Annotated in this window: 48 protein-coding genes, 1 tRNA gene and 2 pseudogenes; 25 read left to right on the top strand and 26 right to left on the bottom strand. The window is 61.8% G+C overall.

Annotation, left to right across the window (positions count from 1 at the left end):
- Window positions 1-322: 322 nt before the first annotated feature.
- A pseudogene (locus tag ACQZ2L_RS14715) lies at window positions 323-1,483 on the top strand (IS3 family transposase).
- A gap of 54 nt (window positions 1,484-1,537) precedes the next feature.
- Window positions 1,538-2,455 carry an SH3 domain-containing protein gene (locus ACQZ2L_RS14710; protein WP_430326733.1) on the top strand — a complete coding sequence of 306 codons (918 nt, stop codon included), beginning with the start codon at window positions 1,538-1,540 and terminating at the stop codon, window positions 2,453-2,455.
- A 99-nt stretch (window positions 2,456-2,554) separates the two neighbouring features.
- On the opposite strand, the gene ACQZ2L_RS14705 is transcribed toward ACQZ2L_RS14710, so the two are convergent.
- The 5 genes from ACQZ2L_RS14705 to rpsU all read right to left on the bottom strand — a co-directional run bounded on the left by ACQZ2L_RS14705 (window position 2,555) and on the right by rpsU (window position 10,985).
- Window positions 2,555-2,631, bottom strand: a tRNA-Ile gene (locus ACQZ2L_RS14705).
- A 21-nt stretch (window positions 2,632-2,652) separates the two neighbouring features.
- Complete coding sequence (locus tag ACQZ2L_RS14700) at window positions 2,653-6,390, bottom strand: bifunctional diguanylate cyclase/phosphodiesterase (RefSeq protein WP_430326732.1); 3,738 nt, start codon at window positions 6,388-6,390, stop codon at window positions 2,653-2,655.
- 183 nt (window positions 6,391-6,573) lie between these two features.
- Window positions 6,574-8,424 carry an RNA polymerase sigma factor RpoD gene (gene rpoD / locus ACQZ2L_RS14695; protein WP_430326731.1) on the bottom strand — a complete coding sequence of 617 codons (1,851 nt, stop codon included), beginning with the start codon at window positions 8,422-8,424 and terminating at the stop codon, window positions 6,574-6,576.
- Between the two features lie 68 nt (window positions 8,425-8,492).
- Window positions 8,493-10,472: a DNA primase gene (gene dnaG, locus ACQZ2L_RS14690; RefSeq protein ID WP_430326730.1), complete on the bottom strand. Its 1,980-nt coding sequence runs from the start codon at window positions 10,470-10,472 to the stop codon at window positions 8,493-8,495.
- 297 nt (window positions 10,473-10,769) lie between these two features.
- Window positions 10,770-10,985 carry a 30S ribosomal protein S21 gene (rpsU, locus tag ACQZ2L_RS14685; protein WP_002551877.1) on the bottom strand — a complete coding sequence of 72 codons (216 nt, stop codon included), beginning with the start codon at window positions 10,983-10,985 and terminating at the stop codon, window positions 10,770-10,772.
- A gap of 205 nt (window positions 10,986-11,190) precedes the next feature.
- Here rpsU and tsaD point away from each other — a divergent pair.
- Window positions 11,191-12,213, top strand: a pseudogene (gene tsaD, locus ACQZ2L_RS14680) (tRNA (adenosine(37)-N6)-threonylcarbamoyltransferase complex transferase subunit TsaD); the annotation flags it as partial.
- Between the two features lie 30 nt (window positions 12,214-12,243).
- On the opposite strand, the gene plsY reads toward tsaD, so the two are convergent.
- Window positions 12,244-12,813 (bottom strand): glycerol-3-phosphate 1-O-acyltransferase PlsY, encoded by a 570-nt coding sequence (gene plsY, locus ACQZ2L_RS14675; protein WP_103435199.1) that lies wholly within the window; start codon window positions 12,811-12,813, stop codon window positions 12,244-12,246.
- 74 nt (window positions 12,814-12,887) lie between these two features.
- Here plsY and folB point away from each other — a divergent pair, with 74 nt between their 5' ends.
- Both folB and folK read left to right on the top strand, forming a co-directional pair.
- Window positions 12,888-13,244 (top strand): dihydroneopterin aldolase, encoded by a 357-nt coding sequence (folB, locus tag ACQZ2L_RS14670; protein WP_101322398.1) that lies wholly within the window; start codon window positions 12,888-12,890, stop codon window positions 13,242-13,244.
- Entirely contained in the window at window positions 13,235-13,744 is a 510-nt protein-coding gene (folK, locus tag ACQZ2L_RS14665; RefSeq protein ID WP_430326729.1) for a 2-amino-4-hydroxy-6-hydroxymethyldihydropteridine diphosphokinase, read from the top strand. Before folB ends, folK begins: the two co-directional genes overlap by 10 nt.
- 269 nt (window positions 13,745-14,013) lie before the next feature.
- Here folK and ACQZ2L_RS14660 read toward each other — a convergent pair whose 3' ends face one another.
- From ACQZ2L_RS14660 to ACQZ2L_RS14610, 11 genes are all read right to left on the bottom strand, one after another.
- Window positions 14,014-15,141, bottom strand: a complete 1,128-nt coding sequence (locus ACQZ2L_RS14660) for a multifunctional CCA addition/repair protein (RefSeq protein WP_430326728.1) — start codon at window positions 15,139-15,141, stop codon at window positions 14,014-14,016.
- Window positions 15,142-15,199: 58 nt separating this feature from the next.
- Window positions 15,200-16,768 carry a SpoVR family protein gene (locus ACQZ2L_RS14655; protein WP_430326727.1) on the bottom strand — a complete coding sequence of 523 codons (1,569 nt, stop codon included), beginning with the start codon at window positions 16,766-16,768 and terminating at the stop codon, window positions 15,200-15,202.
- Window positions 16,765-18,039, bottom strand: a complete 1,275-nt coding sequence (locus tag ACQZ2L_RS14650; protein ID WP_430326726.1) for a YeaH/YhbH family protein — start codon at window positions 18,037-18,039, stop codon at window positions 16,765-16,767. The genes ACQZ2L_RS14655 and ACQZ2L_RS14650 overlap by 4 nt, the downstream gene beginning before the upstream one ends.
- Window positions 18,040-18,168: 129 nt before the next feature.
- A complete protein-coding gene (locus ACQZ2L_RS14645; protein ID WP_103435196.1) occupies window positions 18,169-20,091 on the bottom strand; it encodes a PrkA family serine protein kinase in 1,923 nt (640 codons plus the stop codon).
- A 280-nt stretch (window positions 20,092-20,371) separates the two neighbouring features.
- Complete coding sequence (gene glpE, locus ACQZ2L_RS14640) at window positions 20,372-20,701, bottom strand: thiosulfate sulfurtransferase GlpE (RefSeq protein ID WP_430326725.1); 330 nt, start codon at window positions 20,699-20,701, stop codon at window positions 20,372-20,374.
- Window positions 20,698-21,579 (bottom strand): symmetrical bis(5'-nucleosyl)-tetraphosphatase, encoded by an 882-nt coding sequence (locus tag ACQZ2L_RS14635; RefSeq protein WP_430326724.1) that lies wholly within the window; start codon window positions 21,577-21,579, stop codon window positions 20,698-20,700. Before ACQZ2L_RS14635 ends, glpE begins: the two co-directional genes overlap by 4 nt.
- Window positions 21,579-21,959, bottom strand: coding sequence for a Co2+/Mg2+ efflux protein ApaG (apaG, locus tag ACQZ2L_RS14630; RefSeq protein ID WP_181107994.1), 381 nt, complete (start codon window positions 21,957-21,959; stop codon window positions 21,579-21,581). Before apaG ends, ACQZ2L_RS14635 begins: the two co-directional genes overlap by 1 nt.
- A gap of 147 nt (window positions 21,960-22,106) precedes the next feature.
- Window positions 22,107-22,910: a 16S rRNA (adenine(1518)-N(6)/adenine(1519)-N(6))-dimethyltransferase RsmA gene (rsmA, locus tag ACQZ2L_RS14625; RefSeq protein ID WP_430326723.1), complete on the bottom strand. Its 804-nt coding sequence runs from the start codon at window positions 22,908-22,910 to the stop codon at window positions 22,107-22,109.
- Entirely contained in the window at window positions 22,907-23,896 is a 990-nt protein-coding gene (pdxA, locus tag ACQZ2L_RS14620; RefSeq protein ID WP_430326722.1) for a 4-hydroxythreonine-4-phosphate dehydrogenase PdxA, read from the bottom strand. The genes rsmA and pdxA overlap by 4 nt, the downstream gene beginning before the upstream one ends.
- Window positions 23,893-25,212: a peptidylprolyl isomerase SurA gene (gene surA, locus ACQZ2L_RS14615; RefSeq protein ID WP_430326721.1), complete on the bottom strand. Its 1,320-nt coding sequence runs from the start codon at window positions 25,210-25,212 to the stop codon at window positions 23,893-23,895. The genes pdxA and surA overlap by 4 nt, the downstream gene beginning before the upstream one ends.
- On the bottom strand, window positions 25,193-28,006 hold the full coding sequence (locus ACQZ2L_RS14610; RefSeq protein ID WP_430326720.1) for an LPS-assembly protein LptD: 2,814 nt from the start codon (window positions 28,004-28,006) through the stop codon (window positions 25,193-25,195). Before ACQZ2L_RS14610 ends, surA begins: the two co-directional genes overlap by 20 nt.
- Window positions 28,007-28,136: 130 nt before the next feature.
- Here ACQZ2L_RS14610 and ACQZ2L_RS14605 point away from each other — a divergent pair, with 130 nt between their 5' ends.
- From ACQZ2L_RS14605 to ACQZ2L_RS14595, 3 genes are read left to right on the top strand one after another with little or no spacing between them, the layout of a single operon-like run.
- Window positions 28,137-29,150, top strand: coding sequence for an aminoglycoside phosphotransferase family protein (locus ACQZ2L_RS14605; RefSeq protein WP_430326719.1), 1,014 nt, complete (start codon window positions 28,137-28,139; stop codon window positions 29,148-29,150).
- Complete coding sequence (gene murU / locus ACQZ2L_RS14600) at window positions 29,147-29,818, top strand: N-acetylmuramate alpha-1-phosphate uridylyltransferase MurU (protein ID WP_430326718.1); 672 nt, start codon at window positions 29,147-29,149, stop codon at window positions 29,816-29,818. Before ACQZ2L_RS14605 ends, murU begins: the two co-directional genes overlap by 4 nt.
- A 1-nt stretch (window position 29,819) precedes the next feature.
- The gene (locus tag ACQZ2L_RS14595; protein ID WP_430326717.1) at window positions 29,820-30,584 is read left to right on the top strand and encodes a TerB family tellurite resistance protein; all 765 of its coding nucleotides are present in this window, start codon (window positions 29,820-29,822) and stop codon (window positions 30,582-30,584) included.
- A gap of 13 nt (window positions 30,585-30,597) precedes the next feature.
- Here ACQZ2L_RS14595 and ACQZ2L_RS14590 read toward each other — a convergent pair whose 3' ends face one another.
- Window positions 30,598-31,596, bottom strand: coding sequence for an alpha/beta hydrolase family protein (locus ACQZ2L_RS14590; RefSeq protein ID WP_430326716.1), 999 nt, complete (start codon window positions 31,594-31,596; stop codon window positions 30,598-30,600).
- 96 nt (window positions 31,597-31,692) lie between these two features.
- Here ACQZ2L_RS14590 and ACQZ2L_RS14585 point away from each other — a divergent pair, with 96 nt between their 5' ends.
- From ACQZ2L_RS14585 to ACQZ2L_RS14525, 13 genes are all read left to right on the top strand, one after another.
- Window positions 31,693-34,080, top strand: a complete 2,388-nt coding sequence (locus ACQZ2L_RS14585; RefSeq protein WP_430326715.1) for a PAS domain-containing sensor histidine kinase — start codon at window positions 31,693-31,695, stop codon at window positions 34,078-34,080.
- A gap of 9 nt (window positions 34,081-34,089) precedes the next feature.
- Window positions 34,090-34,719 (top strand): response regulator, encoded by a 630-nt coding sequence (locus ACQZ2L_RS14580; protein ID WP_103435186.1) that lies wholly within the window; start codon window positions 34,090-34,092, stop codon window positions 34,717-34,719.
- A 282-nt stretch (window positions 34,720-35,001) separates the two neighbouring features.
- Entirely contained in the window at window positions 35,002-36,126 is a 1,125-nt protein-coding gene (locus ACQZ2L_RS14575; protein ID WP_430326714.1) for an ABC transporter ATP-binding protein, read from the top strand.
- 40 nt (window positions 36,127-36,166) lie between these two features.
- On the top strand, window positions 36,167-37,204 hold the full coding sequence (locus ACQZ2L_RS14570; RefSeq protein ID WP_430326713.1) for an ABC transporter substrate-binding protein: 1,038 nt from the start codon (window positions 36,167-36,169) through the stop codon (window positions 37,202-37,204).
- A gap of 63 nt (window positions 37,205-37,267) precedes the next feature.
- Window positions 37,268-38,515 carry an ABC transporter permease gene (locus ACQZ2L_RS14565; protein WP_430326712.1) on the top strand — a complete coding sequence of 416 codons (1,248 nt, stop codon included), beginning with the start codon at window positions 37,268-37,270 and terminating at the stop codon, window positions 38,513-38,515.
- 11 nt (window positions 38,516-38,526) lie between these two features.
- Window positions 38,527-39,354 (top strand): ABC transporter permease, encoded by an 828-nt coding sequence (locus tag ACQZ2L_RS14560; RefSeq protein WP_430326711.1) that lies wholly within the window; start codon window positions 38,527-38,529, stop codon window positions 39,352-39,354.
- A 123-nt stretch (window positions 39,355-39,477) separates the two neighbouring features.
- A complete protein-coding gene (rpe, locus tag ACQZ2L_RS14555) occupies window positions 39,478-40,152 on the top strand; it encodes a ribulose-phosphate 3-epimerase (protein WP_103438663.1) in 675 nt (224 codons plus the stop codon).
- Window positions 40,149-40,967, top strand: coding sequence for a phosphoglycolate phosphatase (locus ACQZ2L_RS14550; RefSeq protein ID WP_430326710.1), 819 nt, complete (start codon window positions 40,149-40,151; stop codon window positions 40,965-40,967). Before rpe ends, ACQZ2L_RS14550 begins: the two co-directional genes overlap by 4 nt.
- 69 nt (window positions 40,968-41,036) lie before the next feature.
- The gene (gene trpE, locus ACQZ2L_RS14545) at window positions 41,037-42,518 is read left to right on the top strand and encodes an anthranilate synthase component I (protein WP_430326709.1); all 1,482 of its coding nucleotides are present in this window, start codon (window positions 41,037-41,039) and stop codon (window positions 42,516-42,518) included.
- 145 nt (window positions 42,519-42,663) lie between these two features.
- Window positions 42,664-43,257 carry an aminodeoxychorismate/anthranilate synthase component II gene (locus ACQZ2L_RS14540; RefSeq protein WP_103435182.1) on the top strand — a complete coding sequence of 198 codons (594 nt, stop codon included), beginning with the start codon at window positions 42,664-42,666 and terminating at the stop codon, window positions 43,255-43,257.
- A gap of 10 nt (window positions 43,258-43,267) precedes the next feature.
- Complete coding sequence (gene trpD / locus ACQZ2L_RS14535; RefSeq protein WP_314874360.1) at window positions 43,268-44,317, top strand: anthranilate phosphoribosyltransferase; 1,050 nt, start codon at window positions 43,268-43,270, stop codon at window positions 44,315-44,317.
- A complete protein-coding gene (gene trpC / locus ACQZ2L_RS14530; RefSeq protein WP_430326708.1) occupies window positions 44,314-45,150 on the top strand; it encodes an indole-3-glycerol phosphate synthase TrpC in 837 nt (278 codons plus the stop codon). Before trpD ends, trpC begins: the two co-directional genes overlap by 4 nt.
- 66 nt (window positions 45,151-45,216) lie before the next feature.
- Window positions 45,217-45,921 (top strand): lipoate--protein ligase family protein, encoded by a 705-nt coding sequence (locus ACQZ2L_RS14525; protein WP_430326707.1) that lies wholly within the window; start codon window positions 45,217-45,219, stop codon window positions 45,919-45,921.
- On the opposite strand, the gene crp is transcribed toward ACQZ2L_RS14525, so the two are convergent.
- A complete protein-coding gene (gene crp, locus ACQZ2L_RS14520) occupies window positions 45,918-46,562 on the bottom strand; it encodes a cAMP-activated global transcriptional regulator CRP (protein ID WP_430326706.1) in 645 nt (214 codons plus the stop codon). The genes ACQZ2L_RS14525 and crp overlap by 4 nt on opposite strands.
- A gap of 186 nt (window positions 46,563-46,748) precedes the next feature.
- Between crp and ACQZ2L_RS14515 the strand changes: the two genes are divergently transcribed.
- The gene (locus ACQZ2L_RS14515) at window positions 46,749-47,171 is read left to right on the top strand and encodes an OsmC family protein (protein WP_209861706.1); all 423 of its coding nucleotides are present in this window, start codon (window positions 46,749-46,751) and stop codon (window positions 47,169-47,171) included.
- A gap of 52 nt (window positions 47,172-47,223) precedes the next feature.
- On the opposite strand, the gene ACQZ2L_RS14510 is transcribed toward ACQZ2L_RS14515, so the two are convergent.
- The 5 genes from ACQZ2L_RS14510 to hemJ all read right to left on the bottom strand — a co-directional run bounded on the left by ACQZ2L_RS14510 (window position 47,224) and on the right by hemJ (window position 50,685).
- Entirely contained in the window at window positions 47,224-48,264 is a 1,041-nt protein-coding gene (locus tag ACQZ2L_RS14510) for a DUF2157 domain-containing protein (protein ID WP_430326705.1), read from the bottom strand.
- A 10-nt stretch (window positions 48,265-48,274) separates the two neighbouring features.
- Window positions 48,275-48,922: a 2-polyprenyl-3-methyl-6-methoxy-1,4-benzoquinone monooxygenase gene (coq7, locus tag ACQZ2L_RS14505; protein ID WP_101322365.1), complete on the bottom strand. Its 648-nt coding sequence runs from the start codon at window positions 48,920-48,922 to the stop codon at window positions 48,275-48,277.
- A gap of 66 nt (window positions 48,923-48,988) precedes the next feature.
- Window positions 48,989-49,327 (bottom strand): histidine triad nucleotide-binding protein, encoded by a 339-nt coding sequence (locus ACQZ2L_RS14500; protein ID WP_101322364.1) that lies wholly within the window; start codon window positions 49,325-49,327, stop codon window positions 48,989-48,991.
- 63 nt (window positions 49,328-49,390) lie between these two features.
- A complete protein-coding gene (locus ACQZ2L_RS14495; protein WP_430326704.1) occupies window positions 49,391-50,173 on the bottom strand; it encodes an SDR family NAD(P)-dependent oxidoreductase in 783 nt (260 codons plus the stop codon).
- Window positions 50,174-50,259: 86 nt separating this feature from the next.
- Window positions 50,260-50,685 (bottom strand): protoporphyrinogen oxidase HemJ, encoded by a 426-nt coding sequence (gene hemJ, locus ACQZ2L_RS14490; RefSeq protein WP_101322362.1) that lies wholly within the window; start codon window positions 50,683-50,685, stop codon window positions 50,260-50,262.
- 142 nt (window positions 50,686-50,827) lie between these two features.
- On the opposite strand from hemJ, the gene argC reads away from it, so the two are divergent.
- Together argC and erpA are read left to right on the top strand one after the other, a co-directional pair.
- Window positions 50,828-51,862, top strand: coding sequence for an N-acetyl-gamma-glutamyl-phosphate reductase (gene argC, locus ACQZ2L_RS14485; protein WP_430326703.1), 1,035 nt, complete (start codon window positions 50,828-50,830; stop codon window positions 51,860-51,862).
- A 133-nt stretch (window positions 51,863-51,995) separates the two neighbouring features.
- Window positions 51,996-52,346, top strand: a complete 351-nt coding sequence (gene erpA / locus ACQZ2L_RS14480) for an iron-sulfur cluster insertion protein ErpA (protein ID WP_103435172.1) — start codon at window positions 51,996-51,998, stop codon at window positions 52,344-52,346.
- 60 nt (window positions 52,347-52,406) lie between these two features.
- On the opposite strand, the gene ACQZ2L_RS14475 is transcribed toward erpA, so the two are convergent.
- Entirely contained in the window at window positions 52,407-53,498 is a 1,092-nt protein-coding gene (locus ACQZ2L_RS14475) for an anhydro-N-acetylmuramic acid kinase (RefSeq protein ID WP_430326702.1), read from the bottom strand.
- Window positions 53,499-53,501: 3 nt separating this feature from the next.
- On the bottom strand, window positions 53,502-54,911 hold the full coding sequence (locus ACQZ2L_RS14470) for a peptidoglycan DD-metalloendopeptidase family protein (protein ID WP_430326701.1): 1,410 nt from the start codon (window positions 54,909-54,911) through the stop codon (window positions 53,502-53,504).
- Window positions 54,912-55,137: 226 nt separating this feature from the next.
- On the opposite strand from ACQZ2L_RS14470, the gene tyrS reads away from it, so the two are divergent.
- Window positions 55,138-56,337 carry a tyrosine--tRNA ligase gene (gene tyrS, locus ACQZ2L_RS14465; RefSeq protein ID WP_101322357.1) on the top strand — a complete coding sequence of 400 codons (1,200 nt, stop codon included), beginning with the start codon at window positions 55,138-55,140 and terminating at the stop codon, window positions 56,335-56,337.
- Window positions 56,338-56,575: the final 238 nt, after the last annotated feature.

The raw sequence follows: 56,575 nt of genomic DNA, 5'->3' as shown, positions 1-56,575 counted from the left end.
AGCTGATGGCTGTCGGCAAGTTCGTGATGCTTCGCCTCCAACGTATTCAGCGCGTCAGCCGCCGCTGCGTGGGCACCGTTTGCTGTCAGTAAAGGCGGGCTTTGCCCAATGAAACAGTCATACGTTGGAACGCCCATTGCGACTCCCTGCGTAGGGTGGATGTGAGGACTGCGTGTTTGTGTCTTGGCATGGTTGAGCATTTGGGAAGGATTGGAAAGCCCTGGACCTTATAAATTGTGAGCTCTACCCCAGCCCCAGTGTAGTGGTCTACTAACCCCGGACACCCATTTAGGCGAGAATGCCCGCCACAGAGAGGTGTCCGATGACCAAGCAACGCCGAACCTTTACCCCTGAGTTCAAGCGCGAAGCTGCCTGCCTGGTGCTCGATCAAGGCTACAGCCATGCCGAAGCTGCCAGTTCGCTCGGCTTGGTCGAATCGGCACTGCGCCGATGGGTTAATCAGCTTCAGCAGGAGCGCGGCGGCGTTACGCCGGCCAGCAAAGCGTGGACGCCAGAGCAGCAAAAAATCCGAGAGTTGGAAGCCCGGATCACGCGCCTTGAACGCGAGAAGTCGATACTAAAAAGGCTACCGCGCTTTTGATGTCGGAAGATCTCGAGCGTACTCGCTGATCCACCAGCTCAGCGCCCATGAGCCCATTGATTGTTTGTGCGAAGTGTTCGAAGTCAGTCGCTCAAGTTACTACGCACATCGTCACAGAAGGCGAACTCCGGACGTTGAACGACTGCGGTTGCGCAGTCGAGTGAATGAGTTGTTCAAGCGAGGTCGAAGTGCGCCCGGCAGCCGCACCATCATGGCAATGATGCAAGAAGAGGGTGAGCAAATCGGGCGGTTCAAGGTACGCAGCCTGATGCGTGAGCTGGCGTTGATCAGCAAGCAGCCAGGATCACATGCGTACAAAAGGCCACAGTGGAGCGGCCAGATATTCCGAATACCTTGAACCGAGCGTTTGATGTCGAAACGCCAAATCAGGTCTGGTGTGGAGACATCACTTACGTCTGGGCACAGGGCAAATGGCACTATCTGGCAGTTGTCCTGGATCTCTACGCACGCAGAGTGGTTGGTTGGGCCTTATCAGAAAAGCCGGATGGAGACTTGGTGGTCAAAGCGCTAGACGTGGCTTACGAACAACGTGGAAAGCCTCAAGGACTACTGTTCCACTCCGACCAGGGATCGCATTATGGCAGCCGTCAGTTCCGCCAGAGACTGTGGCGTTCTCGCATTCGCCAGAGCATGAGCCGCCGAGGCAACTGCTGGGATAATGCACCGATGGAGCGAGTCTTTCGCAGCTTGAAGTCAGAGTGGATACTGACCACGGGCTACCTGACCGGGCAGCAGGCTCAACGAGATATTGGCCAATACCTGATGAGCCACTACAACTGGATCCGATCTCATCAGTTCAACGATGGACTGGCTCCGGCGAAAGCTGAAGAAAAACTCAAAATCGTATCCGGGATGAGTTGACCACTACAGATGTGGTGAATCTCAATCCGCTGGCAACTCGCAAAGGAGGCGTAAATGGAGAATGAAACCGTTGAGAAGCAGACCGTATTGGAGCAACGGAAGGCCATGTTTGAGAGTGGCGAGTTGCAGCGCGAGTTTGCGAAGGCATTAATGACACCGCAAACTCTTGAGCGCATCGCTAGAGTCCTGGCCTCCCCGACGATGGCGCAACTGATCACTGCCCAGCAGCGATTTGCCCACGGCGTCATAAAGTACCTGCAGAGTCCTGAGATGCAGTCCGGGATAAAAGCCATTGAGAGGTTTATGGCTTCGCCACAGCTTCATCAAGCAGTCGGCTCTGCGGCAGAGTTATCTGCCGCTATGGAGCGGTTTGCTAGATCGCCACTTGCCGAGTATCTCCTGTCAGGGCGTGGACCCGACCTTGAGAAGATCGTGGCAGGGGCTGGCGATGCCTCTGTTGTTGTCACATCCAACTGCGAAGCGCGGGTTGTCACCGTTGAGCAGTTAGAGCTTGAGCGCCAGGTAGTAGAGCATCTGGAAAACGGCAAAGCCGTGGACGCGTTGTCGTCTACGCAGAAGGCTCGCCTATGGTCCGTGATGCGACTCATTCAGATGCTCTTCATCTTGCTTGGAGCACAGAATCTCGTGCGGGAAGAACTTTGTTTCTATCAGCCGAAATTGATGCCGGCGCTTAGCGCCTCACAGGTGGGGAAAGCGGTCAGGAACTTCATGTGTGAGCACAATGCTCCAATAGAAATTTTGCGCGATTACCGGACGGTTAAAGGCACAGGGGTTCGACTTAGAGTTGACCCGTCTATGAAGGCCGCTCAGGTGCAGGTTGCACTCGAGGATAGGATGTTGCTGGAAGTTTTGGATGCGTCCAACCGTGACTGGCTGCACGTCTCGGTCATAGGAGAGGAGGGGTTGGAAGGTTGGATCTCCCGGAGATACACCCACCGTTTGCTGCAGTAGCAGCGTTGATGTGGACGTTATGTGGACTTCCGGGCTTGTGAAATGTGCAGCTGCAACAGCTGGGTAGGTCAAAGGCCGCGCAAGGCGCGGCTTTCAATTTGGTGGGCCCACACGGACTTGAACCGTGGACCAAAGGATTATGAGTCCTCTGCTCTAACCAACTGAGCTATAGGCCCCAGAGGTGGCGGGGATTATAGCTAGGGTTTTGAATGGGTGCCATCCGAAAGATCCGATAGTGCTAAACGCAGGAAGCCTGCCGCGAATTCATCCGGCGGCAGCGGCAGGCTGACGATGTAGCCCTGGATCTGTTCACAGCCCTCAGCGGCGAGGAAATGCTGCTGTGCCTGGTTTTCTACCCCTTCGGCAATGATGGTCAGTTGCATGCTCCGGCCGAGGGCGATGATCGCGCGGGTGATCGCGGCGTCGTGGGGGTCGTCGGGCAAGCCGCGAATGAACGACTGGTCGATCTTGAGGATGTCCAGCGGCAAGCGCTTGAGGTAGCTCAGGGATGAATAGCCGGTGCCGAAGTCGTCGATCGCCAGTTGCACGCCGAGCTGCTTGAGCTGATGGAGCACGCTGAGGGCTTCTTCGGCCTGGCTCATGATGAAGTTTTCGGTGATCTCCAGCTGCAGGTCGCCGGCCTTGAGCTGATAGGTCTTGAGCAGTTGTTCGATGCGCTTGGCCAGGTGGGGCTGGCGCATCTGGGCGCCGGCGAGGTTGATCGACAACGGGCCGAACGATTGGTAGCGCTTCTGCCATTGGTGCATCTGCTGGCAGGCTTGTTCCAGCACCCAGTCGCCGAGCTGGAGGATGGTGCCGTTCTCTTCGGCGAGGTGAATGAAATGCTCCGGGGAGACGTCGCCGAAGGTTGGGTGGTTCCAGCGGATCAAGGCTTCGGCGCCGACCAGGTTTTGTGTCTTGAGGCTGAGCTTGGGCTGATAGCACAGGCTCAGCTCGTTGCGTTCGATGGCGCGGCGCAGTTCGTTCTCCAGGGCCACGCGCACGCTGGCCTGGGCGGTGAGGTCGCGGGTGTAGGCTTCGACCCGGTTGCGGCCTTTGGCCTTGGAGCGGTACATCGCGGCGTCGGCGTTGCGGATCAGGCTGGCGACGTCGCTGCCGTCTTGTGGATAGAGGCTGATGCCGATACTGGCACTGGTGAAGAACTCGTGCTCGCCGGCCTGGAACGGCGCGCTGAAGCAGGCCAGCAGTTTGTTGGCGATGGCGCTGGCGTCACTTGGCTTGTGCAGGCCAGGCAGCAGAATGATGAATTCGTCGCCGCCCAGACGCGCCACGGTGTCGACGTCGCGTACCTGTTCCTTGAGGCGTTGGGCGATGCCCTTGAGCAGCAGGTCGCCAACCGGGTGGCCGAGGCTGTCGTTGATGTGCTTGAAGCGATCGAGGTCGAGGAACAGCACCGCGCCCTGGCGATTGGACACCTGCGAGCACTGCAGCGCGGCATGCAGGCGGTTTTCGAACAGGGCACGGTTGGGCAGGCCGGTCAGTGGGTCGTGATGGGCCTGGTAATCCAGTTTGGCCTGGGCGTGCTTTAGGCTGGAGATGTCGGCAAACACCGCCACGAAGTGGGTGATCTCGCGCTCGCTGTTGCGCACGGCGCTGATGGTCAGCCAGCTGGGGTACAGCTCGCTGTTCTTGCGTTTGTTGAAGATCTCGCCTTGCCAGTGGCCTTCGGCAGTCAGCTGGTGCCACATGGCAACGTAGAAGGCGCTGTCGTGCTGGCCGGAGGCGAGCAGGCGCGGGGTCTGACCAAGGGCTTCGATCTCGCTGTAACCGGTGATTTCGCTGAACGCCCGGTTGACCGCAGTGATGCGCTGATCGGTATCGGTGATCAACACGCCTTCAGCGGTGTTTTCGAACACAGTGGCGGCCAGTTGCAGTTTTTCCTGCATAAGGTGGCGTTCGGTGATGTCGCGGGCGATGGTCAGCATGCAGTCGGCGCCGGCAATCGGCAGCGGTCTGGCTGACAGCTCGCAGAGGCGAATCTGGCCATCGCTGCGCCGGATGTGGCAGCTGAAATCACGCACGAAGCCGTCTTTTTTGAGCTTGCTCAGCAGCAGTTTGCGTTCGTTGAGGTCGACCCAGATGCCCAGATCCAGCGAGGTCTGGTCAAGACGCGGGTCAAGGTTGTAGCCGGTCAGGCGGCAGAAGCCTTCGTTGACCTCGAGCAGCAGGCCGTCGCTTTGCCTGGACAGCAGCAAGCCGTCGGGCGAGGCGTGGAAGGCCTTGGCAAATTTCTCTTCGGAGATCTGCAGGCGCTGCTGGGTTTCCTTCAGCTCGCTGATGTCGCGTACGGCCACGACCAGCGCCGGGGTGCCGTCGAGGTCGAAGGTCTCGGCCGAGGTGAGGCCGGTGAACAACTCGCCGTTGCTGCGCCGGAAGCTCATCTCGAGGTTGCGAATGCCACCCAGGTGCAAGCGCTCGAGTACGCTTGGGCCGCTGCCGCTGACGCCCCACAGGCCTAGTTCGGTAGCGGTGCGGCCGATTACCTGATTGGGGCCGAGGCCGATCTGCTCTTCGAATGCCTCGTTGACCTCAAGAAGGCAGCCGTCACTGTGTCGGGCAATCAGCAGGATGTCCGGGCATTGCTGGAACACCGAGGCGAACTTCTGCTCGGACAGGCGCAAGGCATGCTCGGTACGCTTTGTCTCGCTGATATCGATCATCAGGCCGCGCATCACCGAGCGTTGGCCCTGTTCGATCATGCTGACGATGTCGCGCACCCACAGCGTATGGCCATCGGCGCGGATTACTCGGTAGTCGAGGCTGTGGTCGCGGCCGGCGGCAGTTTCGCTGTCGCAGTAGGCCTTGGCCCAGAGCGCGTCCTCGGGATGCACGATGCTGCTCCAGAAACCGGATCTGAGCCAGTCACCCAGGCTGTAACCGAGCAGGTCTTCGGCGTGGGGCGAGACGTAGCTGTAGGTGAAATCGTTGGCGTCGGCTTCCCATGCGACCGCCGACAGGCTTTCGACCAGGCTGCGGTAATGGTATTCGCTGCTGCGCAGTTCCTGTTCAAGCGCTATGCGCCGGGATATTTCCGAGCTGAGCCGGCGATTGATGCGGATTACGGCAGCGAGCACCAGCATCAGCAGCACAACCGTCGGCAGGCCATAGAGCAGCATGTCGTGCCAGAAGCTGCGCTGATCTACCACGTTGCCGACCCAGCGCTGTTGGATGTCGTTGACTTCATCGCTGCTCATATCGGCGATGACTTTGTCGAGGATGGCTACCAGTTGCTTGTTGTCCCGGGGTACGCCCATCGCCAACTGGTAGCGGTAGGGTGTTTCGCCGCTGACGTAAAGGCCATCGAGCTTGAGCTCGCGCAGGCTCCAGATGCTCGAAGCAAGGTCGCCGACCACGGCGTCCACTTCGTCGGTCGCCAAGGCTTGCAGGGCCGAGCTGACATTGGGCAGGGCGACCAGATTGAGGTCGGGGTGGTGTGTACGCAGCAGTTCATGGGGCGCGTAGTTTTCAACCACCGCGATCTTCAGCCCATACAGATCCTTGAGCGTACGCGGTTGCGGGCCGCCTTCATGGGCCATGATAACGATCGGGAAGTCCAGATACGGGCGGGTGAAGGACAGGTAGTTTTGCCGTTCTGGGGTCGACATCACGCCCGGCAGCAAGTCGAGCTGATTGTTGCGGGCGAGTTCGAGCACCTCGCTCCAGGTCTTCGGCTCGGTCGGCTTGAGGGTGACGCCAAGACGCTCCTGGATCACATTGATGTAATCGGCGGCCAGTCCCTGGTAAAGGCCCTCCTGATCGCGAAACTCGAACGGGGGCCAGGATGCGTCCACGCCCAGGCGCAGCTGTGGATGGGCGCTGAGCCAGGCTTGCTCGTCTTCAGTCAGGGTCAGGGCGCCGGCGGTTGCGCTCCAGTAAAACAGGATCAGCAACAGTAGGGCCGGCATTCTCGGCATAGCAGCCTCTTTGCAGATAGTCTGAATTCGAGTGTAGCCGTGCATTGCTGAGGGGTGTGAGGGTAAGACGATTAACTTCGGCAGGAATTCAACAGCTGGCGGGATTGCCCCGACAACTGCACGGCGAGTGCTGGTACTTTTTCGATGGCCAAGAAAAACCCCGGCCTGGGCCGGGGTTTGTCATCACTCGTCGAGGAAGGAGCGTAGATGCTCGCTTCTGGTCGGGTGGCGCAACTTGCGCAGCGCTTTGGCTTCAATCTGACGAATCCGCTCACGGGTTACGTCGAATTGTTTGCCGACCTCTTCAAGGGTGTGATCGGTGTTCATGTCGATCCCGAAACGCATGCGCAGCACTTTGGCTTCACGTGCGGTCAGGCCGCCCAGAACATCACGAGTCGCTTCCTTGAGGCTTTCGACGGTAGCTACATCGATTGGCGACTGCATGGTCGAGTCTTCGATGAAGTCACCCAGGTGCGAATCTTCGTCATCACCAATCGGCGTCTCCATGGAGATTGGCTCTTTGGCGATTTTCAGCACCTTGCGGATCTTGTCCTCAGGCATCTCCATACGCTCGCCAAGTTCTTCCGGGGTCGGTTCGCGACCCATTTCCTGCAGCATCTGCCGGGAAATACGGTTGAGCTTGTTGATCGTCTCGATCATGTGCACCGGAATACGGATGGTGCGCGCCTGGTCGGCAATCGAGCGGGTGATGGCCTGACGAATCCACCAGGTGGCGTACGTCGAGAACTTGTAACCACGACGGTATTCGAACTTGTCGACCGCCTTCATCAAACCGATGTTGCCTTCCTGGATCAAATCGAGGAATTGCAGGCCACGGTTGGTGTACTTCTTGGCGATCGAAATCACCAGACGCAGGTTGGCCTCGACCATCTCTTTCTTGGCGCGACGGGCCTTGGCCTCGCCGATCGACATGCGACGGTTGATGTCCTTGATTTCGGCAACGGTCAGACCGGTTTCGTTTTCAAGGTCTACCAGCTTCTGCTGGCAGGCAACGATGGCATCGTTCTTTTCGCCCAGCGCTGCAGCCCACTTGGTGCTGCGCTTGGAGAGGTCACCGCTCCAGGTCTGGTCGACTTCGTTGCCCGGGAACAGACGCAGGAAGTCGGCACGCGGCATGCGCGCATCACGTACGCACAGCTGCATGATTGCGCGTTCTTGCTGACGCAGGCGGTCCAGGGCACCACGAACGCGCTCGACGAGCACTTCGAACTGCTTGGGCACCAGCTTGATCGGCATGAACAGCTCAGCCAGAACCTGCATCGCGCCAATGCTTTCGGCATGGCTGCGACCGTGCTTCTTGAGCACTTTGAGGGTAATCGCGAGCTGGTCGGACACGGCGCCGAAGCGCTGCTGGGCGAGGACTGGGTCGGGACCGCTTTCGGTCTCTTCTTCGTCTTCGCTGTCGTCTTTCTCTTCGTCCTCTTCCTCGTCGTCCTTGGCTGCAGCGGCGTTTTTGGCGCCTAGCTGCGGAGCTTCTTCGGACGGCGTGGCGATATTGTCGTCAGGGTCGATGTAACCGCTGAAGACGTCGGACAGGCGACCACCTTCGGTGGTGACGCGGGTGTATTCGCCGAGGATGTAGTCGACAGTACCCGGGAAATGGGAGATAGCCCCCATGACCTCACGAATGCCTTCCTCGATCCGCTTGGCGATTTCGATCTCGCCTTCGCGGGTCAGCAGCTCGACAGTACCCATTTCGCGCATGTACATGCGCACCGGGTCGGTCGTGCGGCCGATATCGGTCTCGACAGCAGCCAGTGCTGCGGCGGCTTCTTCGGCTGCGGCCTCATCAGTGTCGGCTTCCGCCAACAACAGGGCATCCGCATCCGGAGCAGTCTCGAATACGTTGATCCCCATGTCGTTGATCATGCGGATGATGTCTTCCACCTGCTCTGGATCTGAAATATCCTCAGGCAGATGGTCGTTGACCTCCGCGTAAGTCAGGTAGCCCTGCTCACGACCGCGGGTGATCAACTCTTTGATACGAGATTGCTGTTGCGCTTTTCCGGACATAACACCCTATCCACTGAAGGTCTTGGCGGGCAAAAAAACAAGCCGAGGATTATACCCGAATAAGGGCCTCACGCGCCAGATGAGGTCGGGTTTTGTGCAGGAACTTTGCGGCTCAGCAGGGCCAAAAGCTGAGATTTTTCCTCTGGACTCAAGTCACTTTGACGCGCTTTGCGCATCAGATGTTCCAGGCTGCGCTCGCGTTGGCGAGCCGATAAGCTAGTAATGGTGTCGAAAAACTGTTGTTCAAGGTTATCGGCATCGATCAGCCATTCCTTTTCTGCCAGGGCGCGCAATAAACGGCCCTGGTCAGTGCCGTGCCAGCGTGCAATCAGTTGCATTGAGCTTAGCTTAGGATTCTTCTGTGCAGCCTCGATCAGCGAAATCAGCAGCTGGTTGTACACATGCTCTTCGTCGGCGAAGTGGCTGGCGTCTTCGACCTTGCCAGCCAGCAACGGGTAATGCAGCAGGGTGCGCAAGGCCGACAGCGTGGGCGGTTCGACCGGCGCCGGCACCCGTGGCGGGGCCTCGCGCTGGCCATCCCGTTGCCAGGGTTTACCGCCTTTCTTGTCCCAGGGTTTTTTCTCCCACTGCTTTTTGCCGCCACCTTTGTTCGGTGTCCAGGGCCTTTGCTCTTGCTGCGCGCCGTAGTCGGGCTGGTGCGCTTCGGCATAGTCGGGGGTGTAGCTGGCCATGGCGTCGTAGTCGAAGCCTGGGTCGTAATCGGGCACGCTGGCCGCCGGCGCATTCTGCGCCAGCTGCTCGACTTGCTGAGTATCCAGCCCGGTGATTTCCTTGAGGCGGTTGCGCATCAATTGGCGCAGGTTGGCGCCGGGGACTTTTTCGATCAGCGGTGCAGCCAGGGTCGCCATGTGCGCCTTGCCTTCCAGTGAGCGAGGATCGGCCTCGTTGCTCAATTGCTCGAAAAAGTAATCCGCCAGCGGTTGTGCGTGCTGGATGATGCGCGCGCGGAACGCGTCGGTGCCTTCGGCGCGGACCAGGCTGTCCGGGTCTTCGCCTTCGGGCAGGAACAGAAAGCGTGCGCGGCGACCGTCCTGCAGGCTCGACAGGGTCGACTCCAGTGCACGCCAGGCTGCCTTGCGGCCGGCCTGATCGCCGTCAAAGCAGAACAGCACGCTCGGCACTACCCGGAACAGACGCTTGAGGTGCTCTTCGCTGGTGGCAGTGCCGAGGGTCGCTACGGCATTGCGCAGGCCTTGCTGAGCCAGGGCGATGACGTCCATATAGCCTTCGACGACGATGATTTCGTCGAGGCTGCGGTTGTGCTTGCGCGCTTCATACAGGCCGTACAGCTCCTGGCCTTTGTGAAATACCGGAGTCTCCGGCGAGTTCAGGTACTTGGGCTTGTCGTCACCCAGCACGCGGCCGCCAAAAGCAATGATGCGGCCACGACTGTCGCGGATCGGGAACATCACCCGGTCGCGGAAGCGGTCGTAGCGCTTGCCGCTTTCGGCATTCTCGATCAGCAGGCCGGCATCGATCATGACCTTTTGCTGCAGGCTGTCGGCCCCCAGATGCTTCATCAGGTTGTCCCAGCCGGGCGGAGCGAAGCCCAGGCTGAAATCACGGGCGATCTCACCGGACAGGCCACGCCCCTTGAGGTAATCAACAGCGGCCTTGCGCGTCTGATGGCTACGCAGCGCCTGGCGGTAGTACTCGGCGGCAGCTTCCAGCAACGGGTACAGCGGCGAGTCGGTCGGCTGACGGGGCTTGTTGCCACGTCGGCCTTCCTCGCGCGGGACTTCCATGCCGGCACTGCGGGCGAGGTCTTCGACGGCCTGGGGGAAATCCAGGTTGTCGTGGTCCATGACGAAGCCGAGCGCGTTACCACCCGCGCCGCAGCCGAAGCAGTAATAGAACTGCTTGTCGGGGCTGACCGTGAACGACGGCGACTTTTCTTTGTGGAACGGGCAGCAGGCAGAGTAGTTCTTGCCGGTTTTTTTCAGCTGGACGCGCGAACTCACCACGTCGACTATGTCGGTGCGGTTAAGCAGGTCGTCAATGAAGCTCTGGGGAATCAGCCCGGCCATGGCAGTCTCGTCATCGTGCAGTCGGCAAGTCTAATCGCTAACGCAAGGGTGCGGGAATGATGGGTGCGGTGCGATGCAGTGAGGGTAAAGCGAGGGGAGTGTGCGCGTCGCCAGCCACAAGGGCTCGTCAGACAGGGACGGCACGCCTGGTCGCGAGGACCAGTTCTGACGTGTGTTACGCTTGCCGGCTGCTCTAGGTAGCTGGCGCCTCGGGCTCGCACCTGAGGGTTGAAGCTGCTGCTGCCAACTGCCCGGGGTTAGCCGGGCAGGGCAGAAGCTTTGCGACGAACGTCTGTATTAGTACAGACGAACGGCGCGGCGCTGTTCGCGCTGCACTTTCTTCGCGTGACGCTTGACTGCAGCAGCAGCCTTGCGCTTACGCTCGGAAGTTGGCTTTTCGTAAAACTCGCGGCTACGCACTTCAGCCAGTACACCGGCTTTTTCGCAGGAGCGCTTAAAACGACGCAGAGCTACGTCGAAGGGTTCGTTCTCTTTTACTTTGACGGCTGGCATCCAGGGCTACCTTCGTTCGTTACCGGGGTAGACGTGCTCCTGACAAAAATAAAGATGCGCTGGAGAACGTCGGTTTTCAAGGGTTGCGGATGTTAACGCTAAGCTGACCGGAATGCAAAGCCTCTGATCGAAAACCGCTGGTCGGCACTGTGCACGGGGACTATCATGCGCGCCTTCGAATTCAGCCTAAACAAGGCACAGACCCATGCTAGTACTGGGATTGGAAACATCCTGCGATGAAACCGGCGTCGCATTATACGACAGTGAACGCGGTTTGCTCGCTGATGCACTGTTCAGTCAAATCGACCTGCACCGCGCCTACGGCGGCGTTGTGCCCGAGCTCGCCTCGCGTGATCACGTCAAGCGCATGCTGCCGTTGATCCGCGAAGTGCTGGCGGATGCCGGCGCGGTTGCCAGCGATATCGACGCGATTGCCTACACCGCAGGCCCGGGCCTGGTCGGCGCGCTGCTGGTGGGCGCCTCCTGCGCGCAGTCGATGGCATTTGCCTGGGATATCCCGGCAATCGGCGTGCATCACATGGAAGGTCACCTGCTCGCGCCGATGCTCGAAGAGCAGCCGCCGCAGTTCCCGTTCGTCGCTTTGTTGGTGTCCGGCGGCCATACCCAGTTGGTTCGGGTCGATGGTATCGGCCAGTACCAGTTGCTCGGCGAGAGCCTGGATGACGCCGCCGGCGAGGCCTTCGACAAGACTGCCAAGTTGATCGGCCTGAACTACCCCGGCGGCCCGGAAATCGCCCGCCTGGCCGAGCAGGGTGTGCCGGGACGCTTCACGTTCCCGCGGCCCATGACCGACCGCCCTGGGCTGGAATTCAGCTTCAGTGGCCTCAAGACCTCGGCGCTGAACACCTGGAACAAGTGCCGCGACGCCGGTGACGACACCGAGCAAACCCGTTGCGACGTGTCGCTGGCGTTCCAGCAGGCGGTAGTCGACACTCTGACCATCAAGTGCAAGCGTGCCCTGCAGCAGACCGGCCTCAAGCGCCTGGTGATTGCAGGCGGGGTCAGTGCCAATACCGCGTTGCGCGCATCGCTGGAAGGCATGCTCGCCACGATCAAGGGCAATGTCTACTACGCGCGTCCGCGCTTTTGCACCGACAACGGCGCGATGATCGCCTATGCCGGTTGCCAGCGTTTGCTGGCCGGGCAGCAGCAGGATCTGGCGATCAGCGTGCAGGCGCGCTGGCCGATGGAGCAGTTGCCGCCGATCAGATCGGTTGATTTAAGGGTTGGGGCGGCGTCAGAAATGCCGTTCGCGCCCAGCGAACAGGTCGCGCAGGTTGCGCCGATGGCGCCAGACGATGAGTAGCGTCAGCACGCTCATCGGCAGCAGCGCCGCCGGCTCGCGCCAGGCCAGCAATGGCAGGGTCAGCGGGGTGGCGATCAACGCGGCAAGTGAGCTGGTGCGAGTCAGGTAGAAGGTTACCAGCCAGGCCGTGATGGCCAGCAGGGCGGCTGGAATGTACAAGGCCAGGAGCACGCCGGCAGCAGTGGCCACGCCCTTGCCGCCACGGAAGCGGAAGTACACCGGGAACAGGTGGCCGATGACCGCGCACAGGCCGATCCAGGCTTGCTGCTGCAGGCCCAGCCCGGCTTGCTCGGCCAGCAGCACGGGCACGATGCCCTTGCACAGGTCGCCCAGCAGGGTCAGGATCGCCATCTTGCGCCCAGCCAGGCGCAGCATGTTGGTCGCCCCGGCATTGCCCGAACCGCTTGAGCGAGGGTCGGGGTTACCGCTGAGGCGGCTCAGAACAATGGCAAAGGACAGCGAGCCAAGCAGGTAGGCGAGCATCGCCAATAACCAAAACATGCTAACTATTCCGGGCGAGGACGCCTTGATTCTAACGGCGCCAGTCGCCCTTGTCGTGCTGTGGAGAGAAGTGCTTGGACAGAGTGTTCATCGAAGGCCTGGAAGTCGATACGGTAATCGGCGCCTACGACTGGGAGCGGGAGATTCGCCAGTGCTTGCGCCTGGACCTGAGTCTGGCGTGGGACAACCGCCCTGCGGCCGCCACTGACGACCTCAACCTGGCCCTGTGCTACGCCACCATCACGGCGCGCATTCAGGCCTTTGCCGAACAGGCGCGGTTCGAACTGGTAGAAACCTTCGCCGAGCGCCTGGTCGCGCTGTTGATGGCCGAATTCAATATTCCCTGGATTCGCCTGAAACTGACCAAGCCGGGCGCGGTGCCGGCGGCCCGTGGTGGTGTTGGCGTGGAGATCGAGCGCGGATGTCTCTGAGCACGGTATATCTGGGGCTGGGCAGCAATGTCGAGCGCGAGCGGCACTTGTGTGCAGGCCTCGACGCGCTGGCCAGCTTTCTCGGCGACATGCATTGCTCGGCGGTATTCGAAAGCCAGGCGGTCGGGATCAAGAGTGGTCCGTTCTACAACCTGGTGGTGACCGGGCAAACCGACTTGCCGCTGCTCGAGCTGGACCGTCGACTGAAGTTGATCGAGGCGGAAAACGGTCGCTACGCGCCTGAGCGCAAGGGCTTGCCGCTGGATATCGATGTGCTGATGTATGACGATCTGCACGGTAGCTTTGATGGCCTGGAATTGCCGCGCGCTGAAATCCTCAAGAACGCCTTCGTGCTGTTGCCGCTGTCGCAGATTGGCCCTGACCTGGTGCACCCGGGTGCGGGTAAAAGCATGGCTCAGTTGTGGCAGGAGGCGAGTATTGATCAAGTGCTGGCGCCGGTGCCTTTCGAATGGCGCGGCTTGCAACTTACCCGCGCCTGAGCTTCGCCGCCGCAGCTGATATCTGGGGCCGCTACGCGGTCCCTCCCTGCTTCTACCCAGACTGACGCGATCCCTGTAGGAGCGGCCTTGTGTCGCGAAAGGGCTGCGTAGCGGCCCCAGATATCAGCTTCGCCGCCGGAATTGCCGGGCCTGCTACGCTGGCCTTTCGCGACACAAGGCCGCTCCTACAGGGGCCGCGTCAGTCGGGGGAGGCGCGGTCGGCGTGGGAGTGGCCTTGCCGGCGATCCTGCGGCGATGACCACAAGCGCTTAGTGCTCTGTGTAAGCCGTCAGCGCAGCAAGCCTCGCTGCTTTCACCGCCTCGCCCAACGCTTGCCCGGTCAGGCCTTGCTGGACCAGGTCTTTCACTTCTACGGCTTTCGCGGCTGCAGCTGCCCCGCGCAGATAGGCACTCTGCGAGCCGTCATGCAGCGAGTGTCCATGGGCAATCATCTCGCAGGCTGCGATGAAGTCTTCCAGGCGCTGCGGACGCCGATAGACGTCGAACTTCTGCAAAATATCCATTAACGTGCCGGCATCCAGTGTGGCTGCCCGTTGGTAATGGTGCTGCCATTCACCTACCAGGGAGGCGAGTTCCTGGCACTCGCGAGGTGCCTTGAAGCGTTGGCTGACGGCTTTGATGGCTGCACCCAGGTCATGGGTCAGGCAGGCCCAGCGTACGTGCAGTGGCTGTTCATGGGCTGCGGCCTGGGCCAGCACGGCCAAGGTGGCCTGGCCGCGTTCACCTGGCGTGGCAAACAGCGAATCCAGCTCTGGCAGTAGCTCTTTGAGCGCGCCGCAGGCCCGCAGCACTTCAATGAATACCTGCGGCTGATCTTCCATCAGCGCCCGTTCGATCTCCTTCCAGCTGCGTTCGGCAGTCAGCGCCTGCAGTTCACCGGACTCGGTGATCTGGCGCATCAGCTCAAGCGTCTGGGCAGCCACGGTGAAGCCCAGTGCGGCATAGCGTGCAGCAAACCGTGCAACCCGCAGCACGCGCAGGGGATCTTCGGCAAACGCTGGCGATACATGGCGCAGGATGCGCTGTTCGAGATCACTCTGGCCGTTGTAGGGATCGTACAGGTTGCCCTGCAGGTCTTCGGCCATGGCATTGATGGTCAGATCGCGGCGGATCAGATCTTCTTCGAGGGTAACCTCGGGGCTCGCGTGAAAGGTAAAGCCGCCATAACCGCGCCCGCTCTTGCGTTCGGTGCGCGCTAGGGCGTACTCCTCGCCGGTTTTCGGGTGAATGAAGACCGGGAAATCAGCACCGACCGGGCGATAGCCCAGCGCTTGCATCTGCTCGACCGTGGCACCCACCACCAGCCAGTCGACATCGCTTACCGGCAAGCCGAGCAGGCGGTCGCGCACGGCGCCGCCGACTTTGTAAATCTGCATGTAAAACCTCCATTGCTGGCGACAGGATACCCTGTCGACAGCAATGGCGGTGGCTGGGCTAGAGGTGGTGGATCACCGCCAGGTCCATCCGGCCGTAGTCGCCGGGGTCGCCGTGCTCGCCCCGTGGCGGCATGTGGTGGGTCTTCATGATCTGGTCGCCCTGCACGGTTTCCAGATGAATATCGAAGCCCCACAAACGGTGCAGGTGCTTGAGGACTTCTTCGGTGGAGTCGCCCAGTGGTTTGCGGTTGTGCTGCTGGTGACGCAGGGTCAGCGAGCGATCACCGCGCCGATCGATACTCCAGATCTGCACGTTAGGTTCGCGGTTGCCGAGGTTGTACTGCGATGCCAGTTGTTCGCGGATGGTGCGGTAGCCGTCTTCGTCGTGAATTGCAGGCACCAGCAGGTCATCACGCTGGTCGTCATCGAGGATGCTGAACAGCTTCAGGTCGCGGATAACCTTGGGCGACAGGTACTGCAGGATAAAGCTTTCGTCCTTGAAGCTGCTCATGGCGAACTTGATGGTAGACAACCAATCGCTGCCGGCAATTTCCGGGAACCAGCGGCGATCTTCCTCGGTAGGGTGTTCACACATGCGCCGGATGTCGACGTACATGGCAAAACCCAGAGCATAGGGGTTGATGCCGCTGTAATACGGGCTGTCGAAGCCTGGCTGGAACACCACGCTGGTGTGCGACTGCAGAAACTCCATCATGAAGCCTTCGGTGACCAGGCCTTCGTCGTACAGGTCATTCATCAAGGTGTAGTGCCAGAAGGTTGCCCAGCCTTCGTTCATCACCTGGGTCTGGCGCTGTGGATAGAAGTACTGGGCAATCTTGCGCACTATCCGTACTACTTCGCGCTGCCATGGCTCGAGCAGGGGGGCGTGTTTCTCGATGAAATAGAGGATGTTCTCCTGCGGTTCGGCCGGGAAGCGCGCGTCATCGCGCTCGTTGCCCTTGTCGGCGCCTTTGGGGATGGTTCGCCACAGATCGTTGATCTGCCGTTGCAGGTGCTCTTCACGGTCCTTTTGCCGGCGGCGCTCTTCCTCTGCGGAAATCGGGTAGGGGCGTTTGTAACGGTCCACGCCGTAGTTCATCAAGGCGTGGCAGGAGTCGATCAGGTCTTCCACCGCGTCGATGCCATGGCGCTCTTCACACTGGGCGATGTACTGCTTGGCGAACACCAGGTAATCGATGATCGAGCTGGCATCGGTCCAGGTGCGGAACAGATAGTTGCCCTTGAAGAAGCTGTTGTGGCCGTAGCAGGCGTGGGCGATCACCAGTGCCTGCATGCACATGGTGTTTTCTTCCATCAGGTAGGCGATGCACGGGTCGGAGTTGATCACGATCTCGTAGGCCAGGCCCATCTGGCCGCGGCTATAGGATTTCTCGGTACTGAGGAACTGCTTGCCGTAGGACCAGTGGTGGTATCCGAGCGGCATGCCGATCGAGGCGTAGGCATCCATCATCTGCTCGGCAGTGATGACCTCGATCTGGTTGGGGTAAGTGTCCAGCGCGTAACGCTCGGCCAGCCGACCGATTTCGCGGTCGTAGGTCTGGATCAGGTCGAACGTCCACTCGGACCCGGTGGATATCGGTTGGCGTCTCTGTGCTCTGGCGGTCATGTGGCTAACCTGCGCTGGAAGAGTTCACGGAAGACCGGATAGATATCACCGGCCGAGACCAACTGCTGCTGGGCAAAGGTATCCGGGAACGAATCGCCGATGCGCTCGTACTCGTACCACAGCGCCTGGTGCTCACGTGGGGTAATTTCAACGTAAGTGTAGTACTGCACATGCGGCATGATCTGCTTGGAGAGGATCTCGCGGCAGATCGGTGAATCGTCGTTCCAGTTGTCTCCGTCCGAAGCCTGCGCGGCGTAGATGTTCCAGTCGTTGGTCGGATACCGTTCGGCCATGATCTCCTGCATCAGCTTGAGCGCGCTGGAGACGATGGTGCCGCCGGTTTCGCGTGAATAGAAGAACTCTTCTTCATCGACTTCGCGGGCACTGGTGTGGTGACGGATGAACACCACGTCGATGCGGTCGTAGTTACGTTTGAGGAACAAGTACAGCAGGATGAAGAAGCGCTTGGCGATGTCCTTGGTGGCCTGGGTCATCGAGCCGGACACGTCCATCAGGCAGAACATCACCGCCTTGGAGCTGGGGCTGGGCTGCTTGACCAGCAGGTTGTACTTGAGGTCGAAGGTGTCGAGGAAGGGCAGCCGGTTGATCCGCGCGCTCAACCTCTGGATTTCGGCTTCGACTGCCTGGATGTCAGTGAAATTGTCCGGCTCTTCGATTTTCAGCCGGGCCAGTTCTGCCTTGGCCTCACGCAACAGCGCGCGGCTGCTGCCCGTCAGGGCGATGCGCCGGGCATGGGCCGAGCGCAGGGTGCGGATAATGTTGATGCGCGCCGGGTTGCCTTCGTTGCTGATCCCGGCGCGGACGGTCTTGTAGGTCTCGGTGCCGGTCAGCTGGCGTTTGACCAGATTGGGCAGCTCGAGGTCCTCGAACATGAATTCGAGAAACTCTTCCTGGGTGATCTGGAAGACGAAGTCGTCCATGCCATCGCCGGAGTTTCCCGCCTTGCCACGTCCGCCACCGCCACCGGCGCCACCTTGCGGTCGCGCGATGTGTTCACCGGCGGTGAATTCCTTGTTGCCTGGATGGACCACGGTCTGCTTGCCGCCGCGGCCATGATGAAGCACCGGTTCGTCGATATCGCGCCCGGGGATGCTGATCTGTTCGCCGTGCTCCATGTCCATGATGGAACGACGACTCACCGCCTCTTCGACGGCCTTCTTGATGTGGTCACGGTACCGGCGCAGAAAACGCTGGCGGTTGACCGTGCTCTTGTTCTTGCCGTTAAGGCGTCGGTCGATTACGTAGCTCATGGTCTCTCCGCTAACAACAGCTGCAGGCTCGAAGCTGCACGAAACAGCCACCACCAGTACCGCAGGCTGTGGCGCAGCGTCGTAACGGTGCGCTGCACAGCGTGCGGTCTGGGCCGTCTGGCTAGCCGCTTACTGCGATTTCCTGACCCGCAGGTACCATTCCGAGAGCAGGCGCACCTGCTTGTCGGTGTAGCCACGTTCCACCATCCGAGTGACGAAATCGTTGTGCTTCTGCTGGTCCTCTTTGCTGGCCTTGGCGTTGAAGCTGATGACCGGCAGCAGGTCCTCGGTGTTGGAGAACATTTTCTTCTCGATCACCACCCGCAGTTTTTCGTAGCTGAGCCAGGTTGGGTTCTTGCCGTTGTTGTTGGCGCGGGCACGCAACACGAAGTTGACGATCTCGTTGCGGAAGTCCTTCGGATTGCTGATGCCGGCCGGTTTTTCGATCTTCTCCAGCTCCTCGTTGAGGGCAATCCGATTGAGGATTTCGCCGGTTTCCGGGTCGCGGTACTCCTGATCCTGAATCCAGAAGTCTGCGTACAGCACATAGCGGTCGAAGATGTTCTGGCCGTATTCGCTGTAGGACTCGAGGTAGGCGGTCTGGATTTCCTTGCCGATGAACTCGATGTAGCGCGGTGCCAGGTACTCTTTGAGGAAGCGCAGATAGCGCTCGCGAACCTCGGCCGGGAACTGCTCCTGCTCGATCTGCTGCTCCAGCACATACAGCAGGTGTACCGGGTTGGCCGCTACCTCGTGGGCGTCGAAGTTGAATACCTTGGACAGGATCTTGAACGCGAAGCGGGTCGACAGACCGTTCATGCCCTCGTCGACGCCGGCCGAGTCGCGGTATTCCTGGATCGATTTGGCTTTCGGGTCGGTGTCCTTGAGGTTTTCGCCGTCGTAGACGCGCATCTTCGAGTAGATGTTGGAGTTTTCCGGCTCCTTGAGGCGCGACAGTACGGTGAACTGCGCCAGCATCTTCAAGGTGTCGGGCGCGCAGTGGGCCTTGGCCAGCGAGCTGTTGAACAGCAACTTGTCGTAGATCTTGATCTCATCACTGACGCGCAGGCAGTACGGCACCTTGACGATGTAGATCCGGTCGATGAACGCTTCGTTGTTCTTGTTGTTGCGGAAGGTGTGCCACTCCGATTCGTTGGAGTGAGCCAGCAGGATCCCGGAGTAGGGGATCGCACCGAGGCCTTCGGTACTGTTGTAGTTACCTTCCTGAGTAGCTGTCAGCAGTGGGTGCAGGACCTTGATCGGCGCCTTGAACATCTCGACGAATTCCATCAGGCCCTGGTTGGCCCGGCACAATGCGCCCGAGTAGCTGTACGCGTCGGCGTCGTTCTGCGGGAATTCTTCGAGCTTGCGAATATCCACCTTGCCGACCAGTGCCGAGATGTCCTGGTTGTTCTCGTCACCGGGTTCGGTCTTGGCCACGGCGATCTGATTGAGAATCGACGGGTACAGCTTGACCACCTTGAACTGGCTGATGTCGCCCCCGAACTCAGCCAGTCGCTTGGTCGCCCAGGGCGACATGATGGTATTCAGGTAACGCCGCGGGATACCGAAGTCTTCTTCGAGAATGGCGCCGTCTTCTGTCGCGTTGAACAGACCCAGGGGCGACTCGAAGACCGGCGAGCCCTTGATCGCATAGAACGGTACTTTTTCGATCAGTTGCTTGAGCTTCTCGGCCAGCGACGACTTACCGCCACCTACCGGGCCGAGCAGATAAAGGATCTGCTTCTTCTCTTCCAGACCCTGCGCAGCATGGCGGAAGTAGGAAACGATCTGGTCGATGCACTCTTCCATGCCATGGAAGTCGGCAAAGGCCGGATAGCGCCGGATCACCTTGTTGGAAAAGATGCGCGACAGCCGTGAGTTGGTGGAGGTGTCGATCACCTCTGGTTCGCCGATGGCCAGCAACAGCCGTTCGGCCGCCGAGGCGTACGCGCTGCGGTCCTGCTTGCACAGCTCCAGGTATTCCTGCAGCGACAGTTCTTCCTGACGGGTTGACTCGAAACGTTGTTGGAAGTGGCTAAAAATACTCATGACGTCACCTCGCTCGATACGTGGAGCCGACGCCGGATCAATCAGTTGATGCTGGCAGCTGCCGGATTACGCCGACCGCTGTATACCCCCCAGAACACCCTTGAAGCGCTACCGATGACCCGCACGCCGGTGTACCGGCTCTCCCCTATTTGGATGGCCTGAGCTTAAGCGTAGTTGGTTCTGCGCAAGGGCAAGGGTGCGAAGCCGAGAAGTTTGCCACGACCGTTCGTCAGGTCTGGCGCAGCCCGCACGGGGCGCGGGCTGCAGGCTAAGTGAAAATTTATTCGATGGAGCTGGTCGCGGTCTCGGCGGGGTAGGTGTTGCGCCACAGTTCAAAGCCGCCATCGAGGCTGTAGACATCGGAGAAACCCTGGCCAATCAGGTACGCGGCAGCGCTCTGGCTGGAATTGCCGTGATAGCAGACCACCACGGTAGGTTTGTCCAGATCGGCGCCGCGGATGAAGTCGCTGAGCGAGTGGTTGTCCAGGTGCTGGGCGCCATTGATGTGGCCGGCGGCGTAGGCTTGCGGGTCACGGATGTCGACCACGACTGCACCTTGCTCACGCAGGGCCTGGGCCTGCTCGGGAGGGATGCGCTTGAATTCGCTCATGGCGAGGTTCCTTCTGGGCTGATCGTTGAGTTTAGCTGACTGGCCGGCAGCCGCGGGGTGCCGTCGTCGGCGCAGTCACAGCGGTGCATTTCGCCACTGTCGACGTTGTACAGGGTCATTGCGCCGCCCCACACGCAGCCGGTGTCCAACGCCACTACGCCGGGGGCGTCAGCTTGCCCTTCGAGGGCGGCCCAGTGGCCAAAGATGATCTGCACATGCCGGGAGCGGCGGTCCTTGTGCGCGAACCAGGGCTTGTAGCCCTTGGGTGCAGTGTCCAGGCCTTCCTTGCTTTTCAGGTCGAGCTTGCCTGCGGCGGTGCAGAAGCGCATGCGGGTAAAGTAGTTGGTGATCACCCGCAGGCGATCGACCCCGCTGAGGTCCTTGCTCCACTTGTTCGGCTCGTTGCCGTACATGCCGTCCAGATAGAGTTTGAGGCGGGTGTCGTCGCGCAGGACCTGCTCGACCTCGGCAGCCAGTTCAAGGGCTTTGCCCAGGGTCCATTGAGGTGGGATGCCGGCATGCACCAGGGCAACGCCGCGCTGCTCGTCGTAGTGCAGCAGTTTTTGCCGGCGCAGCCAGTCGAGCAGTTGCTCGGCATCTGGCGCGTCGAGAATCTCGCGCAGGGTGTCGCTTTTTTTCAAGCGCTCGACGTTGTGCCAGGCCGCCAGCAGGTGCAGGTCGTGGTTACCCAGCACGCACACCAGTGAATCGCGCATGGCGTACAGGTAGCGCAGCGTTTCCAGCGACTCGGGGCCGCGGTTGACCAGGTCACCGACCAGCCATAACCGGTCGACAGCAGGATTGAAGCGCACCCGCTCGAGCAGGCACTTGAGTGGCTGCAGGCAGCCTTGCAGATCACCGACGGCGTATACAGCCATCAGTGCAGGGATCCAGGTACAGCCAGGCGGAATGGCGCAATGGCGGCATCGAAGCGTTTACCGTCTTCGGCGAACATCTGGTAGCTGCCCTGCATGGCACCGACGCGGGTGCTGATCACCGCACCGCTGCTGTAGGTGTGGCTCTGGCCGGGTGCGATCAGCGGTTGCTGGCCCACCACGCCGGCACCGCGCACTTCTTCGACTTCGCCATTGCCATTGGTGATCAGCCAGTGCCGTGACATCAGCTTGGCTGCAACCGTACCGCTGTTCTGCACGGTGATGGTGTAGGCGAACGCAAAGCGCTCGTTGTCGGGGTCGGACTGTTCTTTGAGGTAGCGGGTGACGACGCTAACGTCGATCAGGTATCGAGGGTCGGACATGCAGTGGCCTTGAGCAAACACGCGATTACGGCAGTGCATGCAGTCTAGGCTATTGGCGGGGCGGGAGGCCAGTCGTGTCGCAGCGCAGGTGCTTCAGCGGGTGTAGCGGCCTGGGCGCAAATGAGCGCGCCCAGGCCGTTAGCGGTGTTACGCGGCGCTCTGTTCGGCGAGCTTGTCGGCCAGGCGCACGAACGCGGCCAGGTCGAGCTGCTCGGGGCGCAGGCTGCCATCGACGCCGGCGGCTTCGATCTCATCATTGCTGAGCAGGGCCTTGAGCGTGTTGCGCAGAGTCTTGCGGCGCTGGTTGAAGGCTTCGCGCACTACGCGCTCGAGCAGCAGGTGATCCTTGGCCGGGTGCGGCAGGACTTCATGCGGGACCAGGCGCACGATCGCCGAGTCGACTTTCGGCGGCGGGTTGAACGCGCCGGGGCCGACGTTGAACAGGTGTTCCACCCGGCAGTGGTACTGCACCATGATCGACAGCCGGCCCCAGTCGCCGCCGCCAGGGCCTGCGGCCATGCGCTCGACCACTTCCTTTTGCAGCATGAAGTGCATGTCGCGGATCAGTCCGGCGTGGCTGAGCAGGTGGAAGATCAGCGGCGTGGAGATGTTGTACGGCAGGTTGCCGACCACTTTCAGGCTGCCGGCAGGAACACCCAGCTGGTTGAAGTCGAACTTCAGCGCATCGCCTTGATGCAGACGGAAATTGTCGTTGCCGGCGAACTTGTGTTGCAGGATCGGCACCAGGTCCTTGTCCAACTCGACGACATCCAGTTGCGCGCCGCTGCTGAGCAGGCCTTCGGTGAGGGCGCCCTGGCCTGGGCCGATTTCCAGCAGGTGCTCGCCGGGCTTGGCATGGATGGCGCGCAGGATGCGGTGGATAACACCGGCGTCATGCAGGAAGTTCTGGCCGAAGCGCTTGCGCGCGCGGTGTTGGTATTGCTCGTTCATGTGCGGTTCTCGGCCATCTGATAGGCGGTGTGTAGCGCGACGCGCAGGCTGCCGGTGTCGACCTGGCCGCTGCCGGCAAGGTCCAGGGCGGTGCCGTGATCGACCGAGGTACGGATGATCGGCAGTCCCAGGGTGACATTGACCGCTGCGCCAAAGCCCTTGTACTTGAGTACAGGCAGGCCTTGGTCGTGGTACATCGCCAGCACCGCGTCGCAGTGCTGCAGATATTTTGGGGTAAACAGGGTATCGGCCGGCAGCGGGCCGCGCAGGTCTATGCCTTCGTTGCGCAGGCGCTGCAGTGCAGGCTCGATGATGTCGATTTCTTCGCGGCCTAAATGGCCGCCTTCGCCGGCATGCGGGTTGAGGCCGCAGACCAGGATGCGCGGGTTGGCGATGCCGAACTTGTCGCGCAGGTCGGCATGCAGAATGCGCGTGACCCGCTCGAGGCGTTCAGCTGTGATGGCGTCGGCAATCTCGCGCAGCGGCAAGTGGGTGGTGACCAGGGCAACGCGCAGGTCGCCGGTGGCGAGCATCATCACCACTTGTGCGGTGTGGGTCAGTTCGGCGAGAAACTCGGTATGTCCGGAAAACGGGATACCGCTCTCGTTGATCACGCCCTTGTGCACTGGCGCGGTGATCATCCCGGCAAAGCTGCCATCAAGGCAGCCATTGCCGGCGCGGGTCAGGGTCTGCAGCACGAATGCGGCGTTGGCCTGATCGAGCTGACCGGCTACAGCCGCTGTCGCCAGCGGTGTATCCCAGACATACAGGCTGCCGGCCGGTGCTGGTTGCTCGGGCCAGTTGCCCGGCGCGACTGCCAGCAGTTCGACAGCCAGCCCCAGCTGGGTGGCCCGCTCGGCGAGCAGGTCACGGCTGGTAATGGCAATCAGGGGGTGGGGCTGGGCTTCGCTGGCGAGCAGCAGGCACAGGTCGGGACCTATGCCAGCCGGCTCGCCGGGAGTAACGGCGAAGCGCAGGGGCTTCACTGGGCGGCCTGGTCGGCGCCAGGCAGCTTGATCTCAACGTAGGCTTCGTCGCGGATCTGGCGCAGCCAGGTTTGCAGCTCTTCGTCGTATTTACGGTTGCGCAGCACGCTCAGGGCTTGCTGTTCACGGGCCTGGTCGGTGCTGTCAGTGGCGCGGCGGCCCATGACTTCAAGCACGTGCCAGCCGTACTGGGTACGGAACGGACGGGTCACTTCACCCTGTTGGGCGCGGGCCATTTCTTCGCGGAACTCAGGCACCAGGCTGTTCGGGTCGACCCAGTTGAGGTCGCCGCCGTTGAGTGCCGAGCCCGGGTCTTCCGAGAAGCTCTTGGCCAGGGTGGCGAAGTCTTCACCGTTCTTGATCCGCTCGTAGAGCTTCTCGGCCAGTTGCTCGGTGGCCGCATCGCTACGGATCTCGCTTGGCTTGATCAGGATATGGCGCACGTGCACTTCGTCACGCAGGACGTTTTCGCTGCCACCGCGCTTCTCTTCCATTTTCAGGATGAGGAAGCCGTTGGGGATGCGAATCGGCTGGGCAATCTCGCCGTTGCTGAGGCCGCTGAGCATCTTGGCGAACTCAGGTGGCAGTTGACCGGCCTTACGCCAGCCCATGTCACCGCCTTCGAGGGCGTTTTCGCTGGCCGAACGGGCGATGGCCATCTGCGCGAAATCTGCGCCTTGCTTGAGCTGCTGGTAGACCTGACCGGCTTGCTGAGCGGCCGCCTGGATTGCTGCGGAGTTGGCGCCTTCCGGGGTCGGGATGAGGATGTTGGAGAGGTGGAACTCTTCCGACAGCTGCATCTTGCCCTGGTCGGAGGCGAGGAAGTTTTTCACTTCCTGCTCGGACACCTGAATCCGCTCGGCAACCCGGCGCTGGCGCACACGGCTGATGATCATCTCGCGCTTGACCTGCTCGCGAGCATCGTCGAACGACAAGCCATCACGACGCAGCGCAGCCTGGAACTGCTCCAGCGACATGCCATTGCGCTGGGCAATGGTGCCGATGGCCTGGTTCAGCTCCTCGTCGGTGATGCGGATGCCCGAGCGTTCGCCAATCTGCAACTGCAGGTTTTCGACGATCAGGCGTTCCAGTACCTGCTGGTCCAGCGCGCCGGCTGGCGGCACGCCGCCGCCACGCTTGGCGATGGTCTGCTGGACCTCACGTACACGTTGGTCCAGTTGGCTCTTCATGACCACGTCGTTGTCGACGATGGCCACCACGCTGTCCAGCGGTTGTGGCGCGGCATGCGCCACGCCGGTCAGCAGTGCAGCGCCCAGCATCAGCGGGCGCAGACGATCAATAAGCTTGGTCTTCACGAGTACGATAACCTTGAATGCCTTGGTCGAGGAAAGATTCGACCTTGTTGCCCACGACGCCACCGAGCCCTTTCAGGACGATTTGCAGGAAGATGCCGTGGTCGCCTTTTTCGTTCTGCGGTGCTGCCTGGCTGAATTCGTCGTAATCAAGCCAGTAACGGTTGATCAGGCGCAGTTTCCAGCAGCAGTTGTCGTACTCGAACCCGCCCATGGCTTCCAGGGTACGGTTCTGGTTGTAGTCATGCTGCCAGCGAGCAATCACGTTCCACTGTGGCACGATCGGCCAGATAACCGAGAAGTCGTGCTGCTGGATCTTGTAGTAATCCTTGATGTAGTTCGGTTGGCCCGGGGTGCCGTAGTCGCCACCTGTCTGCCACGTGCCGGTCAGCGAGTCGTAGCGAATGAGGTCGTTACGATAGCGATAGCCAACGTTGACGATCTTGTTCGGGTTGTCTTCCGGCTGGTAGTGGAACATTGCGCTGCCCGAACGGGGGCTGTGGGAATCCGGGTCCCAGTTGTAGTCGGCATTCAGACGCCAGTCGCGGTTGAAGGCGAACATGTATTCCAGCGCATACGGCGATACGTTCGCCTGGGAGTAGTCGCGGCCACGCCAGTCGATGCCAGGCATCTGCACCTTGCGGTCGGCAAAGTAAACGGCCTGACCAACGCTTACGCGTTGACGCTCGAAGCCGTTCTCTTCGATCCAGCGGTTTGTGACACCGAGCGACAGCTTGTTCTCGTCGCCAATCCGGTCAGAGCCGGTGAAGCGGTTGTCGCGGAACAGCGAGGAGTAGTTGAAGTAGCTCTCATTGGTGTCGAACACCGGGATGTCTTTCTGATCTTCGTACGGGACGTAGAGATAGAACAGGCGCGGCTCGAGGGTCTGACGGTAGTCTTTACCGAACCACTGGGTGTTACGGTCGAAGTACAGGCCGCTGTCGACACTGAAGACCGGCACGTTGCGGTCCTGGCTGCTGGAGAACTCGCCACGCAGGTTACGCGTTGCTGCGCTAGCGCCGGCCAGGTCAGCCTTGCCTTGGCCATCCAGATCCAGGTCGTAGCGGGTGTAAATGTACTTGAGCGTCGGCTTGACGTAGCCGTAGCTTGCCTCCATCGGCAGGCTGACAGCCGGCGCGAAGTTGAGGCGGGTACCGTTGGCGCGGTCCAGGCCGAATACGTTTTGATCGAGTCGACGACCAGCCGCACCGGCGGAGAAGTCCGGATTACCGTCCTTGTCCCGCACGAAGTCGTTTTTCAGATCACGATCAAAGCGCACTGCCTCGGACTGGTAGGTGAACTGCAGCCCGGCAGGGTGATACGGCAGCATACCGTCGAGGGTCAGCTGCGGCAGCCGGTCGTACGGCGTAATGCGCGAAATGGTTGCCATTTCGTAAGCATGCGCGTTCAGACGAGCTACGTAGCTGTCACCGCGATAGGTGAGGGCGCCCTGCTGGTTGACGACGTCCGAAGTCTTGATACCGACCTGATCGGATTCCAGGTCCTGGAAGTAGAACGGATCGCTGATCTTGGTGTAGTCGACTTCTGCCATCAGGCGATCATCGAGGCCACCGCGGTGCTGCCAGTTGATCATGTAGCGATCTTTCTGGTAGTCGGTCTGCTTCTCGCGATCGTTGCTTTCGTCGTTCAGGTAGGCGCCACCGAACTGACCTTCGCTGGACTTGGTCAGGTAGCGGAATTCGCCTTCCATGAGCAGGCCGCGTTTGGTCATGTAGCGCGGGTACAACGTGGCGTCGTAGTTCGGCGCCAGGTTGAAGTAGTACGGCGTGACCAGCATGAAGCCGGTGTCGCTGCTGGAGCTGAACGACGGCGGCAGGAAGCCGGACTGGCGACGGTCATCGATCGGGAAGTAGATGTACGGTGTGTAGAACACCGGGAAATCCTTGACCCGCAGGGTGACGTTGGTCGCAGTACCGAAGCCGGTGGCCGGGTTCAAGGTAATGTTGTTGCCCTTCAGCTGCCAGGCGTTGCTGTTCGGCTCACAGGTGGTATAGGTACCGTCCTTGAGGCGAATGATGGCGTTCTCGGCGCGTTTGGCGTACAGGGCGTTACCGCGAATGCGCGATTTGTGCATCACGTATTCGGCGTTGTCGACCTGTGCTTCACCGGTGTCGAGCTGAATCTGCCCGGCATCACCGACTACCAGCGACCCGTTGTCACGGATCTTGACGTTGCCCTTGAGCTCGCCCCGGTTTTCGGCCTGGTAAAGGTTGGCTTCATCAGCCTCGACCTGCATGCTGCCCTGGCGCATGACCACGTCACCGGCGAGGGTAGCGATCTGCTGCTCCTGCTGGTACTTGGAGACCTTGGCGTTGATGTAGGTCGGCGACTCGTCCTTGGGCGTGGTGTCATCCATGCCAGGGCGAGTCGGCTCGATGTAGGCACCGGCGCAATACGGGCCGGTCTCGGCCAGCTGGGCAGCCGTGAGCTTTTCGCGCGGGACCCAGTCGAGGTGACTGTAGTCTTCGCTGCGCGTTTTCAGGCCGCGGCCCTTGCTCTCGGTAACCAGCATTGGCGCGGGTTCGCCGTCGACGGTGGCTTGCTCAGCCTTGCCTTCGCCGGTCGAACTGAGCGCCGCACCATCATGCACAGGGCGTGGTGGCAGGCTGTTGGCTGGCGTCTTGGGCTTGCAGTCCCAACCACCGGAGGCGGACACTTGGCAGTCAAACTGCTCGGCTGCCACCACGTACGAGGTGGCCAGTGGTTGCAGTACCAGCAAACTGCCTGTTACCAGCAACGGAAACTTTCTACGAAACGTGGGGGATTTCAATGCCATCTTATTAGTCCGGGCTTCCTGCGTGCCATCTGCCCGCGTGTGGGGCCGCACGCCTCTCGATGGTCTGAAAAAGATGCTGGATAATAAAGCATGACCCGCTTGACGGCTAGGGCCGTCGGAGACCCTTGTAATGCCCGAACACGATCTTCGTCTAGAACTGCTCCAGGCCTGGCTCCAGGAACAGCTGCTCAACCTGTTTCAACACAACGGCTGGGGCGACGTGCCAGCAGGCACGCTGACCGCCGCCAGCAGTGACGCGAGCTTCCGCCGCTACTTCCGCTGGCAGGCCGGTGAGCGCAGTTTCGTGGTCATGGATGCGCCACCGCCGCAGGAAAATTGCGCACCGTTCGTTGCCATCGATCATTTGTTGGCCAGTGCCGGCGTGCACGTGCCGACCATTCATGCCCAAGACCTGGCACGTGGCTTCCTGCTGCTGGGCGATCTGGGCCACCAGACATACCTGGACATCATTGACCAGGACAACGCCGACGGCCTGTTCGCCGACGCCATCGACGCCCTGCTGGCCCTGCAGCGGCTGCCGTTGGACGCAGCGCTGCCGAGCTACGACGACGCCTTGCTGCGCCGCGAGCTTGAGCTGTTCCCCGAGTGGTACGTGGGCCGCGAGCTGGGCGTCAGCCTGAGTGCCGAGCAGCAGGCCAGCTGGCAGCGGGTCAGCCAGCTGTTGATCGACAGCGCGCTGGCCCAGCCAAAAGTGCTGGTGCACCGCGACTACATGCCGCGCAACCTGATGCACAGTGCGCCCAACCCTGGCGTGCTGGATTTTCAGGATGCGGTCTATGGCCCGGTCACCTACGACATCACCTGCCTGTTCAAGGACGCCTTCCTCAGCTGGCCGCAAGCGCGAGTCGAAGGCTGGCTAGGTGATTACTGGGAGAAGGCGCGGGTTGCCGGCATCCCTGTGCAGGCTGAGTTCGAGGCGTTCCACCGCGCCAGTGACCTGATGGGTGTGCAGCGCCACCTCAAGGTCATCGGTATTTTCGCGCGCATCTGCCACCGCGACGGCAAACCGCGCTACCTCACCGACGTGCCACGCTTCTTTGCTTATATAGACGAAGTGATTGCACGCCGACCCGAGTTGGCGGAACTGGGCAGCCTGATCGCACAACTGCAGGCGGGCCGATGAAGGCGATGATTCTGGCCGCAGGCAAGGGCGAGCGCATGCGCCCGCTGACACTGCACACCCCGAAACCGCTGGTGCCGGTCGCCGGTCAGCCGTTGATCGAGTATCACCTGCGCGCGCTGGCGGCTGCCGGTGTGACCGAGGTGGTGATCAATCATGCCTGGCTCGGCCAGCAGATCGAAGACCACCTTGGCGATGGCAGCCAGTTCGGCTTGAACGTTCGCTACTCGGCCGAGGGCGAGCCACTGGAAACCGGCGGCGGCATCTTCAAGGCGCTGCCGCTGCTTGGAGATGCGCCGTTCATTCTTGTCAACGGCGATGTCTGGACCGATTTCGACTTCAGCCGTTTGCGCGCGCCGAGCAAGGCGTTGGCGCATCTGGTGCTGGTGGATAACCCCGGGCACCACGGCCGTGGCGATTTCCGCCTGCAAGGTGAGCGGGTGATCGATGGCGACGATACCCCAGGCACGCTGACGTTCAGTGGGGTGTCTGTACTGGACCCAGCATTGTTCGCCGGTTGCCAGGCGGGCGCGTTCAAGCTGGCGCCGCTGCTGCGTGCGGCGATGGCGCAGGGCCAGGTCAGCGGTGAACATCATCAGGGCCATTGGGTCGATGTCGGTACGCTCGAGCGGCTTGCCGAAGTCGAGCGCCTGATCGGCGAGCGCGCCTGACATGTGGTGGCCGAGCACAGTGATTGGTGCCGGGGCAGGCTTTGCAGTGGCCAGTATTCCTGGTGCGCTGCTGGGAGCCTTGCTGGGTCAGGCCATGGACCGGCGTTTGCGCCTGCAGGGTTGGGCGGACTGTCGCGAGCGCCTGAGCGGGCGCCCGCCGTTGCGTGATGACGAGCTGTTGTTTGTGTTGCTTGGGCGTTTGGCCAAAAGCGACGGCAGGGTAGCACCAGGGCATATCCAGCAGGCGCGCCAGGAGATGGCCCGCCTGGCGCTGGCCGAGCCGGCGCGGTTGCGAGCGATTGCCGCGTTCAATCGCGGCAAGGCTGGCAAGGACCGCTTCAGCCATCACCTGCAGCGCATCAAGCAGCAGCCGCACGCTGCCGAAGGCACCTTGCGCGCCTGTTGGCGAATGGTCTGGGCCGATGGCCGGGCTGGCGCCAATGAGCGTGATCTGGTGCTGAGCTGGGGGCAGCAGTTGGGCCTGAGCCGGCGCGAGGCGCAGGCGTTGTCGCTTGAGTACGAGCCGCGTAAAGCCGGGGTCGAGGGCAGCACGCTGACCTATGCTGGCGCCCTGCGCTTGCTCGGCGTGGCTGCCGATACCGAGGCCGACCAGGTCAAGCAGGCCTACCGACGCCTGCTCAGCCGCCATCATCCGGACAAACTGGTTGGCAACGGCGCCAGCGAGGCGCAGGTGCGCCAGGCAACCGAGACCACCCGCGAGCTGCACCAGGCCTATGCACTGGTGCGCAAGCGCCGCGGTTTGTAGCCGCGGCCAGGGTTTATTCCTGCGGGCTGAGCCAGCCGCGTACGCGGCGGAACAGTTGCTCCTGCTCTGCTGCCTTGTTGCCGGGCATGGCGATCAGCGACAGTTGCCGGTACTGGCTGCCTGGCTGACGCTTGCTGGCCTGCAGGCGCAGCTGCGCGGCGCGTTGGTCTGCGCTGCGGGTGGCGAAATACAGGTCGGCAACCGGCACCTTCAGCGTGGGCGTCAGGCTGAGCAGATCATGCTCGACCCGCGCCGGCGTCTGCGCCGCCACCATCACCAGTTTCTGCACCTGCGGCGGCTGCTTTTCGCTGAGGTAACGCGCTGCCCAGTAAGCGCCACTGCCGTTGCCAAGCAAAACGATGCTGCGCGCTTTCTGGCTTTGGGCGTAGGCCACGGCAGCGTCCAGGCGGGCGAAGATACGCTCGGCATCGGCCTGATCGTTCTGTTCGCTGGCGTCGACTGCATCGGTGCTCTGCGCCGTGTCGGGGTCGGCTGCGGTGGCCTGGGCGACGTTGGCGTTGGCATCGACCGGGGTGTCCTGCACGGCAGCAACCTCGCCGTTGGCTTTTTCGGCGGGCGCCGCTGGTGTTGCCTCGACCCGCGCCTGCGGGCTGTCGGCAAGCAGGTCAGGCAGGCTGATGCTCAGGCTGTGCCAGCCGGCATCGGGAAATTTATTACGCAGCGGGCCGACGGTATTGGGCCAGTCGGCGTTCTCGCCAGCGCCGGGGAGGATGATCAGCGCGCCTTGCGGGTTGCTGTCGTTGGCCGGCTTCCACAGGGCCAGAAAGCTGTCGCTGCCCGCCTGGAGCATCTGCTGCTCGGCCTTGGGCACGCGCCGTTCGAGCGCTTGCGCGTCTTCCTGGCTGCGTTCGAGCAACACCGGGCGCACAATCGGCGCCGCGGCGGCTGCATCGGCCGGGGCGGCAGGTTCGGCGGCCGCTGCCTGGGCTGCCAGCGGCAGGAGTGAGCTGAGGCAGATCATTGCCAGCTGCGTGCGATAAAGTGTCAACATGAATCAACCCAAAGCCAGAATGATACCGGCAGCCTAATAGTATTTTGTCCGCGACGGCCACGGCTGGTGGTCGCGCTTGCCAAGTCGAGCGTATAGATGAAGCGAATGCGTCGCCTGTTGGTTATCGGCTGCCTGTGCCTGCCCTTGATCGCCCTGGCACGGCCTGCTGCGGTGCCGACGGTGGCGCTGGAGCCGGTGCAGCAACAATGGCTGGAACAGCACCGCAGCCTGCGCGTGGGCCTGGTGCTGCAGGCGCCTTATGCGCAGTTCGACCGGCGCCTGCAGCAGCTGTATGGGGCCAACGTCGAATTGGTCACCTGGCTGGCGCAAGCGCTCGGCCTGGACCTGACCTGGCGCAACTTCGCTGACCAGGCAGCGCTTGAACATGCCCTCACGGCCGGCGAGATCGACTTCGCCCCAGGCCTCACGCAGACCCCGGCCAGCCTGCGCTTGTGGCTATTCAGCGACCCATACATGCGCGTGCCGCAGCTGGTGGTCGGTCCGCGCAGCGGCGCGGTGGCGGTCGAACTGGAGAAACTTGAACCCAGCGAACGGGTAGTGGTGCGCATGCCCAGCCCGCTGGCCGATTACCTGCGCAGCAACTACACCCACCTCAATCTGCAAGGCGTGCCCAACGAGCGCCAGGCGTTGCAAGCCTTGCTCGGGGCGCAGGCGAGCTTTGCGGTGGTCGACGAAGCGCAGCTCAGCCGCCTGTCGCGCGAAAGCGAGTTCAGCGATCTCGTCGTGGTCGGTGACATCGGCTTGCCGCAGCTGCTGCGGATCGGTTCGCGGCGTGACTGGCCGCTGTTGGCCGATGTGCTCGAGCGCGGGCTGCAGGCGATGCCTGCCAAGCAGCTGGAGCAGTTGCACCAGCGCTGGCTGCAGCCCAAGTACCCGCGCCTGAGCGAGAGCGCGGGGTTCTGGCAGAACCTGGGGCTGTTGTTTGGGCTGCTGTTGCTGTGTGCCATAGCCACCTTGCTCTGGCAGCGCCGTGAGCAGCGCCAGCTCGAACGCAGCCTGTTGCAAGCGCGCGAAGCTCTGGCCGAGCGCCACGGCCGCGAACAGGCGCTGCGCCTGAGCCAGTTTTCCATCGACCACAGCACCGTCGGTATCCTCTGGATCAACTGGGACAGCCATGTGCGCTACGCCAACCACGCGGCCGAGGGCATGCTTGGCTACGCCGAAGGGCAATTGCTGGACCGGCCGCTGCGTGACTTCGAGCCGAACCTGGACATGGACCGTTGGCTGGAGCTGTGGCGGCGGGTGCGGGCTGGCAACGGTGGCGCCGAGCAGTTCGAGAGTCAGTGCCGATGTGCCGACGGCAGCGTGCTGCCGGTCGATCTGTCGCTGAGTTTTTTGCGCTTTCGCGATGCCGAATACCTGGTGATGTTCCTCACCGACGTCACCGAACGGCGGCGCACCGTGGCGGCTCTGCGCGAAAGCGAAGCGCAGCTCAAGGGTATTGCCGGTAACGTACCGGGGCTGGTGTTTCGGCTCGAGCGCAACCCTGCTGCCGGCGAGCTGGAATTCCCCTACATCAGCGAGGGCAGCGAAGCCCTGGTCGGCTACGCCCCGGCAGCCATCCAGCATCCGCAGATGGGCTTGCGCAACCTGGTCCATCCGGATGACCGCAGTGATTACCATCGGGTCCAGGACCTGGCCCTGGCCAACAATCAGGACTGGTCGTGGCAGGGGCGCATCGTCACCCGCCAGGGCGAGCAGCGCTGGGCTGACATCAAGGCCAGTACCCGGCGCCTGGCCGACGGCCGTGTGGTCTGGGATGGTGTGGTCTGGGATATCACCCAGAGCAAACGCGCCGAGCTGGCCCTGGCCCGCTCCGAGGGGCAGCTGCGCGAGTTGTCTGCCCACCTTGAGAGCGTGCGCGAAGAAGAAAAGGCCCGCATCGCTCGCGAGGTACACGATGAACTGGGGCAGATGCTGACCGTGCTCAAGCTCGAAGTGTCGATGTGCGAGCTGGCCTATGCCGAGCTCGACCCTGGCCTGCATGAGCGCCTGGCGAGCATGAAGCGCTTGATCGCGCAGTTGTTCCAGTTGGTGCGTGATGTCGCCACCGCCCTGCGCCCGCCGATCCTTGATGCCGGCATCGCCTCGGCCATTGAATGGCAGGCGCGCCGCTTCGAAGCGCGCACGCAAATACCCTGTCTGGTACAGGTGCCGGATAATCTGCCAGCATTGAGCGATGCCAAGGCCACCGGGCTGTTTCGGATTCTGCAGGAGGCGCTGACCAACGTGATGCGCCATGCCCAGGCGCACACCGTGCAGATCGAGCTACTGCGTACCGGCGGCACCCTGCGCCTGAGTGTGATCGACGACGGTGTCGGTTTTTGCCCCGATCAACCCAGACCGACCTCGTTTGGCCTGGTCGGCATGCGTGAGCGGGTATTGATGCTGGGCGGCAGCATGACCCTGGACAGTGAACCCGGCGAGGGCAGCAGCCTGAGCGTCAGTATCCCTCTGGATTAGGAGACAAGCGTGATTCGAGTGCTGGTGGCAGAAGACCACACCATTGTCCGTGAGGGCATCAAGCAACTGATCGGCCTGGCCAAGGACATGCAGGTGGTGGCCGAGGCGGGCAATGGCGAGCAGTTGCTGGATGCGTTGCGCCACACCCCGTGCGAAGTGGTTTTGCTGGATATTTCCATGCCAGGGGTCAATGGCCTGGAGGCGATCCCGCGCATCCGTGCCCTGAACAACCCGCCGGCAATTCTCATGCTGTCGATGCATGACGAGGCGCAAATGGCTGCGCGGGCGTTGAAGGCCGGCGCCGCCGGCTACGCGACCAAGGACAGCGACCCGGCCCTGTTGTTGACGGCCATCCGCCGGGTCGCGGGAGGAGGGCGATACATCGACCCTGCGCTGGCTGACCGGATGGTCTTCGAGGTCGGCCTGACCGACACCCGGCCGCTGCATACGCTGCTGTCGGAGCGCGAGTTTTCGGTGTTCGAGCGCCTCGCCCAGGGCGCCAACGTCAATGACATCGCGCTGCAGCTGGCACTGTCGAGCAAGACCATCAGCACCCACAAGGCGCGGCTGATGCAGAAGCTCAAGGTCAACTCACTGGCCGAGCTGGTCAAGTACGCCATGGAGCACAAGCTGGTGTGACTGTTCTGCCGACGACGTCGGCAGTCACCCGCGCACCTGACACTGCAAGCAGCGCATGCGGCACGTGCCGCGCTCAAGGACGCGGCTGCCTGCTACGTACGACCTCCCTGGCGCAGTCGCACCGCTACCGAAACGCCTATCTGATAACGCCATCCGTGTAGGGCGATCCCTACAGGCAATCTTCCAGGTGGATGATGGCATTCTCTCAGCGGCCCCGATTTGCCGGCACTTGCGCCTTGTCTAAGCTTCTCTCACGCAGTCATCCAACAAAAAGGTGCAGGCATGAGCGAGGCGAATTCGAACACTGCCAGCGGCGACACGCTGGTCAGTTTCCGTGGTGTGCAGAAGAGCTACGACGGCGAGTCGTTGATCGTCAAAGACCTCAATCTGGACATCCGCAAGGGCGAGTTCCTGACCCTGCTCGGCCCGTCCGGTTCGGGCAAGACCACCAGCCTGATGATGCTCGCCGGTTTTGAAACCCCCACCGCCGGCGAAATCCTGCTCGGTGGGCGCTCGATCAACAACGTGCCGCCGCATAAACGCGACATCGGCATGGTGTTCCAGAACTACGCGCTGTTCCCGCACATGACCGTCGCCGAGAACCTCGCCTTCCCCCTCAGCGTGCGCAACCTGAGCAAGACCGACATCAGCGAGCGGGTCAAGCGCGTGCTCGGCATGGTCCAGCTCGACGCCTTCGCCCAGCGCTACCCCGGTCAGCTCTCCGGCGGCCAGCAGCAGCGGGTGGCGTTGGCTCGGGCGTTGGTTTTCGAGCCGCAGCTGGTGCTGATGGACGAACCGCTCGGCGCGCTGGACAAACAGCTGCGTGAACACATGCAGATGGAGATCAAGCACATTCACCAGCGCCTGGGCGTGACCGTGGTCTACGTCACCCACGACCAGAGCGAAGCACTGACCATGTCTGATCGGGTGGCAGTGTTCCATCAGGGCGAGATTCAGCAGATCGCCGACCCACGCACCCTCTATGAAGAGCCGCGCAATACCTTCGTCGCCAACTTCATCGGTGAAAACAACCGCCTCAGCGGTACCTTGCTGGCGCGCACTGGCGAGCGCTGCCAGGTGCAGCTGGCGCGGGGCGAGAGGGTCGAGGCGCTGGCGGTAAATGTCGGCCAGGCGGGCGATCCGGTGACCTTGTCGATCCGCCCCGAGCGGGTCCGCCTCAATGGCCACAGCGAGCACTGCGCCAACCGTTTCTCCGGCCGCGTGGCCGAGTTCATCTATCTGGGCGACCACGTACGGGTGCGCCTGGAAGTCTGCGGCAAGGGCGACTTCTTCGTGAAGCAGCCGATTGCCGAACTCGACCCGGCCCTGGCCGTGGGCGATGTGGTACCGCTGGGCTGGGAAGTCGAACACGCCCGCGCGCTCGATCCGATTGCCGAAGCCCATTGATGGTTCGCTTAACCAACCCTGTACTGTGGAGAGAATAATAATGCGCAAGCAGTTGAAACTGACCGCCGTGGCCCTCGGCCTGTTCGCCGCCAGCCAGGCGATGGCCGCCGCAGACCTGACCGTGGTGTCGTTCGGTGGTGCCAACAAGGCCGCCCAGGTCAAAGCCTTCTACGAACCGTGGGAAAAGGCCGGCAAGGGCAAGATCGTCGCCGGTGAGTACAACGGTGAAATGGCCAAGGTCAAAGCCATGGTCGACACCAAGAGCGTGTCGTGGAACCTGGTCGAAGTCGAATCGCCGGAGCTGGCTCGTGGTTGCGACGAGGGCCTGTTCGAGGAAATCGATCCCGCTCAGTTCGGTAACGAGGCGGACTACGTCAAAGGCGCTATTCAGCCTTGCGGTGTCGGCTTCTTCGTCTGGTCCACGGTGCTGGCCTACAACGCCGACAAGCTCAAGACCGCACCAACCAGCTGGGCTGATTTCTGGGACACCAAGCAGTTCCCGGGCAAGCGCGGCCTGCGCAAAGGTGCCAAATACACCCTCGAGTTCGCGTTGATGGCCGATGGCGTCGCGCCCAAGGACGTGTACAAGGAACTGGCGACCAAAGCCGGTCAGGACCGCGCCTTCAAGAAGCTTGACCAGCTCAAACCGAGCATCCAGTGGTGGGAAGCCGGCGCCCAGCCGCCGCAGTACCTGGCCTCTGGCGACGTAGTGATGAGCTCGGCCTATAACGGTCGCATCGCTGCCGTGCAGAAAGAAAGCAACCTCAAGGTGGTGTGGAACGGCGGCATCTATGACTTCGATGCCTGGGCCATCCCTAAAGGCGCGAAGAACACCGATGAGGCGAATAAATTCATCGCCTTCAGCGTGGCGCCAGAGCAGCAGAAGATCTACTCGGAAAACATCGCCTACGGCCCAGCCAATTCCAAGGCCGTCGCCTTGCTGGCGGATGACGTGAAGAAAGACATGCCGACCACGCCTGAGAACATCGCCAACCAGGTGCAGATCGACGTGGCGTTCTGGGCTGACAACAGCGAGCAGCTGGAGCAACGCTTCAACGCCTGGGCGGCGAAGAAGTAACTGCGCCCTCGGAGCGCCGGGTATCTCCGGCGCTCCCCGTTTTCCAGATTTTCGGAGTTCGCCATGGCCATTACAGTGCCCCTGAACGAAGGCGCAGGTAAAAGCCTCAAACAGCGCCTCAAGCATGCCGAGCGGGTCAACCGCTGGAAGGCCCAGGCGTTGATCGCGCCGCTGGCGCTGTTTCTTCTGCTGGTGTTCCTGGTGCCGATTGCGGCGCTGTTGTTCAAGAGCGTGGCCAACCCCGAAGTGGTCGCCGGCCTGCCGCGCACCGTCGAGGCGGTGCAGCAGTGGGATGGCAAGAGTCTGCCAGGCGAACCGGTGTATCAGGCGCTGAGCCAGGACCTGGCCGAGGCGCGCAAGAATCAGACCCTCGGTGACCTGTCCAAGCGCTTGAACATGGAGCTGGCCGGTTACCGCAGCCTGCTGTCGAAGACGGCCCGGGCGCTGCCGTTCGCGAGCGAACCTGCATCCTATAAAGAAGCGTTGCAAAACCTGGACGAGCGTTGGGGCGATCCGGCCTACTGGCAGGCGATCCGCCGCAATACCAGCACCGTCACCCCTTATTACTTGCTGGCCTCGGTCGATCACCGCATCGATGACCTCGGTGAGATAGCCAAGGCCACGCCGGACCAGGCGATCTACCTGGATATCTTCACCCGCACCCTGTGGATGGGTGTAGTCATCACCGTGATCTGCCTGCTGCTGGCTTACCCGTTGGCCTATCTGCTGGCCAACCTGCCAACCCGGCAGAGCAACCTGTTGATGATTCTCGTGCTGTTGCCGTTCTGGACCTCGATTCTGGTGCGGGTCGCTGCCTGGATCGTGCTGTTGCAATCGGGCGGCTTGATCAACAGCGCGCTGATGGCGATGGGCATCATCGATGAGCCGCTGGAGTTGGTGTTCAACCGCACCGGTGTGTACATCTCGATGGTGCATATCCTCCTGCCATTCATGATCCTGCCGCTGTACAGCGTCATGAAGGGCATCTCGCCGAGCTATATGCGCGCAGCGATCTCGCTGGGCTGCCATCCGTTTGCCAGCTTCTGGCGGGTGTACTTCCCGCAGACCTACGCAGGGATTGGCGCAGGTTGCCTGCTGGTGTTCATCCTGGCGATCGGCTACTACATCACCCCGGCGCTGCTCGGCAGCCCGAACGATCAGATGGTCAGCTACTTCGTGGCCTTCTACACCAACACCAGCATCAACTGGGGCATGGCCACCGCATTGGGCGGGCTGTTGCTGCTGGCGACCGTGCTGCTGTACCTGATCTATAGCTGGCTGGTCGGCGCCAGCCGTCTGCGTCTGAGCTGAGGAGCCTTGTCATGCTGAGCCCCCACATGTCACCCATCGAGCGGGTGTGGTACTACGGCCTGCGGATCCTCTGCGGCCTGATCCTGTTGTTCCTGATACTGCCGATACTGGTGATCATCCCGCTGTCGTTCAACAGCGGCAGCTTTCTGGTGTACCCGCTGCAAGGCTTTTCGCTGCAGTGGTATCAGGACTTCTTCGCGTCGGCGGAGTGGATGCGCGCCTTGCGCAACAGCATCATCGTCGCCCCTGCGGCGACGGTGCTGGCAATGGTGTTCGGCACTCTGGCGGCGATTGGCCTGACCCGCGGCGACTTCCCCGGCAAATCGCTGGTGATGGCATTGGTGATCTCGCCGATGGTGGTGCCGGTGGTGATCATCGGTGTCGCGAGCTATCTGTTCTTCGCCCCGCTGGGGCTGGGCAACAGCTTCATCTCGTTGATCCTGGTGCACGCCGTGCTGGGCGTCCCGTTTGTGATCATCACCGTGTCGGCCACATTGCAGGGCTTCAACTACAACCTGGTGCGTGCCGCGGCCAGCCTCGGTGCCTCGCCGCTGACCGCGTTCCGTCGGGTGACCTTGCCGTTGATTGCGCCTGGGGTGATCTCGGGGGCATTGTTCGCCTTCGCCACCTCGTTCGATGAAGTGGTGGTCACGCTGTTTCTCGCCGGGCCTGAGCAAGCAACCCTGCCACGGCAGATGTTCAGTGGCATCCGCGAGAACCTGAGCCCGACCATCGCCGCAGCGGCGACCTTGCTCATCGCCTTCTCGGTGGTGCTGTTGCTGACCCTGGAATGGCTGCGTGGGCGCAGCGAAAAACTGCGTACGCAACAGCCGGAGTAAGCCGCTGGCGCCAGCCCCCACGCTTGGGCTGGCGCGCTGCAGCAGGATTGACACCAATCAGCCCCCATCCGGCGGGGCTGAGGTACAATGCGCGCCACCGTGATTTCTGCCTACAGGTGCGCCATGCAGCCCTACGCTATTGCCCCGTCCATTCTTTCTGCCGATTTCGCCCGCCTGGGTGAAGACGTTGACAAGGTACTGGCCGCCGGCGCCGACATCGTCCACTTCGATGTCATGGACAACCACTACGTCCCCAACCTGACCATCGGCCCGATGGTGTGCAGCGCACTGCGCAAGTACGGCGTCACCGCGCCGATCGATGTGCACCTGATGGTCAGCCCGGTCGACCGCATCATCGGCGACTTCATCGAAGCCGGCGCGACCTACATCACCTTCCACCCGGACGCGACCACGCACATCGACCGCTCGCTGCAGTTGATCCGTGACGGCGGCTGCAAGGCTGGCCTGGTGTTCAACCCGGCTGCCGGTCTGGAGACCCTGAAGTACGTGATGGACAAGGTCGACATGATCTTGCTGATGAGCGTCAACCCAGGCTTCGGCGGGCAGAAGTTCATCCCCGGCACCCTCGACAAGTTGCGTGAAGCACGCGCACTGATCGATGCCAGCGGGCGTGACATCCGCCTGGAGATCGACGGCGGCGTCAACGTCAACAATATCCGCGAAATCACCGCTGCTGGCGCCGACACCTTTGTCGCCGGCTCGGCGATCTTCAACGCGCCGGACTACCAGGAAGTGATCGCCAAGATGCGCGCCGAAATGGCCCTGGCCCGCCCATGAGCGGCTTCGAGCAGCTGTTCCCGGGGACGCTGCCCAAGTTGGTGATGTTCGATCTGGATGGCACGCTGATCGATTCTGTCCCCGACCTGGCTGCAGCGGTAGACCGCATGCTGCTCGAACTCGGTCGCCCGCCGGCCGGCCTTGAGGCGGTTCGCCAGTGGGTGGGCAACGGTGCGCCGGTGCTGGTACGCCGGGCACTGGCGGGTGGCCTTGACCACGCCACGGTCGACGATGCGCTGGCCGAGCAGGGCCTGGCCCTGTTCATGGAGGCCTATGCCGAGAGCCATGAGCTCACCGTGGTCTACCCGGGCGTGCGCGACACCTTGCGCTGGCTGCACAAGCGAGGCGTGGAGATGGCGCTGATCACCAACAAGCCGGAGCGCTTTGTCGCGCCGCTGCTGGATCAGATGAAGATCGGCCGCTATTTCCGTTGGATCATCGGCGGCGACACCCTGCCGCAGAAAAAACCTGACCCGGCCGCGCTGCTGTTCGTGATGAAAATGGCCGGGGTCAGCCCGGCGCAGGCGGTGTTCGTCGGCGATTCGCGCAGCGACGTGCTCGCTGCCAAAGCCGCCGGGGTGCAGTCGGTTGGCCTCAGCTATGGCTACAACCACGGCCGGCCAATCGAGGAAGAATCGCCCAGCCTGGTCATCAGTGATCTGCGCATCCTGTTGCCTGGTTGCGTAGTCACCGACACTGGGATAACGTTGGCCGACCTTCCAGCCTCCAAAGACAGAGAGTCCATCGTGGCGGTTATCGGCAAATACTGGATGAAAGTCATCAAGGCCCTGGCCCGTTGGCGTTGGCGCGCCTGACTTCTGCTCGCCGGCAGTTGCCGGCCCGTCCGTTTGCCTGACCCCATTGCTCTTGCTCCGAGGCTACTCATGACCCGCGAAGAATTCCTGCGTCTGGCCGCTGCTGGCTACAACCGCATTCCTTTGGCCTGCGAAACCCTGGCCGACTTCGACACGCCGCTGTCGATCTACCTGAAGCTGGCTGATCAGGCCAACTCGTACCTGCTCGAATCCGTTCAGGGCGGCGAGAAGTGGGGCCGTTACTCGATGATCGGCCTGCCATCGCGCACTGTGCTGCGTGTGCACGGCTATCGGGTGAGCATCCTTGAAGACGGTGTCGAGGTCGAAAACCACGAGGTGGAAGACCCGCTGGGCTTCGTTGAAGCCTTCAAAGAGCGCTATAAAGTTGCCGATATCGCCGGCCTGCCACGTTTCAATGGCGGCCTGGTCGGCTACTTCGGCTACGACTGCGTACGTTATGTGGAAAAACGCTTGGGCGCCTGCCCGAACCCGGACCCACTGGGTGTGCCGGACATTCTGCTGATGGTCTCGGACGCCGTGGTTGTGTTCGACAACCTGGCCGGCAAGATGCACGCGATCGTGCTGGTCGACCCATCTGCCGAAGATGCCCTCGAACAGGGCCAGGCACGCCTGCAAGCGCTGCTGGCCAAGCTGCGCGAGCCGATCACCCCGCGTCGCGGCCTTGACCTGAGCGGGCCGATGGCTGCCGAGCCGGCATTCCGTTCAAGCTTCACCCAGGATGACTACGAGCGTGCGGTCGATACGGTCAAGGAGTACATCCTCGCCGGCGACTGCATGCAGGTGGTGCCGTCGCAGCGCATGTCGATCGATTTCAAGGCCGCGCCAATCGACCTTTATCGCGCGCTGCGCTGCTTCAACCCGACGCCTTATATGTACTTCTTCAACTTCGGTGACTTCCATGTCGTCGGCAGCTCGCCGGAAGTGCTGGTGCGGGTCGAAGACAACCTGGTCACCGTGCGCCCAATCGCCGGCACCCGCCCACGCGGAGCCAACGAGGAAGCCGACCGCGCGCTGGAAGACGACCTGCTGTCCGACGCCAAGGAAATCGCCGAGCACCTGATGCTGATCGACCTGGGCCGCAACGATGTCGGCCGGGTGTCGGCAACAGGCAGCGTGCGCCTGACCGAGAAGATGGTGATCGAGCGCTATTCCAACGTCATGCACATCGTCTCCAACGTCACCGGCCAACTGGCCGAGGGCTTGACCGCAATGGATGCACTGCGGGCGATCCTGCCGGCCGGCACCTTGTCCGGCGCGCCGAAGATCCGTGCCATGGAAATCATCGACGAGCTTGAGCCGGTCAAGCGTGGCGTCTATGGCGGCGCAGTCGGTTACTTTGCCTGGAACGGCAACATGGACACCGCGATCGCCATTCGCACCGCGGTGATCAAGGATGGCGAACTGCATGTTCAGGCCGGTGGCGGTATCGTTGCTGATTCGGTGCCTGCACTGGAGTGGGAAGAAACCATCAACAAGCGCCGCGCGATGTTCCGCGCCGTCGCCCTGGCGGAACAGACCCCGTCACGTTGATGTGTTGAGTTGGCTGGCCGCCCTGCGGCCTCGCTCCATCTGCCTGCCTTGCGCTTGACCCAGCGCCCCGTGCGGGATGACCCGCGCCTGGCGGCGCAAGCGCAAGGTTCGAATCAGAAGTCAGTCTTCTAGAGGTTTGCCGCACATGTTACTGATGATCGACAACTATGACTCTTTCACCTACAACGTCGTCCAGTACTTTGGCGAGTTGGGGGCCGAGGTCAAGGTCATCCGCAATGACGAGATGACCATCGCCCAGATCGAAGCACTCAACCCCGAGCGCATCGTGGTTTCACCTGGCCCGTGCACCCCGAGCGAAGCCGGCGTGTCGATCGAGGCCATTCTGCATTTTGCCGGCAAGCTGCCGATCCTTGGCGTTTGCCTCGGCCACCAATCGATCGGCCAGGCTTTTGGCGGCGACGTAGTCCGCGCCCGTCAGGTGATGCACGGCAAGACCAGCCCGGTCCATCATCGCGACCTGGGCGTGTTTGCCGAACTGAACAATCCGCTCACGGTGACCCGCTACCATTCGCTGGTGGTCAAGCGCGAGACCCTGCCCGAGTGCCTCGAGGTGACCGCCTGGACGGCCCACGACGATGGCTCGGTGGATGAAATCATGGGCTTGCGCCACAAGACTTTGAACATCGAAGGGGTGCAGTTCCACCCCGAGTCGATTCTTACCGAGCAGGGCCACGAGCTGTTCGCCAATTTCCTCAAGCAGACCGGCGGCCGCCGTTAAGGATTCGAGCATGGATATCAAAAGCGCATTGAGCCGTATCGTTGGCCACCTGGACCTGTCGACTGCAGAAATGAGCGACGTCATGCGCCAGATCATGACCGGCCAGTGCAGCGAGGCGCAGATCGGTGCCTTCCTGATGGGCATGCGCATGAAGAGCGAAAGCATCGACGAAATCGTCGGCGCGGTCTCGGTCATGCGTGAGCTGGCAGACAAGGTCGAGCTGGAAAGCCTCGACGGCGTGGTAGACGTGGTCGGTACCGGCGGGGACGGTGCGAACATCTTCAACGTGTCCACGGCGGCGTCGTTTGTGCTCGCCGCCGCGGGCTGCAAGGTGGCCAAGCATGGCAACCGCGCAGTCTCGGGTAAAAGCGGCAGTGCCGACCTGCTCGAAGCGGCCGGGATCTACCTGAACCTGACGCCCGTGCAGGTGGCCCGCTGCATCGACAGCCTGGGCATCGGGTTCATGTTTGCGCAAAGCCATCACAAAGCCATGAAGTACGCCGCTGGCCCGCGTCGCGAGCTGGGCCTGCGCACTCTGTTCAATATGCTTGGCCCGCTTACGAATCCGGCCGGAGTGAAACACCAGGTGGTCGGCGTGTTCGCCCAGACCTTGTGCCGGCCGCTGGCCGAGGTGCTGCAGCGCCTGGGCAGCAAGCATGTGCTGGTGGTGCACTCCAAGGATGGCCTGGATGAGTTCAGCCTGGCAGCGCCGACCTTTGTTGCCGAGCTGAAAAACGGTGAGATCAGCGAGTATTGGGTCGAGCCCGAAGACCTTGGCATGAAGAGCCAGAGCCTGCACGGCCTGGCGGTGGAAAACCCGCAGGCCTCGTATGAGCTGATCCGCGATGCCCTGGGCCGGCGCAAGACCGAAAACGGCCAGAAGGCTGCCGAGATGATCGTGCTCAATGCGGGCGCCGCGCTGTACGCAGCAGACCATGCAATGACCCTGGCGCAGGGCGTAGAGCTTGCCAGCGATGTATTGCACACGGGCCTCGCCTGGGAAAAACTCCAGGAGCTGGGCGCCTTTACCGCCGTATTCAAGCAGGAGAACGAAGCATGAGCGTGCCGACCGTGCTGGAAAACATCCTCGCCCGCAAGGTCGAAGAAGTCGCCGAGCGGCGTGCCCGGGTCAGCCTGGCCGAGCTCGAGCAATTGGCCAAGGCCGCTGATGCGCCGCGTGGCTTTGCCAATGCGCTGATCGACCAGGCCAAGCGCAAGCAGCCGGCGGTGATTGCCGAAATCAAGAAGGCCTCACCGAGCAAGGGCGTGATCCGCGAGAACTTCGTCCCGGCCGACATTGCAGTCAGCTACGAGAAGGGCGGCGCGACCTGCCTGTCGGTGCTGACCGACATCGACTATTTCCAGGGGGCCGATGCCTACCTGCAGCAGGCCCGCGCGGCCTGCACGCTGCCGGTGATCCGCAAGGACTTCATGATCGATCCGTATCAGATCGTCGAAGCCCGTGCGTTGGGCGCCGACTGCGTGCTGCTGATCGTTTCTGCGCTGGATGACGTACGCATGGCCGAACTGGCTGCGGTGGCCAAATCGGTCGGCCTGGATGTGCTGGTCGAAGTGCATGACGGCGACGAGCTGGAGCGGGCCTTGAACACCCTCGACACACCATTGGTCGGGGTCAACAACCGTAACCTGCATACCTTTGATGTCAGCCTGGAAACCACCCTCGACCTGTTGCCGCGGATTCCGCGCGAGCGCCTGGCAATCACCGAGAGCGGTATCTTCAACCGGGCCGATGTCGAGCTGATGGAGATCAACGGGGTGTACTCGTTCCTGGTTGGCGAAGCGTTCATGCGTGCTGAGCAACCGGGGCAGGAATTGCAGCGGTTGTTCTTCCCGCAGCGGCCGGTCCAGAACGTGGTTCAGGAACTGGACTGATTGACCTTGAAGCCGGCTATTGCCGGCTTCGTTGCTTTTACAAGATGGCAAGAAGGTGGCATCCCGATGAGCGAACAACCCCTGGCCCTGACCGTCGCGCAGGGCCTGCACGCCGAACAGGACCTGCTCGCCGCCGTGTGCCGCGGTGACGCCGAGGCCGGCGTGCTGTTCTGGCGCCCGACCGATCAGGCGCTGGTGATGCCGCGGCGGCTGAGCCGACAAGAGAACTTTGAAGTTGCCTGCGCCGAGCTGGCCATTGCCGGGTGGCCGGTGCTGTTGCGCGAGACTGGCGGCGAACCGGTGCCGCAGTCGCATGCAACGGTCAACGTCGCGCTGGTCTATGTTGCCCCGCGTAGCGAAGGCGACCATGGCCGTATCGAGAACGCCTACGAGCGTTTGTGTCAGCCGCTGTGTGAGGTGCTGCGTGAGTGGGGTGGGGTGGCATCACTGGGCGAGATCGATGGCGCCTTCTGCGACGGCCGTTACAACGTCAACCTCAATGGGCGCAAGCTGGTCGGCACCGCTCAGCGCTGGCGCCAGGGCCTGGGCGGCAAGCGTCCGGTGGTGCTGGTGCATGGCGCCTTGTTGCTGGATAACCAGCGCGAGTCGATGGTGGCGGCGGTCAACCGCTTCAATCAGTGCTGCGGCATCGATCAGCACTGCCGCGCCGACAGTCATATCGCTCTGCATGAAGTGGCGCCGGCAGTGCCTTGGTTCGAGCGCCTGTCCGCCGCGTATTCTGAGGTGATCGCAGGTTTGCCCCAGGATTAACGGGTGCCGTAGACCACCATGGTTTTGCCCTTGACCTGAACCAGGCTGCGTTCTTCCAGATCCTTGAGGACGCGGCCGACCATCTCCCGTGAACAGCCCACGATCCGCCCGATCTCCTGGCGGGTGATCTTGATCTGCATGCCGTCCGGGTGAGTCATGGCATCGGGCTGCTTGCACAAGTCGAGCAGGCAGCGGGCGACGCGCCCGGTGACATCGAAGAACGCCAGGTCGCCGACCTTGCGTGTGGTATTGCGCAGGCGCTGGGCCATCTGGCTGCCCAAGGCGTAGAGGATATCCGGATCGAGGCGGGCGACCTCGCGGAATTTCTCGTAGCTGATCTCGGCCACTTCGCATTCGGTCTTGGCCCGCACCCAGGCGCTGCGGTGCTGCTCCTTGCTGGCTGGCTCGAACAACCCCAGCTCACCAAAGAAGTCGCCGTCGTTGAGGTAGGCGATGATCATCTCGCGGTCTTCGTCATCTTCGATGATTACCGTGACCGAGCCTTTGATGATGAACGACAGGGTTTCAGCCCGATCACCGGCACAAAGGATATTGCTCTTGGCGGCAAACCGGCGGCGCTGGCAGTGCACCAGCAATTTGTCGATGTTCTTGATCTTGGCGGAGAGGGCGGACACAACCATCAGGACATCCTGTTCGATGCGATACAGAGGCTTTTCGGATCGGCTGGCAGGCTGCGCCAGTCATTTGGCGCCAGCTTATCAGGCGCTGCCCAGTGTATCGGCAGCGATGCGTGTTGAGTTGAGCTTTTCCGACGGGCTCACAAGGCTTAAGCTGGCACCCTTTCTACGTATCTGGAGTCGACAAGCATGAAGGCACGCATCCAATGGGCCGGTGAAGCCATGTTCCTCGGTGAATCGGGTAGCGGCCATGTCGTGGTCATGGACGGTCCGCCCGAAGCCGGTGGGCGCAACCTTGGCGTGCGGCCGATGGAGATGCTTCTGCTCGGCCTCGGTGGCTGCAGCAACTTCGACGTGGTCAGCATTCTGAAGAAATCGCGCCAGGCGGTAGAAAGCTGTGAAGCCTTCCTTGAGGCTGAGCGCGCTGACGAAGATCCGAAGGTGTTCACCAAGATCCACCTCAACTTCGTGGTCAAGGGTCGCGGCCTCAAGGACGCGCAGGTCAAGCGCGCTGTCGAGCTGTCAGCAGAGAAGTACTGCTCGGCGTCGATCATGCTCGGCCGCGCGGGTGTGGAAATCACCCACAGCTATGAGATCGTCGAACTCGGCTGACCGGCGAGTTGCGTACACGGCAAGCTCATGGCTTGCCGGTAAGCTGCGCATATCAACGGCGCAGACCGGGTAGCAATGTGAACAGGCGCTCGGGCAGGTTGGCGCGCAAGCTGGTACTGAGCTTTTCACGATGCTTCTGGTAGACAAGGCCAAGGCCAATCACGCCGAGGCCGATCAAGGTCAGCAGCAGTGGGAACAACAGCGAGTCGGCAAATACCTGATAGGACAAGTAGCCCAGGTAGGCCGCCACGCCCATGGCGCCGAACACCATGAAGATCGGCCGTCGCAGCAGCACCGCCAGGCCCATCAGGCCCAGGTTGATCAAGCCATACATGGCTTTGCCCCATTCGCTGCCGCTGTCGAGCAGGGTCAGCCCACCCCAGAATGCCGCCAGACCTGCCAGGTAGCCCCAGAACGCGTAGTCCTTGCGCGTGCGTCCATCGACCACGATGCTCAGCAGCAGCACGCCCAGGCCAAACCAGACTGACACCAGGCGCCGTTGCTCCCAGCTGAATGGCGAACCATACAGCCACTCGGTCAGGTCCATCGACATGAACCACAGCGCGACGGCGATCGGCATGACGATGAACGGGAAGGCGATCAGGCGCAGCATCAGCAAGCCGGCAAGCACCGTTGCTGCTTCCATCAGCAGCCAGCCGCCTTGCACGTAGGTGTAGTACTGATGGTAATCGACCTGAGTGTCGTCCAGCGGCCACCAGCCCAGCAGGCGCTGGAGAGCAAACACGCTCAGCGGCACAATGCTCACCGCCACTGCGCCGAGCACGCCGGCAGGCACAAGCTGCTGGCGCCGTTGCAGGGCCAGGGCTGAAGTGGTCAATACGGCGATATACAGGAGGGCGATAGCCAGCAGTGCTGAATCACCGATGCTCATCCAGGCCTCGGTCAGAAGCCAACCCATGGCGGCCATGATCAGCAGGCCGCCAAGGTAGAACGCTACATGCGCCAGTTGGAAGCGAGCTTGAGAAGCCGGTTGGCGCCGCAGGAAATTCAGCAGCGCCTGATCCTGGCCGGGTTGCAGAATACCGGCGTCGACCGCACGCGCCAGCTCCTTGGCATCGAAACGTTCGGTCATCCGCGTATTCCTAGATTCGGTAGGTGCTCTTGGTCATGACCTTGGCCATCAGGCTCATGCCGAAGCGCACGGGCGCTGGGAAGCGATAGCCGCCGGCTTCCAGTGCCGCATCGGCATGGTGCTCTTCATCGACACGCATCTGCTCGAGGATCGCCCGGGATTTTTCATCTTCGCTGGGCAACTGCTCGAGGTGTTCATCCAGGTGCTTGCAGACCTGATGCTCGGTTGCCGCAACGAAGCCAAGGCTGACCTTGTCGCTGACCAGCCCGGCGATCGCGCCGATGCCGAACGACATGCCATAGAACAATGGGTTAAGCACGCTGGGGTGGCTGCCGAGCTGGCGAATACGCTGCTCGCACCAGGCCAGGTGGTCGATCTCTTCTTCGGCTGCATGCTCCATCGCCTTGCGCACCTGAGGCAGGCGGGCGGTCAGCGATTGCCCTTGGTACAGCGCCTGGGCGCAGACTTCACCGGTGTGGTTGATGCGCATCAGGCCGGCAACGTGGCGCGTTTGCGCGTCGTCCAGGTCAGCATCGGGCTGGATGATTGCAGGAGAAGGGCGGGCAGGTTGGCCGCTGAAGGGCAGCAAGGTGCGCATGGCGGTATCGGCCTGCAGCAACAAGCGGTCGAGCGGCGAATAGTGACGTTCGGTAGCCATCGGGCACCTCCGCAAGAGTGATGCCCGACAGTTTACCGCAAACCCCTGGCCGGGGCTTGCCTTGGATCAGCCCGGTGGCCAGTGCATCTGGCGCTGGCCGAGCACGTGCATGTGAATATGGTAGACCGTCTGGCCGCCCAGTTCGTTGCAGTTCATGACTACGCGGAAACCGTCTTCGCAACCCAGCTCCTTGGCCAGACGCTGCGCGGTGAAAAGGATATGGCCGGCGACGGCCTTGTCATCTTCGGTCAGGTCGTTGAGGGTGCGGATCGGTTTTTTCGGGATAACCAGAAAATGTACCGGCGCCTGCGGGGCGATATCGTGGAAGGCCAGAACCTGGTCATCCTCGTAGATGATCTTGGCCGGGATTTCCCGGTTGATGATCTTGGTGAAGAGAGTCTCCACAGCACTTGCTCCATGGTCAGGGTCCGAGCTGAGTGTACCCAGCACGGCGCTGCGCGCACAGTGCTATCGCGCTTCCAGCGGGCAGTAACGGCGATTGATCAGGCCGGCGAGCTTGCGCGTCAGCCAGCGCGGCAGCAGGCGTGGCAGCCTCGCCAGCCAGCGATTGCGCCGACCAGGCATAATCAGTGGGCGGTTCTTGTCCAGTGCGCGAACGGTGTATAACGCGACTTCTTCGGCGCTCAGGCAGCGCTGGCCGTGGTCCAGCCTGGGGATCCTGCGCAGGGCCGAGCGCACTGGGCCAGGGCACAGCACCGAGACCTTGATGCCGGTCCGGCCAAGCTCCTCGCGCAGCGCTTCGGAAAAGCTCAGCACATACGCCTTGCTCGCGGCATAGCAGGCCATCCACGGGCCGGGGGCCACAGCTGCCAGCGAGGCGACGTTGAGAATCTGCCCGCCGCCCTGGATCGCCATCAGGTTGCCAATGGCATGGCACAGGCGGGTCAGGGCGAGGATGTTGACCTCGAGCAGGTCTTGTTCGTCAGCCCACTCGTGGGCCAGAAACGGGCCATAGGTGCGTTGCCCGGCGCAGTTGACCAGCAGGTCGATGCGCCGCTCGCCTTCTTCCAGCTCAAGTACAAAGCCGGACAAGCGCAGCGGCTGGCTGAGGTCGCAGGCGCGTATGAGCACCTCGACGCCAAAGCGCTGGGCCAGCTCGATTGCCAGCGGTTCGAGGGTTTCGCGATGGCGCGCCACCAGGATCAGGCTACGGCCACGCCGCGCCAGGGCTTCCGCCAGGGCCAGGCCCAGGCCGCTGGAAGCACCGGTGATCATGGCGTAACGGGTCATGCGCGGCTCCTGGGGCGACGGAAAGGGGCGCTAGTGTACAGCGTGGCCAACAGAGGTGTTGCCTTTTGCTACAGCGCCCCAGCGGGTCAGAACGGTTTGACCACCACCAGAATGACAATCGCCAACAGCAGCAGTACCGGTACCTCGTTGAACCAGCGGTAGAACACATGGCTGCGCTTGTTGGTGCCGGCCGCGAAGCGTTTGCGCTGCGCGCCGCACATGTGATGGTAGCCGGTCAGCAGGATCACCAGAGTCAGCTTGGCATGCATCCAGCCCTGGCTGAGCCAGCCTGGGGTCAGGTAGAGCATCCAGATGCCGAACACGAAGGTGGCAATCATCGCCGGGTTCATGATGCCGCGATACAGTTTGCGCTCCATCACGGTGAAGCGCTCCTGGCTGGTGCTGTCCTCGCTTTGCGCGTGATAGACGAACAGCCGTGGCAGGTAAAACAGGCCGGCGAACCAGCAGACCACGCTGACGATGTGCAGCGCTTTGATCCATAGGTAAAGCATGGAGGGTGTTCCTTCAGGTTTTCACGGTGGTCGGATAGTAGTGGTGAAGCACCTGCCGGCGCATCCCAAGAGTTGTTACAGGCGGCTGGCAGCCCTATCATCGTGCGCTTTCCAGTCACATCGTTGATAAGGGGCAAGCGTTATGATCAAGGTCGGTATCGTCGGCGGCACGGGTTACACCGGGGTCGAACTGTTGCGTCTGCTGGCGCAGCATCCTAAGGCCGAAGTCGCGGTCATCACCTCGCGCTCGGAAGCCGGTGTGGCAGTGGCCGATATGTACCCGAACCTGCGTGGTCATTACGACGGCCTGGCTTTCAGCGTGCCCGACAGCAATGCCCTGGCGGCCTGTGACGTGGTGTTCTTCGCCACCCCGCACGGCGTTGCCCACGCCCTGGCCGGTGAGCTGCTGGCGGCCGGTACCCGAGTTATCGACCTGTCGGCTGACTTCCGCCTGCAGGACGCGGTCGAGTGGGGCAAGTGGTACGGCCAGCCGCACGGTGCGCCGGAGCTGCTCAAGGATGCGGTCTATGGTTTGCCCGAGGTGAACCGCGAGAAGATCCGCCAGGCACGTCTGATCGCTGTGCCGGGCTGCTATCCAACCGCGACCCAGCTTGGCCTGTTGCCGCTGCTCGAAGCCGGCCTGGCCGATCCTTCGCGGTTGATCGCCGACTGCAAGTCCGGGGTCAGCGGCGCGGGGCGTGGTGCTGCAGTCGGTTCGCTGTTCTGCGAATCGGGCGAAAGCATGAAGGCCTATGCGGTCAAAGGCCACCGTCACCTGCCGGAAATCAGCCAGGGCCTGCGTCTGGCGGCTGGCCAGGACATCGGCCTGACCTTTGTCCCGCACCTGACGCCGATGATCCGCGGTATTCACGCGACGCTGTACGCCAACGTCGTCGACAAGTCGGTCGACCTGCAGGCGTTGTTCGAAAAACGCTACGCCGATGAACCGTTCGTCGATGTAATGCCGGCTGGCAGCCACCCGGAAACCCGCAGTGTGCGCGGTGCCAACGTCTGCCGTATCGCTGTGCACCGGCCGCAGGGCGGTGACCTGGTAGTGGTGCTGTCGGTGATCGACAACCTGGTCAAGGGCGCATCAGGGCAGGCGGTACAGAACCTGAACATCCTGTTCGGCCTGGACGAGCGCATGGGCTTGTCCCACGCCGGCTTGCTGCCTTGACCGTGGTGAGCCGCTTTGCGCTACGGTGTGAGGCGGGTCACCTGCTGCTTACGTATTGTTGACCATTTTTCTCGGAGAAGCGGATAATGGTCGCCATCGAGTTTTATGGCGGCACTGCGCCGGGAGAGTCAACATGAGCGTCGAATCCTTCACCCCCACGGCTTTGGAGTTCACCCAAGGTGCTGCAAGCAAGGTGAAGAACCTGGTCAGCGAAGAGGGCAATGCTCGCCTGAAGTTGCGCGTGTTCGTGACGGGCGGCGGCTGTTCGGGCTTCCAGTACGGCTTCACCTTCGATGAAGAAGTGGCTGACGACGACACTATCGTCGAGCGCGAAGGTGTTGCGTTGGTGGTCGATCCAATGAGCTACCAGTACCTGGCTGGCGCCGAAGTCGATTACCAGGAAGGTCTGGAAGGCTCGCGTTTCGTGATCAAGAACCCTAACGCCACCACCACCTGTGGCTGCGGTTCTTCGTTCTCGATCTGAAGCTGGCTTGATTGGCAAAACGCCGCGCAATTGCGCGGCGTTTTGCATTCTGCGTGGGCGTTACGCGGGGTAGACAGCGCCGAGCACGCGCAAGCCCTTGGCGGCGGTGACGCTCGGACGATTGGCGGGGATGCCCTGCAGGCAGCAATGCGCAAGCCAGGCGAAGGCCATTGCCTCGACCCAGTCCGGATCAACGCCATAGGCCGCGGTGCTGGCAACCTCGGCGTCTGGCAGCAGCTGCCCCAGGCGCTGCATCAACGCGCCGTTGCGCGCGCCGCCGCCACACACCAGCACGGCCTCGGTGGCGCTTTGGGCATTGTTCAGCGAGTCGATGATGCTGCGGGCAGTCAGCTCGAGCAGCGTGGCCTGCACGTCTTCGTCGCGGCAGGCGGGCAGCGCAGCCAGATGGGCTTGCAGCCAGGGCAGGTTGAATACCTCGCGCCCGGTACTTTTCGGGCCGCTGCCGGCGAAGAACGGATCACTCAGCAGGCGATTCAGCAGCGGCTCACTGACCACGCCGCTTGCCGCCCAGCTGCCATCAGCGTCATACGTCTGGCCGCGTTTGCGCTCGATCCAGGCATCCATCAACACATTGCCGGGACCGCAATCGAAGCCGTGCACTGGTGTGTTCTGCTCGATCAGGCTGAGGTTGCTGAAGCCGCCGACATTGAGTACTGCCAGGCGCTGACCAAGGTGGCCGAACAGCGATTCATGGAAGGCCGGTACCAATGGTGCGCCCTGGCCGCCGGCGGCAACATCGCGCCGACGAAAGTCCGCTACTACGCAAATCTCGGTCAGCTCGGCCAGTAACGCCGGGTTGCCTATCTGCACGGTGAAGCCGCGTGCCGGTTCGTGACGGATGGTCTGGCCGTGGCTGCCGATAGCGCGAATGGCGTCGGCTTGCAGGCCTTGGGCGGCCAGCAGTTGCGCGATGCCTGCGGCGGCGAGGGTGGCCCAGCTATTCTCGGCCAGGCACGCTCGGGCAATCTCGTCAGGGCCGCTGGCGCACAGGCTCAGCAACTGCTGGCGCAAATCGGCGGGCATCGGCGTGTAGTGGGTGGCAAGCAGCCGTAGCTGCTCACCGTGTTCGATCAAGGCGATGTCCAGGCCGTCGAGGCTGGTCCCGGACATCACTCCCAGATAGAGCGCCATGACTCAGCGCTTGTTCGCGGCGAGCAGGGTGGCCTTTTCCTGGTCCATGCGGGCAACCAATGGCTGGCTCTGCTGGAGGAAGCGCTGGCGCTCGGACTTGGCGATCGGATCAGCCATCGGCACCTTCTGGCTCAGCGGATCGACGTGGACGCCGCCGACCTGGAACTCGTAGTGCAAGTGTGGGCCGGTCGACAGGCCGGTGGTACCGATATAGCCGATGATCTGTCCTTGCTTGACCGTGCTGCCGGTCTTGACGCCTTTGGCGAAGCCCTGCATGTGGCCGTAGAGAGTCTTGTAACGGTTACCGTGGGCAATGATCACAGTGTTGCCGTAACCACCACGACGACCTGCCAGTTCGACACGACCATCGCCAGCAGCCTTGATTGGCGTACCGCGTGGGGCGGCGTAGTCCACACCTTTGTGTGCGCGAATCTTGTTCAGGATTGGATGTTTGCGGCCATTGGAGAAGCGCGAGCTGATGCGGGCGAAATCTACCGGAGTACGGATGAACGCCTTGCGCAGGCTGTTGCCGTCAGCGGTGTAGTAGTTGGTGTTGCCTTGTTTGTTGGTGTAGCGCACTGCGGTGTAGGTCTTGCCGCGGTTAGTGAAGCGCGCCGAGAGGATATTGCCGGTGCCGACCACCTTGCCGTCCATCACCTTCTGCTCGTAGACGACGTCGAATTCGTCACCAGGGCGGATGTCCTGGGCGAAGTCGATGTCGTAGCCGAGTACGCGGGCCATGTCCATGGTCATGCTGTGCGACAGCCCGGCACGCTGGGCCGAGGCCGACAGCGAGCTCTTGATCACGCCATGGGCGTAGGCAGTGCGCACGACCGGTTTGCTGACTTCGCGCTCGAAGCTGTAACCCTTGTCGGTCTTGCTCAGGCGAATGGTTTCGAGGTTGCTGACCTTGCTGTGCAGGCTGGTCAACTGGCCGTCTTTATCCAGCTCGAACTGCAGTACCTGGCCATGCTTGAGCTGGCTGAACTGCTTGGCTTGCTTGCCGCTGGCGAGCACGTCGTGGACTACGTTGGACGGCAGGCCGACCTTGGCGAACAGGGTCGACAGGGTGTCGCCGCGGGCGACGGTCACTTCACGGTGGCCCGGGGCCTTGGGTGCTTCAACCGGTGCTTCGGTCTTGGCGGTGTTCTCGGTCGGGGTAGCGGCGTTGTCGATCTGGGCAAATGGCGAGGCTTGCTCGGCAGGTGCCTGCAGCATGGGTGCTGCGTTGGCTTCGTCTTTAAGCTGCTCGGCAGGCGTTTCCAGCTCGAGATTGAGGGTGGTTTTCTTGGCTTCGACTTCGCTTGAAGGGAATACCAGCAAGGCCAGGCTGAGGAGGGCGGCAATGCCGCTCGCGGCCACCAGATGGCTTTTCGGATAAAGCGGCGGCGCTTTAGGCGTTTCTTTAGGCATAGGAAGGTGACTTTGAAGAAAAGGTGAATGGAAAAAGTGAAATAGAAAAGATGAATGACATGATGAAGATGAAATAACTGTATAAAATATAACCAAAAGCAGTTTCGCGCAAGGGCGCATAGACGTCAACAGCGCCCGTTCGGGTCACATCTCGTTGCCAAACTTGTATTTGATGGCCGATCTTGTATGGTTGGCTGCCTTTGAATCTGAGCCTTGCGGGTTTTCTATGAAGTCGGTTGAAGAGCAGCTGGCGCTTATCAAGCGCGGTGCGGAAGAGGTATTGGTCGAGTCGGAGCTGGTCGAAAAGCTCAAGCGCGGTCAGCCGCTGCGTATCAAGGCGGGCTTTGACCCGACCGCACCAGATCTGCACCTGGGTCACACGGTCCTGATCAACAAGCTGCGCCAGTTCCAGGAACTGGGGCATCAGGTGATTTTCCTGATCGGCGATTTCACTGGCATGATCGGTGATCCAAGCGGAAAGAGCACCACCCGCCCGCCACTGACCCGCGAGCAGGTCCTCGACAATGCCGAGACCTATAAACAGCAGGTGTTCAAGATTCTCGACCCGGCCAAGACCGAAGTCGCGTTCAACTCCACCTGGATGGACCAGTTGAGCCCCGCCGACTTCATTCGCCTGTCGTCGCAGTACACCGTGGCGCGGATGCTCGAGCGTGACGACTTCGACAAGCGTTACACCAGCAACCAGCCGATCGCGATCCACGAATTCCTCTACCCGCTGGTGCAGGGCTACGACTCGGTAGCGCTGAAGTCCGACGTCGAGTTGGGCGGTACCGATCAGAAGTTCAACCTGCTGATGGGGCGTGAGCTCCAGCGTGCCTACGGCCAGGAAGCCCAGAGCATCGTTACCATGCCGCTGCTCGAGGGGCTGGACGGCGTCAAGAAGATGTCCAAGTCGCTGGGTAACTATGTCGGTATCCAGGAAGCGCCGGGGGTGATGTACAGCAAGCTGGTGTCGATCCCGGATTCGCTGATGTGGCGTTACTTCGAGCTGCTGAGCTTCCGCTCCATGGAAGAGATCGAGCAGTTCCGCGCCGATGTCGAGCAGGGCGCCAACCCGCGCGACATCAAGATCAAGCTGGCGGAAGAAATCGTTGCTCGCTTCCATGGTGAAGAGGCAGCGGCCAACGCGCACCGTGCTGCCGGTAACCGGATGAAGGATGGCGAGCTGCCAGAGGACATTCCAGAAGTGACGGTCGCCGCTGTCGAGTCGATGCCGATTGCCGCAATCCTGAACAAGGCTGGCCTGGTCAAGAACTCGGCTGCAGCGCGCGACCTGCTGGCTGCGGGCAGCGTGAAGGTTGATGGCGAAGTGGTTGATCGCAGCTTTGTGTTTGCTTTGGGTGCGACCCATGTGTGTCAGGCAGGCAAGAAAGCCTTTGCGCGGGTTTCGCTGAAGGCAGAGTGATGTTTGCTTCTATATAGAGTGCTTGGCTGTATAGAGAGCGGGGAGGCCGAAAGGCCTCCCCGCTTTTGTTTGTGACGGCCAAATGCACAAAGCTGAAATTAACGGTTGACGGGGTTTCATATGCGCTTATAATGCGCCCCACTTCCAGCGTAGTTGGAGCGGAAAACTCCTTGAGATTCAACGAGTTAGAAGTTTCAGAGGTGCTGCAAGGGCTTCGATCGATAGATCGCCAGCGGTG

Source organism: Pseudomonas shirazensis, assembly GCF_050496565.1.
GTDB lineage: Bacteria > Pseudomonadota > Gammaproteobacteria > Pseudomonadales > Pseudomonadaceae > Aquipseudomonas > Aquipseudomonas shirazensis_A.
The sequence above is the reverse complement of the archived record's forward strand: the minus strand, read 5'-3'. Positions and strand labels throughout refer to the sequence as shown.

Excerpts from the sequence above, each read along its gene's own strand:
- ACQZ2L_RS14710 (WP_430326733.1), top strand. The coding sequence starts at position 1,538 with ATGGAGAATGAAACCGTTGAGAAGCAGACCGTATTGGAGCAACGGAAG.
- ACQZ2L_RS14700 (WP_430326732.1), bottom strand. The coding sequence starts at position 6,390 with ATGCCGAGAATGCCGGCCCTACTGTTGCTGATCCTGTTTTACTGGAGC.
- rpoD (WP_430326731.1), bottom strand. The coding sequence starts at position 8,424 with ATGTCCGGAAAAGCGCAACAGCAATCTCGTATCAAAGAGTTGATCACC.
- dnaG (WP_430326730.1), bottom strand. The coding sequence starts at position 10,472 with ATGGCCGGGCTGATTCCCCAGAGCTTCATTGACGACCTGCTTAACCGC.
- rpsU (WP_002551877.1), bottom strand. The coding sequence starts at position 10,985 with ATGCCAGCCGTCAAAGTAAAAGAGAACGAACCCTTCGACGTAGCTCTG.
- plsY (WP_103435199.1), bottom strand. The coding sequence starts at position 12,813 with ATGTTTTGGTTATTGGCGATGCTCGCCTACCTGCTTGGCTCGCTGTCC.
- folK (WP_430326729.1), top strand. The coding sequence starts at position 13,235 with ATGTCTCTGAGCACGGTATATCTGGGGCTGGGCAGCAATGTCGAGCGC.
- ACQZ2L_RS14660 (WP_430326728.1), bottom strand. The coding sequence starts at position 15,141 with ATGCAGATTTACAAAGTCGGCGGCGCCGTGCGCGACCGCCTGCTCGGC.
- ACQZ2L_RS14655 (WP_430326727.1), bottom strand. The coding sequence starts at position 16,768 with ATGACCGCCAGAGCACAGAGACGCCAACCGATATCCACCGGGTCCGAG.
- ACQZ2L_RS14650 (WP_430326726.1), bottom strand. The coding sequence starts at position 18,039 with ATGAGCTACGTAATCGACCGACGCCTTAACGGCAAGAACAAGAGCACG.
- ACQZ2L_RS14645 (WP_103435196.1), bottom strand. The coding sequence starts at position 20,091 with ATGAGTATTTTTAGCCACTTCCAACAACGTTTCGAGTCAACCCGTCAG.
- glpE (WP_430326725.1), bottom strand. The coding sequence starts at position 20,701 with ATGAGCGAATTCAAGCGCATCCCTCCCGAGCAGGCCCAGGCCCTGCGT.
- ACQZ2L_RS14635 (WP_430326724.1), bottom strand. The coding sequence starts at position 21,579 with ATGGCTGTATACGCCGTCGGTGATCTGCAAGGCTGCCTGCAGCCACTC.
- apaG (WP_181107994.1), bottom strand. The coding sequence starts at position 21,959 with ATGTCCGACCCTCGATACCTGATCGACGTTAGCGTCGTCACCCGCTAC.
- rsmA (WP_430326723.1), bottom strand. The coding sequence starts at position 22,910 with ATGAACGAGCAATACCAACACCGCGCGCGCAAGCGCTTCGGCCAGAAC.
- ACQZ2L_RS14610 (WP_430326720.1), bottom strand. The coding sequence starts at position 28,006 with ATGGCATTGAAATCCCCCACGTTTCGTAGAAAGTTTCCGTTGCTGGTA.
- ACQZ2L_RS14605 (WP_430326719.1), top strand. The coding sequence starts at position 28,137 with ATGCCCGAACACGATCTTCGTCTAGAACTGCTCCAGGCCTGGCTCCAG.
- murU (WP_430326718.1), top strand. The coding sequence starts at position 29,147 with ATGAAGGCGATGATTCTGGCCGCAGGCAAGGGCGAGCGCATGCGCCCG.
- ACQZ2L_RS14595 (WP_430326717.1), top strand. The coding sequence starts at position 29,820 with ATGTGGTGGCCGAGCACAGTGATTGGTGCCGGGGCAGGCTTTGCAGTG.
- ACQZ2L_RS14590 (WP_430326716.1), bottom strand. The coding sequence starts at position 31,596 with ATGTTGACACTTTATCGCACGCAGCTGGCAATGATCTGCCTCAGCTCA.
- ACQZ2L_RS14585 (WP_430326715.1), top strand. The coding sequence starts at position 31,693 with ATGAAGCGAATGCGTCGCCTGTTGGTTATCGGCTGCCTGTGCCTGCCC.
- ACQZ2L_RS14575 (WP_430326714.1), top strand. The coding sequence starts at position 35,002 with ATGAGCGAGGCGAATTCGAACACTGCCAGCGGCGACACGCTGGTCAGT.
- ACQZ2L_RS14570 (WP_430326713.1), top strand. The coding sequence starts at position 36,167 with ATGCGCAAGCAGTTGAAACTGACCGCCGTGGCCCTCGGCCTGTTCGCC.
- ACQZ2L_RS14565 (WP_430326712.1), top strand. The coding sequence starts at position 37,268 with ATGGCCATTACAGTGCCCCTGAACGAAGGCGCAGGTAAAAGCCTCAAA.
- ACQZ2L_RS14560 (WP_430326711.1), top strand. The coding sequence starts at position 38,527 with ATGCTGAGCCCCCACATGTCACCCATCGAGCGGGTGTGGTACTACGGC.
- rpe (WP_103438663.1), top strand. The coding sequence starts at position 39,478 with ATGCAGCCCTACGCTATTGCCCCGTCCATTCTTTCTGCCGATTTCGCC.
- ACQZ2L_RS14550 (WP_430326710.1), top strand. The coding sequence starts at position 40,149 with ATGAGCGGCTTCGAGCAGCTGTTCCCGGGGACGCTGCCCAAGTTGGTG.
- trpE (WP_430326709.1), top strand. The coding sequence starts at position 41,037 with ATGACCCGCGAAGAATTCCTGCGTCTGGCCGCTGCTGGCTACAACCGC.
- ACQZ2L_RS14540 (WP_103435182.1), top strand. The coding sequence starts at position 42,664 with ATGTTACTGATGATCGACAACTATGACTCTTTCACCTACAACGTCGTC.
- trpD (WP_314874360.1), top strand. The coding sequence starts at position 43,268 with ATGGATATCAAAAGCGCATTGAGCCGTATCGTTGGCCACCTGGACCTG.
- trpC (WP_430326708.1), top strand. The coding sequence starts at position 44,314 with ATGAGCGTGCCGACCGTGCTGGAAAACATCCTCGCCCGCAAGGTCGAA.
- ACQZ2L_RS14525 (WP_430326707.1), top strand. The coding sequence starts at position 45,217 with ATGAGCGAACAACCCCTGGCCCTGACCGTCGCGCAGGGCCTGCACGCC.
- crp (WP_430326706.1), bottom strand. The coding sequence starts at position 46,562 with ATGGTTGTGTCCGCCCTCTCCGCCAAGATCAAGAACATCGACAAATTG.
- ACQZ2L_RS14515 (WP_209861706.1), top strand. The coding sequence starts at position 46,749 with ATGAAGGCACGCATCCAATGGGCCGGTGAAGCCATGTTCCTCGGTGAA.
- ACQZ2L_RS14510 (WP_430326705.1), bottom strand. The coding sequence starts at position 48,264 with ATGACCGAACGTTTCGATGCCAAGGAGCTGGCGCGTGCGGTCGACGCC.
- coq7 (WP_101322365.1), bottom strand. The coding sequence starts at position 48,922 with ATGGCTACCGAACGTCACTATTCGCCGCTCGACCGCTTGTTGCTGCAG.
- ACQZ2L_RS14495 (WP_430326704.1), bottom strand. The coding sequence starts at position 50,173 with ATGACCCGTTACGCCATGATCACCGGTGCTTCCAGCGGCCTGGGCCTG.
- hemJ (WP_101322362.1), bottom strand. The coding sequence starts at position 50,685 with ATGCTTTACCTATGGATCAAAGCGCTGCACATCGTCAGCGTGGTCTGC.
- argC (WP_430326703.1), top strand. The coding sequence starts at position 50,828 with ATGATCAAGGTCGGTATCGTCGGCGGCACGGGTTACACCGGGGTCGAA.
- erpA (WP_103435172.1), top strand. The coding sequence starts at position 51,996 with ATGAGCGTCGAATCCTTCACCCCCACGGCTTTGGAGTTCACCCAAGGT.
- ACQZ2L_RS14475 (WP_430326702.1), bottom strand. The coding sequence starts at position 53,498 with ATGGCGCTCTATCTGGGAGTGATGTCCGGGACCAGCCTCGACGGCCTG.
- ACQZ2L_RS14470 (WP_430326701.1), bottom strand. The coding sequence starts at position 54,911 with ATGCCTAAAGAAACGCCTAAAGCGCCGCCGCTTTATCCGAAAAGCCAT.
- tyrS (WP_101322357.1), top strand. The coding sequence starts at position 55,138 with ATGAAGTCGGTTGAAGAGCAGCTGGCGCTTATCAAGCGCGGTGCGGAA.